Origin of the sequence: Mesorhizobium jarvisii, assembly GCF_003601985.1 — a bacterium.
In the GTDB taxonomy this organism is placed as follows: domain Bacteria; phylum Pseudomonadota; class Alphaproteobacteria; order Rhizobiales; family Rhizobiaceae; genus Mesorhizobium; species Mesorhizobium jarvisii.
Map to the genome: position 1 here is coordinate 284744 of NZ_QZXA01000004.1, position 57671 is coordinate 342414.

Here is a 57671-nt window from a genome sequence, read left to right on the forward strand (position 1 = left end):
TTTTCTGATCTTTGGGATTTATGCCAGTGATCCTTCAGCCAAATTGGGCTCTGCGGCCGCCCGAAGTGACACATAGTGCATCGCATCGTGATGCGATGCGGCATCGCCGCGTATTGACCGCACGGAATTCGGCTCAATAGGTTTGTCGCGACGACACGCGCCGGAAACATCCGGTCTGATAAAGTATGTCGAAAAACGCCAGGAGCTCCCCGCCATTGGATAAGTCAGCCTTCCAGAAACAGCTCGCCGCCTTGCGCGATCATCGCACCGCGGCACCTGCGAGCATGCGCCAGGCCTTCGCCGCCGATCCACAGCGTTTCCAGACACTCTCCGCCACCGATGGTGACCTTTTGCTCGACTGGTCGAAATGCGCCGTCGATGCCGTCACCATGGACTTGCTGGAGAAGCTCGCCGGCGCCGCCGATCTCGAGGGTCGCCGCGCCGCCATGTTCGCCGGCAAGAAGATCAACATCACCGAGGACCGCGCCGTGCTGCACACGGCGCTGCGCAATCTCAGCGGCAAGGGCGTCACGGTCGACGGCCAGGACGTCAAGGCCGACGTCATTTCCGTGCTCGACGCGATGGGCGCCTTCGCTGATGCCATCCGTTCAGGCAAGGCTCTTGGCGCCACCGGCAAGAAGATCACCGACATCGTCAACATCGGCATTGGCGGCTCCGACCTCGGCCCGGCTATGGCGACGCTGGCGCTGGCGCCATATCATGACGGGCCACGCGCGCATTATGTGTCCAACATAGACGGCGCCCACATCCACGACACGCTGAAGGGCCTGTCGGCCGAAACCACGCTGTTCATCATCGCCTCCAAGACCTTCACCACGGTCGAGACGATGACCAACGCGCAGACGGCGCGCGACTGGGTGCAGAAGGCACTCGGCAAGCAGGCGGTCGGCAAGCATTTCGCCGCTGTTTCGACGGCACTCGACCTGGTGGCCAAGTTCGGCATCGAGCAAAACCGCGTCTTCGGTTTCTGGGACTGGGTCGGCGGCCGTTATTCGGTCTGGGGCGCGATCGGCCTGCCCGTCATGATCGCCGTCGGCCCGCGAAATTTTCGCGCCTTCCTCGACGGCGCGCACGAGATGGACGAGCATTTCCGCACCACCCCGCTCGCCGGGAACCTGCCGGCAATTCTCGGGCTGGTCGGCTGGTGGCATCGCGTGATCTGCGGCTATCCGGCCCGCGCGGTCATCCCCTATGACCAGCGCCTGTCCCGGCTGCCGGCCTATCTGCAGCAGCTCGACATGGAATCGAACGGCAAGGGCGTCACCCTTGACGGCACGCCCGTGGCGACACCGACCGGGCCGCTGGTCTGGGGCGAGCCGGGCACCAATGGCCAGCACGCCTTCTTCCAGCTTTTGCACCAGGGCACCGACTTCATCCCGGTCGAGTTCCTGGCCGCGGCTGTCGGCCATGAGCCGGAGCTCAAGCACCAGCATGATTTGCTGCTCGCCAATTGCCTGGCGCAGTCCGAAGCGCTGATGAAGGGCCGCACGCTGGACGAGGCGCGCGCGCAGATGCTGGCCAAGGGCATGAAGCCGGCCGACGTCGACAAGATTGCGCCGCATCGTGTCTTCTCCGGCAACCGGCCTTCGGTGACCATCCTCTATCGCAAGCTCGACCCGCGCACTTTCGGGCGGCTGATCGCGCTCTATGAGCACCGCGTCTTCGTCGAGGGCACGCTGTTCAACATCAATTCCTTCGACCAGTGGGGCGTCGAGCTCGGCAAGGAGCTGGCGACCGGCCTGCTGCCTGTCGTGGAAGGCAAGGAAAGCGCCGCAAACCGGGACGCCTCGACCAGGGGCCTTGTGGAACGCATCCACCAATTGCGCGGTTCGGAGTGACTGATTTGGCAGACATCAAGGGTATATTGTTCGACAAGGACGGGACACTTGTCGACTTCAACGCGACCTGGCTCGGCGTCGCCGATTTCATGGCCATGGATGCCGCTGATGGCGACCGCTGGAAGGCCGACAGGCTGCTTGCGGCCGCCGGCTTCGATTTCGCCAGCCGGCGCTTCAAGCCCGATTCGATCTTTGCCTCGGGCACCAACATGGATGTCGTCGAGCTGTGGTTCCCGCGTCTGTCCGACGAAGACCAGATGCTGGCCGTAGCCCGCTTCAACGAGATCACCTCGGTGCAGGGCTCGGCGATGGCGGTGGCGCTGCCGGGCATCGTCGATACCTTGGCGGTGCTGCACAAAAGATCCTACCGGCTTGGCGTCGCCACCAACGATTCCACCAGCGGCGCGGAAAAGACCTTGGTCACGCTGGGCGTCGCCCAGCTGTTCGACGCCGCCTATGGCTATGACGCGGTGGCCAATCCCAAACCCGCGCCCGACACCATCCAGGCCTTTTGCGACCTCACCGGCCTGAAGCCAGCGGAGATCGCCATGGTGGGCGACAACCGCCACGATCTCGAAATGGCGCGCGCCGGCGGCTGCGGCCTGGCGGTGGGCGTGCTCTCCGGCACCGGCACGCGCGAATCGCTGGCCGGCATTGCCGACGTCGTTCTCGATTCCGTCGCCGACCTGCCGGATTTCCTGTCGACGCGGGTCAAGGAGACGGTTTGATCGCTCCCGCCAGCGCGGTCTCGGCCTCGAAACGAAAGACGCCGCTCGGCTTCAGCGTGGCATCTTTCGCGTCACCGAAATCCGGCACCTGATGTTCGGCGAGCAGTCGCAGCCGGGCCAGCGGCAGGTCATGGCGACGCGGATCGCCGACCAGCACCTCGATGCCGGCTGCCAAACAGCGATCGAGGAACGGGGTAACCCGTAGGGCAACCTCGTGGCCGTAGAACACGTCGCCTGCAAGCACGAGGTCGACGGCCGGCGGCGGCCCCGTGGTGATATCCTGGTGGACGATCGTGATCTCGACGCCGTTGGCCGCCGCGTTGAGGCCGATAGCGGCAACGCCGTTGCGGTCTATCTCGGCGGCGATCACCTCGCTTGCGCCGGCCTTGGCGGCGGCAATGCCGACAATGCCCGAACCCGCCCCCAGGTCCAGCACGCGACGGCCCGCCACGGTCATCGGATTGTCGAGGATGTGGCGCGCCAGCACCGCGCCGCCGGCCCACGCATAGGCCCAGTAGGGCGGCTGCGGTTCTGGCGCATCGTCGTCCGCATCAATATCGTCTTCAGGATCGACGAGGCGTCTCAATCCGCTGCCCGGATGGGCGGTGTAGAACCGGATTTCGGGAAGCGCCGGTACAGGAACAAGGCGCATGTTCGCCTTGATGAATTCCGCCGGGTCGAGGCGCGGGCGGTTTGGCAAGTCCTTGCTTGGTCCCTCGTCGCCGAAGGGGTGGCGCCTCGCTAAAGCGCGCTGCGCTTCAGCTCTTTGTTTTGGTGCATGTCGTTCTCCCAAAACCGAGGTCACTTTTGGGCGATGTGCATCAGGCGCGCAATGCCCGCCGCAGGATCTTGCCGACCGGCGTCTTCGGCAATTCGGTCCTGAACTCGATATATTTGGGCCGCTTGTAGCCGGTCAGGTTCTCGCGGCAAAAAGCGGTGATGGCTTCCACGGTCAGGGCCGGATCCTTCTTGACGATGAACAGCTTCGGCACTTCGCCCGAATGCTCATCCGGCACGCCGATCGCCGCGACTTCGAGCACGCCTGGATGCATGGCCACGACCTCCTCGAGTTCGTTCGGATAGACGTTGAAGCCCGAGACCAGGATCATGTCCTTCTTGCGGTCAACGATCTTGGTGTAGCCGCGCTCGTCCATGAAGCCCATGTCGCCGGACTTGAAGTAGCCGTCCTTGGTCATCACCTTGGCGGTCTCGTCAGGCCGGTTCCAGTAGCCCGCCATCACCTGCGGTCCCCTGATGCAGATTTCGCCGACCTCGCCGAGCGGCAAATTGTTGCCGTCATCGTCGCGGATGGCGATTTCCGTCGAGGGCAGCGGCAGGCCGATCGTGCCGGTGAAGTCACCGGAACTGAACTTGTTGGCCGTCGCCACCGGTGACGTTTCCGAGAGGCCGTAGCCCTCAGTGACAGGGCAACCGGTCAAAGCCTTCCAGCGCTCGGCGACGCCCTTCTGCACCGCCATGCCGCCGCCAAGCGTCAGCACCAGCGGCTTGAAGTCGAGTTTGCGGAAGTCCTCATTGTTGAGCAGCGCGTTGAACAGCGTGTTGAGGCCGGGAAAGATGTGGACCGGATACTTCTGGAGTTCCTTGACGAAGCCCGGAATATCGCGCGGATTGGGAATGAGCACGTTGCGAGCGCCTTGCTGCATGCCCATCAGCGCGTTCACCGTCAGCGCGAAGATATGATAGAGCGGCAGCGCGCAGATGAAGTTCGGGTGTGCGGGCTTCGGCTTGATCGTATAGGCGTCTTCCATCCACTGCGCGTTCTGCACGACATTGGAGAGCACATTGCTGTGCAGCAGCGTGGCGCCTTTCGACACGCCCGTGGTGCCGCCCGTATATTGCAGGAAGGCGACATCGTCGGCCGCAACCTTGGCCGGCTTGAAGCCAAGGCCGGCGCCGGCCTTCATCGCCGCGTTGAACTTGACATGCCCGGGCAGCGACCATGCCGGCACCATTTTCTTCACGCGGCGCACGACGAAGTTGACGATCGTGCCCTTGAGGCCGCCAAGCATGTCGCCCATGGCCGCCACCACGACATGCTTGACCGCGGTCCTGGAGACTACCGCCTGCAAGGTGTTGGCGAAGTTTTCCAGGATGACGATGGCTTGCGCGCCGGAGTCCTTGAGCTGGTGCTCCAACTCGCGCGGCGTGTAAAGCGGATTGATGTTTACCACGACATAGCCGGCGCGCAGGATGCCCATCATCGCCACCGGATATTGCAGAACGTTAGGCATCATGATGGCGACGCGCGCACCCTTTTGCAGCCCCTTCGATTGCAGATAGGCACCGAAGGCCGCCGACAACTGCTCGACATCGGCATAGCTGATGGATTTGTCCATGCAGGTGAAGGCCGGCTGGGCGGAAAACTGCTTGCAGGCGGCGACCAGGAAATCGCCGATCGAACTGTAGGGCAACGCACCGATCTCGGCCGGAACATTTTTCGGATAGCTCTTGAGCCAAGGCTTTTCGGGCAGGCCTGCGGCAAGTTCCGTGAGCGCCTTCGGCAACCGCTTGGTGTCAGCTGCCGCCGGTTTCGATGTCGGCGCTGCCTTTGCTGGCGATGCGGCCTTCGCTGCCCCGGTCTTTGTGGGAGAAGCCTTTGCAGGGGTCTTCGCCGGAGAAGTCTTCGTCGCTGAGGTCTTTGCCGGGGCGGCTTTTGCCGCCGGCTTCGCAACGGCCTTGGCGGTGGCTGCCAGTGCCGCCTTGGCAGGTCTTGCGCCTGTGCTGGCGGTCGAGGCCTTGGCACCGGCTTTACCTTGATCGTCGGCGGCGGCTGGTTTCGAGACTGCCTTTGCCGACGCTTTCACCGGCGCCTTTGATGCTTTTGCCACCCGTTCCTCCTCGACAATTCCTGTTCGCCCGTTTCGGTCGCCTATGCCGCGCCCGCCTCCGAATTGACAGAGGCGTCCTCCGTGCCGCCAGCATATCCATCTATGTATTGCCTCTATCGGCGGCGGTGCAAGTCTTGCCCTTGCGGCAGGGCGCCGAAAGATTTGCCGTCGAAAATCTTTCCCGCCGACGACACTTGGAACCGGCATCTTTCCGCATCGATGATCGGATGAGGGCGGACGCGGAGGCCATGTCGCCATATGCCAGATCAATAAAAAAATGCGGTCGTTAATAATCTCGTGAGTGGAAAAAACTGCTAATTTTTTCTGCCTTTTAGCAAAATGGCAGATTTTTTTCCTGCTTCCCGAGGGGTAAGCAAACGGGGTGTTCCAAAGCCGGAAAAACGGTGCTTATATGCGCGCTTCGCGAGCCTGATAGAGGGGCTTGGAAGAACATCAGGGAGTGCTCAATGAAAAAGAAACTCGCTTTTGCGGCCGCTTTGCTGGCCGCAAGCGTACTGAGCGGCATGGCCAATGCAAAGACGCTCGTCTATTGCTCGGAAGCGTCGCCTGCCAATTTTGATCCGGGTACCACGACCGGCGGCAACGACTTCGATGCCTCGTCGCGTACCGTCTATTCGCGTCTGGTCGAATTCAAGCATGGCGGCACCGAAGTCGAGCCTGGCCTTGCCGACAAGTGGGAGATTTCCGACGACGGCTTGGTCTACACTTTCCACCTGCATCCGGGCGTCAAGTTCCAGACCACCGACTATTTCAAGCCGACGCGTGACCTCAACGCCGACGACGTCGTTTTCTCCTTTGATCGCCAGTTCAACAAGGCGAACCCCTGGAACGGCGACAAGTATCTGCCGAACCTGACCTGGGACTACTACACCGGCATGGACATGCCGAAATACGTCGCCAAGTGGGAAAAGGTCGATGACCTTACCGTCAAGCTGACGCTGACCGAGCCGAACGCGCCGATGCTGGCCAACCTTGGCATGGACTTCGCGTCGATCGTGTCGAAGGAATATGCCGACCAGCTGGAGAAGTCCGGCAAGATGGCCGATTTCTCGACCAAGCCGATCGGCACTGGTCCGTTCCAGTTCGTCGACTACCAGCTGGATTCGGTCATCCGCTACGCGGCTCACCCGGATTATTTCAAGGGCAAGGAAAAGATCGACGATCTCGTCTTCGCCATCACGCCTGACGCCACCGCCCGCACCCAGAAGGTGCTCGCCGGGGAATGCGACATCGCGCCCTATCCGAACCCGGCCGACATCGCCACCATCAAGGCCAACAAGGACGTGACCCTGATGGATCAGGCCGGCCTGAACATCGGCTATATGAGCTACAACACCACCATCCCGCCGCTCGACAAGCCTGAGGTGCGCCATGCGCTCAACCAGGCGATCGATCGGGAATCGCTGATCAAGTCGCTGTTCCAGGATGCAGGCGCCACGCCTGCCGAAAACCTGATCCCGCCGACCATGTGGTCGTGGAACAAGGATGTGAAGACCGACGCCTACAATCCGGAAGCGGCCAAGAAGGTGCTGGCCGACGCCGGCCTGAAGGAAATCCAGCTCTGGGCATCCGACCGCGTTCGCCCGTACAACCCGAACTTCCAGCGCGCCGCCGAACTGATCCAGGCCGACTGGGCCAAGGTCGGTGTCAAGGCGGAGATCGTCAACTACGAGTGGACCAAGTATCGCTCGGAAGGCAAGAAGAAGGACCGTCCCGGTGCGTTCCAGATCGGCTGGACCGGCGACAATGGCGATCCGGACAACTTCTTCGCCACCCTGTTCGCCTGCTCCGCCATCGGCGTCTCGAACTACTCCAGCTGGTGCGACAAGGACTTCGAGGATCTGATCCAGAAAGCCAAGAAGACCAGCGACCAGGCCGAGCGCACCAAGCTCTACGAACAGGCGCAGGTGATCTTCGCCAAGGAAGCGCCCGCCTTCCTGCTGGTCCACAGCCAAGTCTACGCGGTCGTGCGCAACAATGTCAGCGGTTTCAAGATGGATCCGCTCGGCATTCACCGCTTCGACGGCGTTGACAAGGCCGAATAAGACTATAGAGCGGGGCGGCGCAATGAAGCGCCGCCCCCCTACATCATGCTAAAATATATCCTCCACCGAATTGCACTTTTGATCCCGACGCTTGTCGGCATCACGATCTGCGCCTTTGCGTTCGTCAGGCTGCTGCCCGGCGATCCTATTCTTGCCATGGCCGGTGAACACGGTGTGGCGCCGGCGCGTTATGAAGAGCTGAAGGAGCAGTTCGGCTACAATCTGCCGATCTGGCAGCAATACACACGCTATGTCGGTGAGGTCGTGACCGGCGATTTCGGCGTCTCGATTTCGTCCAAGCGCCCGGTGCTCGAAGAGTTCAAGACGCTCTTCCCTGCGACGCTGGAACTGTCGTTCTTTGCCATGATCTTCGCCATGGTACTGGGCATTCCGGCCGGCATCTTCGCGGCGGTCAAGCGCGGCTCCTGGTTCGATCAGTCGCTGATGGGCACCGCGCTCGTCGGCTATTCCATGCCGATCTTCTGGTGGGGCCTGCTGCTGATCATCTTCTTCTCCGGCTACCTCGGCTGGACGCCGGTTAACGGCCGCATCGACCTGCAGTACTTCTTCAAGCCGATCACCGGTTTCATGACCATCGACACCTTGCTCTACGGCAAATGGGATGCATTCCGCTCGGTATTGCGCCATCTGGTGCTGCCGACAATTGTGCTCGGTACCATTCCGCTGGCTGTGATAGCGCGCCAGACGCGCTCCGCCATGCTTGAAGTGCTGGGCGAGGATTATGTACGGACTGCCCGAGCCAAAGGCCTCTCGTCGGCCCGAGTCATCGGTGTGCATGCTCTGCGCAACGCACTCATCCCGGTAGTCACCACAATCGGCTTGCAGGTTAGCACGCTGCTCGCCGGCGCCATCCTCACCGAAACGATCTTCTCGTGGCCGGGCATCGGCAGGTGGATGGTCGAATCCATATCCAAGCGCGATTATGTTGTCGTGCAGTCTGGCCTGCTGTTGATCGCGCTTATCGTCATGGCCGTGAATCTGATCGTCGACGTGCTCTATGCCGTTATCAACCCACGCATAAGGGCGGCGTGATGAGCCAGTCGACCGAAATCGCGCCGATGGCCGCCGGCAACCCGGATCGCCTCACCGGTCTCAGGACCTTCTGGTATTATTTCTCGGTGAACCGGGGCGCCGTTATAGGCCTGTTCGTCTTCGTCCTTTTGGTGCTGGCGGCGCTCTTTGCGCCGCTGCTGGCCCCCTACGCGCCAGACATCCAGGACAAGACCGCATTCTTGCGGCCGCCTGCATGGCAGGCAGGCGGCAGCTCGCAATATCTGCTCGGCACCGATCCGGTCGGGCGCGACATCCTTTCGCGCCTGCTCTATGGCGCGCGCTTCTCGCTGCTGATCGGCGCGGTCGTGGTCTCGCTGGCGCTCATCGGCGGCATCACGCTCGGCCTGCTGGCCGGCTATTTCCGCGGCTGGGTCGACGTGGCGATCATGCGCGTCATGGACCTCATCCTGGCCTTCCCGTCGCTGTTGCTGGCGCTGGTGATGGTCACCATCCTCGGTCCCGGCCTGTTCAATGCGATGCTGGCCATCGCGCTCGTGCTGCAGCCGCATTTCGCGCGCCTTGTGCGCGCCGCGGTGATGGCGGAGAAGAGCCGCGAATATGTCGTGGCGGCGAAGGTCGCCGGCGCCGGGCATCTCAGGCTGATGCTTCGCACCATCCTGCCCAATTGCCTGGGACCGCTGATCGTCCAGGGCACCTTGTCTTTCTCCAACGCCATCCTCGAAGCGGCCGCTCTCGGCTTCCTCGGCCTCGGTGCCCAGCCGCCGACGCCCGAATGGGGCACGATGCTCGCCTCGGCGCGTGAATTCATCCTGCGCGCCTGGTGGGTGGTGACCTTCCCAGGCCTGGCGATCCTGATCACCGTGCTTGCCATCAATCTGATCGGCGACGGTCTGCGCGATGCGCTCGATCCGAAATTGAGGAGGTCGTGATGGCGCTGCTGGACATCCAGAACCTCGTCGTCGAATTCCAGACCGCATCAGGTATGTTCCGGGCGGTCGATGGCGTTTCCTTGCATGTCGACGAGCGCGAAGTGCTGGCGATCGTCGGCGAATCCGGTTCCGGCAAGTCGGTCTCGATGCTGGCGGTGATGGGCCTTTTGCCATGGACCGCCAAGGTCACCGCCGACCGCATGAGCTTCAATGGCCGCGATCTGCTGAAGCTGAGCCCTGCCGAGCGGCGCAAGATCGTCGGCAAGGACATGTCTATGATCTTCCAGGAGCCGATGGCCAGCCTCAATCCCTGCTTCACCGTCGGCTTCCAGATCGAGGAGGTGCTGCGTTTCCATATGGGCATGGACGGTGCGCAGCGCCGGGCGCGCGCCATCGAACTCCTCACGCAGGTCGGCATTGCCGAGCCGGCGGAACGGCTGAACTCGTTCCCGCACCAAATGTCGGGCGGCCAATGCCAGCGCGTCATGATCGCCATTGCCATTGCCTGCAATCCAAAGCTTTTGATCGCTGACGAGCCGACCACCGCGCTCGACGTCACCATCCAGAAGCAGATCCTCGATCTCCTGGTCTCGCTGCAGGCCAAATACGGCATGGGCCTGATCATGATCACCCACAATATGGGCGTGGTGGCCGAGACCGCCGATCGCGTCATCGTCCAGTACAAGGGCCGCAAGATGGAAGAGGCCGACGTGCTGTCGCTGTTTGAATCGCCGATGAGCAATTACACCCGCGCGCTTTTGTCGGCGCTGCCGGAGAATGCCGTGGGCGACCGGCTGCCGACCGTCTCCGACATGCTGTTCGAGCCGGCGCCCTCGGGAGCCGCCGCATGAGCATCAAGGTCGTCGAAGGCAAGAATATCGTGCGCGACTACCATGTCGGCGGCGGGCTGTTTCGCGCGCAGCGCACCGTGCATGCGGTCAAGGGCGTTTCCTTCAGTGTCGACAAGGGCAAGACGCTGGCCATCGTCGGTGAAAGCGGCTGCGGCAAGTCGACGCTTGCCCGCATCATCACGCTGATCGATCCCGCGACTTCGGGCGAACTGTTCATCGACGGCAACAAGGTCGACATCGCCAGGGGCGGATTGACCAAGGAGATGCGCCGCAAGGTGCAGATCGTCTTCCAGAACCCGTACGGCTCGCTCAACCCGCGCCAGAAGATCGGCGACGTGCTGGGCGAACCGCTGCTCATCAACACCAACAAGCCGGCCGAGGAACGGCGCGACCTCGCCATGAAGATGCTGAAGAAGGTCGGCCTCGGACCCGAGCACTACAACCGCTACCCGCACATGTTTTCGGGCGGCCAGCGCCAGCGTATCGCCATCGCCCGTGCGCTGATGCTCAACCCCAGCCTGCTGGTGCTGGACGAGCCGGTCTCCGCGCTTGATCTGTCTGTGCAGGCGCAGGTGCTCAACCTGCTCGCCGACCTGCAGGACGAGTTCCAGCTGACCTATGTCTTCATCAGCCACGATCTCTCCGTGGTGCGCTACATCGCCGACGACGTGATGGTGATGTATTTCGGCGAAGCGGTCGAATATGGCTCGCGTGAAGAGGTCTTTTCCGACCCCAAGCACAGCTACACCAAGACGCTGTTTGCCGCGACGCCGCGCGCCGACGTCGCCTCGATCAAGGCGAGATTGGCGAAGAAGAAGGCGGCGGCCTGAGACTGCTGGCCGCAGCCATCAGGCCACCTTCATCGATCAGGACAGCCTGGCGATAATCGCACGCAACGCCTCGCCGAATTTGTGCACTTCCTCGACCGTGTTGTAGTGCACCAGCGAGGCGCGGATGGCGCCGCTGTCCATCGACAAATTGAGGCGCTTCATCAGCCGCGGCGCATACATGTGGCCGTCGCGGATGCCGATCTGCATCTCGGCCATTTCCTCGACGATCCGCTGCGGTGACAGTCTGTCAATGTTGAAGCAGAAGGTCGGCACGCGCTCGTTGATGCGGGCTTCGTCAGCAACACCGTAGATGGTCGCGCCGCAACCTTTCAGCACGGCAAGCATCTCGCGCGCCAGAAGCAGCTCATAGTCGCGGATGGCGCCCATGCCGGCGACGATGTTTTCGCGCCGCGAGCGGTTGTTGGACGGAGCCAGATTGCGGCCGATCAGTTCCAGATACTGCACGGCGGCATCCATGCCCGAGACATTCTCGTAGATGAAGGTGCCCGCCTCGACCTTGTAGGGCGGTTCGTCGGGGATGAAATCCTCACGGAAGGTCGGCAGCCGCTTGAGCGTTTCGAAGCGGCCCCAGAGAAAACCCATATGCGGCGAGAAATTCTTGTAGCCGGAGCAGACGAGATAGTCGCAATCCCAGGCCTGCACGTCGATCAGCCCGTGCGGACCGTAATGCACGCAGTCGAGGAACACTTCCGCGCCGGCCGCATGCGCGATCTCGGCCACCGAGGCGACATCGACGATCGAGCCGATCGAATGCGCCGTCACCGTGCAGGCGACGAGGCGGGTGCGCTCGGAAACCAGTGGGCGCAGATCATCGACATGCAGATTGCCGTCCTCGCGCATGCGCCACCATTTGAACTTGGCGCCGACGGGTTCCAGCGCCAGCCAGGTGGCGATGTTGGCGTCATGGTCCATGTCGGTGATGATGATCTCGTCTCGCCCCCCATCCATGTCTTTGGCGAGCATCTGGCCGATGCCGAGGCTGACGAGCCGGATGAACGAGGTGGCGTTCATGCCGAAGCAGATTTCCGCCGGGCTATAGGCATTGATCAGCAGCGCCACGCTTGTCCGGGCGTCGGCGACGGACTGATCGACGGTGACGCTGCGGCCATAGCGGCCGCCACGCTGCACATTGTGCGAAACCAGATGGTTGGTCACCGCGTCGAGCACGCTTTGCGGGATCTGCGCGCCGGCGGCATTGTCCATGAAGATGAAATCGCCGGCCCGCTGCAGGGCGGGAAACATGGCGCGGATAGTGTCGACGGGGAACGCTGAGGCGTTCGCATTGTCGGTCTGGTGCTTGTTCACGGGTTACGCTCCTGCGAAGAATTTGGCGGGTGGAGATCGGTTGCCGAGGTCAGCGCGCCTTCTCGGTCTTGAAGCGGTCTTCAAGCAGGCTGACGAGGCGCACCATCGGCCAAAGGAAAATGAGATAGACCAGTGCGGCGCCGATCAGCGGCGAGGGGTTGGCGTAGAGCGACTGGGCGTTGGTCGCTTCCTTCAGGAGTTCCGGCAACGCCACGGTCGAGGCGAGCGAGGTGTCCTTGAACATCGAGACGCAATTGCTGGTCATCGGCGGGATGACCACGCGGATCGCCTGCGGCAGCACGACCTTGCGCAAGGTCAAGAGGAACGGCAGGCCAAGCGCCTGCGACGCCTCAAACTGGCCTTTCGGAATGCTTTCGATACCGGAGCGGAACACTTCGGCCGAATAGGCCGACATGATGAAGGCGAAGGCCGTCACGGCGGACGCCCAGGACGACAGGCGGATGCCGAGGAAGGGCAGCGCGTAATAGATCAGGATCAGCACCACCAGCACCGGCAGCGCGCGAAAAATGTCGGTGTAGCCGACCGCCAGCCAGCGCACCAGCTTCGGCGCATAGAGCCGCAGCAGGCTGATCACCAGGCCGATGGGGATGCCGATGCCGATGCTCAAAATGCCAAGCAGCAGCGTATTCAGGAAGCCGCGCAGCAGCGCCGGCAGGCTGGACATGATGACATCGGGATTGAAGAAGGTGTCGATCAGCGACATGGGAGCGTTCCCGAACCCCAAAGCCAGGGGTGCTCAGAGTTAAGACCAATCGACCTCGCCATGGCGAGACGGTCCGCGCGGCAGCGGCGCCGGAGCAGGAAATGAATCGTGCCGGCCTGGAAAGCCGGCACGATTTCAGTGCATCTCCGCTCAGGCCTTCGGCAGCGGCATTTCCTTGACGGTCGAGGAATCGGCCGGCGCGTCGCTGCCGAACCATTTCTTGTGGATCGCGGCCAGCGTGCCGTCCTTCTTCATCGCGGTCAGCGCGTCGTTGAGCTTGCCGAGCAGCGGATGGTCCTTGGTCATCATCAGGCCGTACTGTTCGCCGGTCTTGATGCGCTGCTTGACCTTCAGATCCTTCATCTTGGTGAAGGAGTATTCCATGCCCGGAATGTCGCTGACGGCGGCGTCGACGCGGCCGGCGCTGAGGTCGAGCAGCAGGTTCTGCTGTGTGTCATAGCCCTTCACATCGCTGAAGCCGTCGGCTTCCTGATGCGCCTTGACCCAGGTCTCGCCGGTCGAGCCGGACAGCACGCCGACGATCTTGCCCTTGAGGTCGGCTTCGGTGTTAACAGCGCTGTCGGTCTTGGTGGCAATGCCCATGTCGGAATCATAATAGGGCTGGGTGAAAGACTGCGACTTCAGCCGCTCGGCCGTGATGGTGATCGACGAGATGGCGACGTCGATGCGCTTCGACGTGGTGGCCGCGAACAGCGCCTGGAAGCCGAGATCGGCGATATCGGTGGTCATGCCGATGCGCTTGGCCGCTTCGTTGACGATGTCGACTTCAAAACCCTCGAAAGTGCCGCTCTCGTTCTTGTACTCGAAGGGCGGATTGGTCGGGTAGGCGCCGACATTGAGCACATCGGCGGCATAAGCCGTGGCGGGGCCGGCGGCAATGCCGATGGCAGCGGCGAGCAGGATGAGATTGCGACGTGTCAGGTTCATGGTGTTCCCTCTGGGGTATCCCCTCTGGTTGTTGATCGGGCGGGGCTCGCCCCGCACGGTTTCTTGCCGTCCCGCCTCCCAGCGGGGCGTCAATTCATGGCAGCGACCTGCGCGCGCGGTTGGCGATGGTCTCTGTTTGCGGATCACGGATCTGGCGGCGCCCGCCGTCGGAAGCACAGCGTGCGCTGGATGATGACTGGGGCAGCATGAACGACAAGGACTGAACCCCCCGAAGCACCACGATGGACTGGCCGGTAACCCCTGTGGCACGGCCGCCGTCATCGATCTTGAATGCTTATCCAAAGTGGGGCGCATTTCAAGGCGAAAGTTTTAAGCTTAAAAAGCTTGGCTTGCGTGTTGCTCCAGCGATACGCCTTTTGTCTGGCCGCGCCTGTCTATGCCAATTCGTCGCGCGCCGCGGCAGCGTTGGCCGCGGCGCCGGCGCCCAGAAACATCGTGTCGCTGGCCAGCACGAAGAAACTCGCGCCGATGCCTGCCCACCGGCCGATGGTCTGTGGGCTGGCGCAAAATATGCCTGATGTCTTTCCATGGGCGATCGTGGCAGCAATGATCGTCCGGATCGCTACATTGAGCTTGTCGGCGCCTTGCGGTCCGATCGCGTCGATCGACACCGAAAGGTCGCCGGGGCCGACGAAGATCACGTCGACGCCGTCGACGGCCGCGATCGCATCGATGTTGGCCAACCCCTCCGCGGTCTCGACCTGGACCGCGACGACGGTCCTGTCGTTGGCGCCGGCAAGATATTCGGGAATGCGATAGCCATAGCCGGCGGCCCGGCCAGGCCCGACGCCACGCTCGCCCAGCGGCGGATAGCGCGAGGCCTTCACGGCTGCTTCGGCCTGGGCAGCGGTCGAGACGCGCGGCACCAGAACGCCTTGCGCGCCGCTGTCCAGCGCCGCCTGGATGGCTTCCGGTGCATGGCCGGGAACGCGCACCATCACCGGCACGCGATGCACGTCGGCCGCGCGGACCATGGTCTCGATCATGTCGCGCGAGATCTGCGCATGCTCCCAGTCGATGCAAAGGAAGTCGAGACCGGACAGTGCCATCACCTCGACAGCGACCGGATGGGGAATGGCGGCAAACGAACCGACGAGGTTTGCCTTGCCGATGCATTTCTGGCGGAATTCGCTCATGCCGATCCCCTTTGTCGTCTGGCCCAAACTCATATCCGCAAACGGCGGCGAGGCGAAGCTATTTCAGGCTTGAAATATTTTGCCGCCACCGTAGCGTGTGATCTCCCGCCGCGAGTTCGAGACATGATGAAAACGCATCCGTTGCACGGCCCGAACAAACTGAAGCTTGGCGTCTTTTCGACCAATGCCGATGGCGGCCTTGCCATATCAGATGTTCCGGAACGCTGGGCGGCGAACTGGCAGGACAATCTGACGGCGGCGCAGATCGCCGACCGTGCCGGCTTGGAGTTCATGCTGCCGATCGCCCGGTGGCGTGGTTTCGGCGGCCGCAACAAGGTGCGCGAGTGGTCGTTCGAGACCTTCACCTGGGCGGCGGCCCTCAGCATGGCCACCGAACAGATCGGCCTGTTCATGACCGTGCATGTGCCGCTCGTGCATCCGCTCTATGCCGCCAAGGCGCTGGCGACGGTCGACCATATCAGCCAGGGCCGCGCCGGCCTCAACATCGTCTGCGGCTGGAACCCGAAGGAATTCGGCATGTTCGGTACGCCACTGGTCGAGAAGGGCTACGACCAGGCGGCCGAATGGATCGAAATCCTCGAGAAGCTCTATGCGTCGTCCGAGCCGCTCGACTATGAAGGCACTTACTATCACCTGAAGGAAGCGGTGAGCCGGCCGGCCAGCCTGCAAGTTCCGCGACCGGTGACGATGAACGCCGCGTTCGGCGGGCCGGGCCGCGATTTCGCCGCCGCCCGGTGCGACTACCTGTTCACGACCTTTTCCGAGATGAGCGATGCCGGCAAGCATGTCGCCGACATTCGCGAACGCGCCGACAAGGTGGGCCGCGATGTCGGCGTCTACACGGTGGCGCATGTCGTCTGCCGCCCGACGATGGAAGAGGCGCAGGCCTATTACACGCGCTATGCCGTTGATATGGCCGACCACGACGCGGTCGATGCCCACATGGCCGGCAAGAAGGAATTCTCGCAATCGCACGACCCGCATGCCTATGACCGCTACCGGCAGCGTTTCGCCGGCGGCGCCGGCACCTATCCGCTGATTGGCACGCCCGAAACGATCGCCGCCGACATGGCCGCCATTGCCGGGCAGGGTTACCAGGGCATCGCGCTGTCATTCGTCAATTACACGCAGGAACTGCCCTATTTCTGCGACCACGTGTTGCCGATTTTGAGGAAGGCAGGCCTGCGGGTAACTTAGTCCAGACGAACGAGTTCGTCCGGAATCACAGCAGTGGCCTGGATCTCCACCTTGGCGCGATCCTCGACCAGCGCCATCACCTGCATGGCGGCCATCGCCGGGAAATGCCGGCCGATGACCTCGCGATAGGCTTCGCCGAGCCCCCTGAGATTGGCGAGATACTCGGCCTTGTCGGTGAAATACCAGGTCATCGAGGTGATGTGCTGTGGTTCAGCGCCGGCCTCGGCCAGCACAGCGACGATGTTTTGCAGCGTCTGCCGCACCTGGCCGACGAAGTCGTCGGTTTCGAACTGGCACTGCCCGTTCCAGCCGACCTGTCCGCCAACGAAGATGAGCCGTCCACGCGCCGCGACGCCGTTGGCGTAGCCGACCGGTTTGGCCCAGCCTTCCGGCTGCAGAATCTCATGCATTTGAAGCCTCCCGGTATTCCTGAAAACCAAGTCTCAAAATCGAATGCCCGTCAATTTCATGCCGTCAGGCCGCGCCCATCACTTGCCGCGCGATGACCACTTTCTGCACGTCGGAGGCACCCTCATAGATGCGAAGCGCGCGGATCTCGCGATACAGGCTTTCGACGATGTGGCCTTTGCGCACGCCATCGCCGCCATGCAACTGTACCGCTCTGTCGATTACCTCTTGCGCCTTGTCGGTGGCGAACAGTTTTGCCATCGCCGCCTCGCGAGTTACCCGCGCGGCGCCCATGTCCTTGGTCCAGGCGGCGCGATAGACGAGAAGTGCCGCCGCGTCGACGTCGAGCGCCATGTCGGCGATGTGGCCTTGCACCATCTGCAATTCGGCCATCGGGGCGCCGAACAGGTTGCGTTCGGCCACTCTGCTGATGCTTTCGTCCAGCGCCCGGCGGGCAAAGCCGAGCGCCGCAGCGCCGACGGTCGAGCGGAACACGTCGAGCACCGACATGGCGATGCGGAAGCCATCGCCGGACTTGCCGATCAGCGCCGAGGCCGGCAGGCGGACTTTGTCGAAGGACAGCCGCGCCAGCGGATGTGGCGCGATCACTTCGAGGCGCTCAGCGATGCCAAGGCCCTTGGCGTCACCCGGTACGATAAAGGCCGAAAGCCCCTTGGCACCCGGCGCCTCGCCGGTGCGGGCAAAGACGATGTAGAGATCGGCAATGCCGCCATTGGAGATCCAGGTCTTTTCGCCTGACAGAACATAGCTGTCGCCGTCGCGGGTCGCCGTCATCTCGGTGTTGGAGACATCCGATCCCGAGCGCGGCTCCGACAGGGCGAAGGCCGAGATTGCCTTGCCGGCCCGCGTCTTCGCCAGCCATTGCTGTTGGTCCGCCGTGCCGAACAGGCTGAGCGCGCCGGTGCCCAGCCCTTGCATGGCAAAGGCGAAATCGGCGAGCCCGTCATGGCGCGCGAGCGTCTCGCGCGTGATGCATAGTGTCCGCACGTCGAGCGGGCCGGAATTGTCGGTGTCGACAGCTGTCGGCTTCAGCCAGCCGTCACGGCCAAGCTTCGCCACCAACGCTCGACAGGCGGCATCGACGTCGTGATGATCGACGGGAAGGTTTTTCGCGCACCATGCTTCCAGGCTTTCGGCAAGTTCGCGATGGCGGTTCTCGAAGAACGGCCAGTTGAGAAAGGATCGGTCAGGCATGGAGGTAACCTTCCGCGTGTCGTTGCGAGGCACCCCTCTCTGTCCTGCCGGACATCTCCCCCGCAAGGGGGGAGATTGGCAGCTTTGCCGACGGCTTCGACCTGGCGACGTTGGAGATTGGCGAAAACAGAACGTACAGCTGATCTCCCCCCTTGCGGGGGAGATGGCCGGCAGGCCAGAGGGGGGTGCCTGGGCGAAAACCGATCATCCTCAATTCCCCTCGAACACTGGCTTTTCCTTGGCCACGAACGCCTTGTAGGCGCGCTCGAAATCGCGCGTCTGCATGCAGATCGCTTGTGCCTGCGCTTCGGCCTCGATCGCCTGGTCGAGACCCATCGACCATTCCTGGTTGAGCTGCGTCTTGGTGATGCCGTGGGCGAAGGTCGGGCCTGAGACGATGCGCGCTGCCATGTCGAGTGCATCCGCCTCGAGGGAGGCCGCATCGACCAGCCTGTTATAAAACCCCCAACGCTCACCCTCGGCGGCCGTCATGGTGCGGCCCGTATAGAGCAGTTCCGCGGCACGGCCCTGGCCGATGATGCGCGGCAGGATCGCGCAGGCGCCCATGTCGCAGCCGGCAAGGCCGACGCGAGTGAACAGGAACGCGGTCTTGGCCTCCGGCGTGGCGATGCGGATGTCGGAGCTCATGGCGATGATGGCGCCGGCGCCGACCGCCACGCCGTCGACGGCGGCGATGATCGGCTTGCCGCAATTCAGCATCGCCTTGACGAAATCACCGGTCATGCGGGTGAAGGCGAGAAGCTGCTTCATGTCCATCTTGACCAGTGGGCCGATAATGTCGTGGACATCGCCGCCGGAGCAGAAATTGCCGCCATTGGAGAGGAACACCACGGCGTCGACGTCGTCGGCATAAACGAGGTCGCGGAACGCATCGCGCAACTCGGCATAGCTGTCGAAGGTCAGCGGGTTCTTGCGCTCCGGCCGGTCGAGCCGGACCTTGGCGATCCTGCCCTCGACCTCCCAGAGGAAATGCTTCGGCTTCAGCCCGGCCATCCCGGTCATTCGCGTCCCTCCCAGTTGCTGCGGAACGAGGTCAGCATGCCGGTCAGCCGGCGGGCGTCCTCCTCGCTGACCTTGCCCAGCAATTCGCCGATCCAGCCCTCATGGGCGGCAGCGATCGTGGCAAAGGATTTGGTGCCTTCCTCGGTCAGCCGCACCATGGAGGTGCGGCGGTCGCCATTGCGGCGGGCGCGAGCGACCAGCCCTTCCGAAACCAGCCGGTCGACAATGCCGGTGACATTGCCGTTGGAGACCAGCAGGAAGCGCGACAGGTCGCTCATCAGCATGCCTTCCGGCACGCGGTACAGCGCCGCCATCACGTCGAAGCGCGGCAGCGTCGTGTCGAATTCCTTCTTCAGGCGCTCGCGCAACTCGGCCTCGATCGTGCGCGAGGCGCGCAGCAGCCTGATCCACAGACGCAGACGGTCCTTGCCGGGTCCCGACGGTGCGGGCAGGGGGCCGGCTACCATGTTTCGCCTCCTGAGATGGAAATTGCCTGTCCGGTGATCGATGACGCCGCATCGTCACACAGCCACAGCACGGCGGCGGCGACTTCCTGCGGCTGGATGAAGCGGCCTTGCGGATTGGTCGAGACAAGGCTCGCCCGCGCGTCGCCGGCAGAGCGGCCGGTCTTTTCGATGATGCGCTGGATGGACTCTTCCAGCATGTCGGTCTCGACGAAACCCGGGCAAACCGCGTTGACGGTGACGCCGGATTTCGCGGTTTCCGCCGCCAGTGCCCGCATCAGCCCAACGACGCCATGCTTGGCCGCCACGTAAGGTGCCACGTAAGCGTAGCCCTTCAACCCTGCCGTTGAGGCAATGAAGATGATCCGTCCTGTCTTGCGCGCAGCCATCCCGGCCAGCGCAGGTTTCACCGTCAGGAAGGCGCCAGTCAAATTGACGTCGAGCGTCTTCTGCCAATCGGCCAGCGTGGTCTTGTTCGCTGGTGTGCTGCCGGCCATGCCGGCATTGGCAATGACGATGTCGAACGGCCCGCGCGCGGCTTCCGCCGCGTGGTAGAGCGAGGCCATCGACGCCTCATTGGTGACATCGGCGGCAATACCGAAGATACGGCCGCTTTCGCCGGCCACCTTGGCAAGCTCCGCTTCGCGGCGGCCACAGATGGTCACATTGATGCCCGCTTCCGCCAGCGCCAGCGCTATGGCCCGGCCGACACCGGAGCCACCACCAGTGACCAGCGCATGCTTGGCGGAGATCGCTGATGCCGCCGTCATACTTTCAGCCCCGCGGCCGCATCGCGCTCGGCCAGCCGGTAGATCTGGTCACGGCCGGGCAGGTAGGGATCCGGCCATTTGACGCCACGGTCGCCGAGCGTCACCGCCGCATGCAGCGTCCAGTAGGGATCGGCCAGATGCGGCCTTGCCAGCGCCACCAGATCGGCGCGGCCGGCCATCAGGATCGAATTGACATGGTCCGGCTCATAGATGTTACCGACCGCCATCGTCGCCATGCCGACCTCGTTGCGGATTCGGTCGGAAAACGGCGTCTGGAACATGCGGCCGTAGACCGGCTTGGCCAGTGCCGATGTCTGCCCGGCCGAGACGTCGCATATGTCGACGCCGGCTTCGTGCAGCAGCCGCGCGATCTCGACCGCGTCGGCCGGCGTCACGCCTTCGATGCCGACCCAGTCATTGGCCGAAATGCGCATCGAGATCGGCTTCTCCGTCGGCCAGGCGGCGCGCACCGCGTGGAAGATTTCGAGGGGATAGCGCATGCGGTTTTCCAGTGAGCCGCCATATTCATCCGTGCGCCGGTTGGTGACAGGCGTGATGAAGGACGACAGGAGATAACCATGCGCGGCATGGATCTCCAGCATGTCGAAGCCGCAACGGTCAGCCATCTCGGCCGAAGCCACGAATTGGTTGCGCACCAGGTCCATGTCGGCGCTGTCCATCGCCTTCGGCACCTGGTTCTCAGGCGACCATGCGACAGCCGATGCCGCCATGACAGGCCAGTTGCCCGACGCCAACGGCACGTCGGTGCCTTCCCAGCCGAGTCGGGTCGAACCCTTGGCGCCGGAATGGCCGATCTGGGCGCAAATCTTGGCCTCGGTCTCGGAATGGACGAAATCGACCAGCCGCTTCCACGCCACTTCGTGTTCGGGCGCGTAGAAGCCGGGACAGCCGGGCGTGATGCGGCCTTCCGGGCTCACGCAGGTCATCTCGATATAGACGAGCCCGGCGCCGCCCTTGGCACGCTCGGCATAGTGGGTGAAATGCCAGTCGGTCGGGCAGCCGTCGACGGCCTTGTACTGCGCCATCGGCGAGACGACGACGCGGTTCTGCAGCTTCATGTCGCGCAGCTTGAACGGCGCAAACATCGGCGCGCGGCGCAGCCTGTTGCCGCCGGCACCCGCCTGGCGCTGGAACCATTCTTCCGCGCCGCCCAGCCATTCGGCATCGCGCAGCCGCAAATTCTCGTGGCTTATGCGCTGCGAGCGGGTCAGCAGCGAATAGTTGAACTGCACCGGATCGAGGCCGAGATAGCGTTCGACCTCCTCGAACCATTCGAGCGAATTACGCGCCGCCGATTGCAGCTTCAGCACTTCGGTGCGGCGCGCATCCTCATATTTGCGGAAGGCGGCATCGAGGTCCGACTCGGTTTCCACATACTCGGCCAGCGCCACCGCGCTTTCCAAGGCGAGTTTGGTGCCGGAGCCGATCGAGAAATGCGCCGAGGCCGCCGCGTCGCCCATCAGCGCCAGGTTCTTGTACGACCAGCGTTCGCACAGCACGCGCGGGAAATTGATCCAGGCCGAGCCCCTGATGTGGTTGGCATTGGTCATCAGCGCATGGCCGCCGAGATGCTTGGCGAAGATGCGCTCGCACACCGCGATCGATTCCTGCTGCGTCATCGCGCCGAAGCCGAAGGCAGCCCAGGTCTGTTCGCTGCATTCGACGATGAAGGTCGCCGTCTCGCTGTCGAACTGGTAGGCGTGCGCCCACACCCAGCCATGCTCGGTCTTCTCGAAGATGAAGGTGAAGGCGTCGTCGAATTTCTGGTTGGTGCCGAGCCAGACGAATTTGCATTTGCGGGTGTCGATGTCGGGCTTGAAGATGTCGACGAAAGTGTTGCGCGCCCTGGAATTCAGCCCGTCGGCGGCGACGACCAGGTCATGAGTCTCCATGTAAGGCTTGGGATCGGCGATATCGGTCTCGAACATCAGCTTGACGCCGAGCTCGCGGGCGCGGCGCTGCAAGAGGATCAGCAGCCGCTTGCGGCCGATGCCGCAAAAACCATGGCCTGACGAGACCGTGCGCACGCCGTCATGGATGACGGCAATGTCGTCCCAATAGGCAAAATGCTTCTTGATCCAGACGGCGCTGACCGGATCGTTTTTGGCGAGGTTCTCAAGCGTTTCGGCCGACAGCACCACGCCCCAGCCGAACGTGTCGTCGGCGCGGTTGCGCTCGAACACCGTCACATCGTGCGCGGCATCCCTGAGCTTCATCGATATGGCAAAGTAGAGGCCGGCTGGACCGCCGCCGAGAACCGCAACCTTCATCTGTGCGATCTCCTCTTCGCTTGCTGCCTTGTGAGTATCGCGCCAGCGGCAAAATATTTCAAGCTTAAAGTTTTATGTCGAAATCATTGTCCTGATACCGGGCGGCGCGCTTGCGTGTCGTCCCGCAAGCGCGCGCCGAAGGATCACTTTTCCGGGTTCTTCGGGCTCCACAGCACCGTCTCGGCACCTTTCTCATAGGCCATGCCGTTGGGGTAGCTGATCGCTTCCAGCTGCAATCCCCAGGGCGCCTGGAAATAGAGAATGGTCTGGCCGGCGGCGGGGCCTTCCTTGACCGGCAGAGGTCCCATGCGCGTCTTGACGCCCTTGCCGTCGAGATAGGCCTTGGCGGCGGCGACGTCGTCGACATAGAGGGCGATGTGGAAGCCGCCAATGTCGCTGTTCTTCGGCGTCAGATCCTTCTGGTCGGGCGCGGTGTATTTGAACAGCTCGATGTTCGAGCCATAGCCGCAACGCACCATGGTGACCTGCTCGATGACGGCCTTGGGATCGACGCCCAGAAGGTCCTGCATGAAGGTGCCCTTGTCGTCGGCGAACGGGCCGAACGACATCGCCTTCTTGCAGCCGACCACCTCGGTGAAGAAGTCGACCGCCTGCTTCATGTCGGGGACGGTGATGCCGGTGTGATCGTGGCCGCGCATGCCGGGGATCGAATCCGCCGAGGCCATGCCGGCGCCGCCAAGGACAGCGGCGGCAAGCGTTGCATTTCGAAGTATCGTCTTCATGTCAGTCCTCTCCATTGGCGGGACCTGGGTCTTTGCGGTCGCATGTCCGAAACCCGCTTTTCGGCATGCGAATGCATTCATGTCGGGGCTTTGGCGGCGGCCGGAATGTCCAGCCAGCCGGCGTCGATCTCGGGCAGCGGAATGGCCGCGATGAGGTCGCGCGTGTAGACTTGGCTGGGGTTGTCGAACAATGCGTCGGTGGCGCTGGCCTCGACGATCACGCCTTCGCGCATGACGATGACTTGCCGGCACAGCCGCCGGATGACCGACAGGTCGTGGCTGATGAAGGCGACGGTCAGGCCCATCTCCGCTGCCAGCTTCTCCAGCAGGGTCAAGATCTGCGCCTGCGTCGAGACGTCGAGACCGGAGACGATCTCGTCGGCCAGCACGAATTTCGGCGACAGCGCCAGCGCACGGGCAATGCCGACCCGCTGGCGCTGGCCGCCCGACAGCTCGTGGCGGTAGCGGCTGGCAAAGCTCTGCGGCAGGCCGACCCGCTGCAGCGCCTCGGCGACGCGTTCCTTGAGCCTGTCGCCAAGCCCGTTCTGCTTGAGCGGCGCGGCGATGATGCTGGCGATGGTGCGGCGCGGGTTGAGCGACGACATCGGATCCTGGAAGATCATCTGCAGGTCGCGGCGTAACGGCCGCAGCTCCGCCTCCGGCAGATGGGTGATGTCGCGGCCCTCGAAGCTGACGCTGCCCGCGCTCGGCTCCAGGAGACGAACCAAAGCGCGGCCAAGCGTCGACTTGCCGGACCCGGACTCGCCGACGATGCCGGTCACCGAGCCCCTCGGCAAGTCGAAGTCGAGCCCTTTCAGGATTTCGGCCAAAGGCGCACGGCCGATCAGCGGCTTGCGCGTCATGTCGGGCAAGGCGACCTTCAGCCCGCGCACGGAAAACAGCGGCTCAACCATGCGGCCGCCTCCACGCCAGGTCTGCTGCCGCGATCTCCGCGGCAAGCCCGGCCAGCACCGCTTCGTCCACGGGTCTCAGCGAGGCGAAAGGGTCGGTGTAGCGCGGCGTCGCCGCCATCAGCGCCCGCGTATAGGGGTGCTGCGGGGCGGCGAAGAGCGCTGCGGTGTCGGCCTCTTCAACCACCTTGCCTGCATAAAGCACCGAGACCTTCTGGCTGATCTTGGCGACGACGCCGAGATCATGGGTGACGAACAGGATCGCGGTGCCGTGCTCGCGCTGCAAGGCGGCGATCAGGCGCAGGATCTGCTTCTGCACGGTGACGTCGAGCGCCGTGGTCGGCTCATCGGCGACGATCAGCCGGGGTTCGGCGGCGAAGGCGGCCGCGATCAGCACGCGCTGGCGCATGCCGCCGGAAAGCTCATGCGGATAGCACTTCAGCACGCGCTCGGGGTCGCGGATCTGCACCTCGTCCAGCAACTGCCGGATGCGCGTGTCGGCCTTCTCGCCGCTCCAGCCGAGGATGCGCACCAGCCGGTCGGTCATCTGCGGGCCGATGCGGCGCGACGGGTTGAGCGCGGTTAGCGGATCCTGCGGGATCAGCGCCGTGCGGGCGCCGACCAGTGCGCGTCTTGCCTTGGGCTGAAGCTTGCCGAGGTCTTCGCCCTCGAGCAGCATGTCGCCCTCGACGATTCGCACGCTCGAAGGCAACACGCCGAGCACCGCCTTGCCGATCATCGTCTTGCCGGCGCCGCTCTCGCCGACCAGCGCGCGGACCTCGCCGGGTTGCACGGCGAGCGACACCGAGCGCAGCACGCGCTGGCCGTTCGGCAGCACGGCGCTGAGATTGGCGATGTCGAGACAGGCGCTCATCGCAGCACCGGGTCGAAACGCGCCTTCAGAGCTTCGCCGAACTGGCCGAACGACAGCACGGTGAGGATCAGCGTGATCAGCGGAAACACCAGCACCCACCAGGCCTGGTGGATCGATAGACGGCCTTCCGCAATGATGCCGCCCCAGGTCGGATCGTCGGTCGAGATCGACAGGTTGACGAAGGACAGGATCGCCTCGACGATGACGGCGATGCCCATCTCCAAGGACAGCAGCGCCACGATCGACGGCACCACATTGGGCAGCACTTCGCGCAGCATGATGCCGATGCGGCCATAGCCGGCGATGCGGGCATTCTCGACATAATCCATGCGCGACTGGCCCATCGCCTCGGCGCGGATCACCCGGCAGAAGCGCGTCCAGTCGATGATCGCAATCGCCAGGATGACGGAGCTGAGGCCCGTGCCCAGCACCGCCACCAGCAGGATGGCGAACAGCACCGGCGGAAACGCCATCCAGATATCGACGATGCGCGAGATGATGCGGTCCGCCCAGCCGCCGAAATAGCCTGCGATCAGCCCGAGCGTCGAGCCGACGAGGCAGGCGGCGATGGCCGCGGCAAAAGCGACGATGAAGGCGATACGGCCGCCGAAGATCAACCTGGACAACAGATCGCGGCCGAGGCTGTCGGTGCCCAGCCAATAGCCGGGCTCGGCGCCATCGAGCCAGAAGGGCGGCAGCCGCTCCAGCATCAGATCCTGCGCCAGCGGGTCTTGCGGCGCGACCAGCGGCGCGAAGATCGCCGCCAGCAGCGCCAGCAGCAGCCAGCCGCCGGCGAGCCACAGCCTGGGGCTCAGTCCGCGTCTTGAGGCCCTATCCATGACGCAGCCTCGGATTGAGCAGCGCATACATCATGTCGACCACGAGATTGATCAGCACGAACAGCAGCGCGAAGACCAGCACGATGCCCTGGATCAGCGGCAGGTCGCGGTTGATGACGGCATCGATCGCCATGTTGCCTAGGCCTTCGTAGGAAAACAGCCGCTCGACGATGACGGTGCCGCCGATGAGGAAGGTGAACTGTACGCCGACAAGGGTCAGCGTCGGCAAAGCCGCGTTCTTCAGGGCCTCGCGCAGGATGACCTGCGTTTCCGAAAACCCCTTCACCCGCGCAAGCACGACATAGTCGAGGTCGAGCACTTCCTTCAGCGACTGTTTCAGCAGTTGCGAGATGATCGCCGCCAGCGGCAGCGCCAGCGCCACCGCCGGCATCAGCATGTGTTTCAAAAGGTCCCAGGTCAGGTCGAAGCGCAGCCGCAGCAGGCTTTCGAAGAAATAGAACTGGGTGACGAAGGGCAGGTCGAGCTGCGGCGACACCCGGCCGGAAATGTCGAAGATCGGCACCAGCACGCCGAACAACAGGATCAGCACCAGGCCCCAGAGGAAATCGGGAATGGAGAGTGCCGCCCCGCTGGCGATGTCGATACCGGCTTCCACCGCCGTGCCGCGTTCGCGCGCGCCGAGAACGGCCGTCGTACCGCCGAGCGCCACTGCCATGATCAGCGCGACGATGGCCAGCTCCAGCGTGGCCGGCAGCCGGTTGAAGACGAGGCCGAGCACATCCTGCCGCAGCGAAATCGAGGTGCCGAAATCGCCGCGGATAACGCCTGACAGCCAGATGAAGAATTGCTGCACGATGGTCTTGTCGAGCCCGTAGAGTGCCCGCAGCCGGGCGATGTCGTCATCCGTCGCGCCGGGCGGCAGCATCATGGCGATCGGATCGCCGGGCGCGACGCGGATCACGACGAAGACGACGACGGCCACGCCGAACAGCGTGATCAGCATCGTCAGAAGACGAATCAGGAATCGTTGCAGGAGCATGTAAATCTTTGCAGGAGCCCGATGGCTCGTATGCCTGATAGAAAAATGCGCGCCGTCGCTATGGACGGCGCGCGGCAATTCCAGGCCGATATCAGGCCGGGGTCATCAGGGCCGGCAGCAGCGCACCGGAAATGTGCTGCACGACATTGACCTTCTTCGAGTGCACGATCGGCTGCGCGTACTGGATGAGCGGCAGCACATAGGCCTCTTCGGCAATGTACTTGTCGACCGCTTTCCAGCCGGCGATGCGCTTGGCCTCGTCCTTCTCGCCCCAGAGCGGGCCGATCTTGGCGTCGAGGTCGTCGGTCTTCCAGGACGAGTGCGGCGAGGGTCCGAACATGGCGAAACCGGTCGAGGTGGTCGGATCGCCGATGGAATTGCCCCAGTTGTAGAAGGCCGCCGGCGCAAGCTTGTGCGCGGCGCGCAGTTCATAGTGCTTGGCGATCTCGTAGACTTCGATCTCGGCCTCGATGCCCACCTTGCGCCACATGCCGACGATCGCCTGCACCATTTCGTAGTCCTTGGGCTTGAAGCCCTTGGTGGTCTGTATAGTGAACTTCGCCGGCTTCTTGGTCGAATAGCCGGAGGCGGCGAGCAATTCCTTGGCCTTTTCCGGATTGTGCTCGACCTTGATCGACGGATCGTAGGCGGCGTATTCCGGCGTCTCCAGCGTGTCGATCGGCTGGCCGTAGCCGCGCAGCAGCCGCTTGACCAGAAGCTCCTTGTCCACCGCCATGACGGCTGCCTGGCGGACATTCTTGTCGAGCATGGCGTCCTTGTTGTTGAAGAAGATCATGCCGATGTCGGAGACATTCTTGATCGAGCCGGCGAGTCCGTCCTTGGCGATCAGCCGGTCGTATTCTTCGTAAGGGATTTCGAGCGTCACCTGCGAGGAGCCGGATTCGATCTCGGCGACGCGGCTCGCCGCATCGGTGACGAACTTGATCGTCACATTCTCGAAAGCCGGCTTACCGCCCCAATAGTTCGGATTGGCCTTCAGCCGCAGGAAGGCGTTGCGCTCGAATTTTTCCACCATGTACGGGCCGGTGCCGATCGGCGCCTTCTCGAAACCTTCGGCGCCGACCTTCTCGTAATAGGCCTTCGGCAGGATGTAGCCGGTCAGGAACGACATCCATTTGAAATAGACCGGGTCGAACTGCACCACGTCGCCGGTGATCTTGTTGCCGTCGACCTTGAAATTGTTGACGTTCTTCCAGACGAACTGGATCGGGTTGCCGGTCTTTTCGTCGCCCGCGCGCTGCAGCGACCAGACGACGTCCTCGGGCGTGAAGGGCGAGCCGTCATGCCATTTCACGCCTTCGCGCACTGTCATCATCACCTTGGTGCGGTCGTCGTTCCAGCCCCACTCGGTGAGCAGGCCGGGCGCGAAGGACAGGTCGGGCTTTTGCGGGATGATCTGGTCGAACACCGACTGGTAGAGGCCCTGGATCGTCGGATTGACAGCCGAAGGTCCGGTTGTCGGATCCCAAGACGGCAGGTTGACATTGTATGCGATGGTCAGTTCGCCGGCCGCCGCCTTGGCTATTTTCGGCAGGCCAACCGCGGCCACGCCGAGTGCCGCGGCACTGTATCCCAGCAATTCGCGTCTGTTGATTTTCATGGTCGTTCCCCTTCTTGGTTATTGTCTTTGCGCGGCACTATCCGTTCATGGGTTCAGGCTTCGTGGGCAGCAGCGCCTTGCCTCTCGTCACCTCGATAAAATCGTCGGAGCCTACCTCCCGCCAAGCTGTTGCGCGAGCATGAAGCCCGAGGCGGCACCGGTGCCGGCGCCCGGCCATGTCGCGGCTCCCGTCAGATGCAGATTGCCGACCGGCGTGTTCCAGCCGGCATAGCCGCGCGCCGGGCGAAACAAAAAGTTCTGCGCCAGATGGTGGCTGCCGCAGACCTGGTCGCCACCGACAAGGTTCGGGTTCTCGCGCTCGAGATCGATGGGCGAAAAGACCGAACGGCCAAGGATTTTGCTCCGTAGGCCGGGCGCATAGGTCTCGATGATGTCGAACACGCGCTCGGCGTAGGCGTCCTTAACCTGATCCCAATGCGCGGGCGCGATCTGCCCTCCCGCGTCGCCTGTTATCTCGGGAGGCAGCATGCGCACCTGTACCCACAACACATGCTTGCCTTGTGGCGCGCGTGACGGATCGATCGCGGTCGGCTGGCCGACGACCAGCACCGGTTCGTCCGGCAGCATGCCGGCCATTGCCTGCTGATAGGTGCGCGACATTGCGTCGAGCGAGGGCGACAGATGCACATAGGCGAACCGCCGCAACTCGGCGCCGGCACGCCAGTCCGGCAGCTCGTCCAGCGCCAGGTGGATCATCATCGTACCCGGCGCGTACCGAAATTTCTTCATCGCCGTGTCGAACCCGGCATTGCCGGAACCGCCGGGCAGCAGCTTGCCGGTCAGCGCCTTCGGCGCGACGCCTGCGATAACCGCTTTGGTCGCGGTATGCGTTTCTCCTGAAGCCAGCCGCACCCCGGTCGCCTTGCCGTTGGAAACCGTGATCTCCGCCACTTCGGCGCCGGTGACGATCTTGCCGCCGGCCGACGTCACCATGCCGGCCAGCGCCCGGATGATGGTGTCGGCGCCGCCCTTGCCCAGCACCATGCCGAAGCTCTGGTTGGCCATCGATTCCAGATAGAGGAACACCGCGCCGCCGGCGATATCGGGGGCGAAGTCGAGATGCATGCCCCAGGTGGCGAGGGTTGCCCGTACATGCGGCGACTCGAACGTCTCCTCCAGCCAGGCTCGTGGCGAGGACAGCAGCAGTCGGCCGGTGTCGAGCGCGCCGGACATGCCCTTCTTGCGCCACAGGTTCCACGCCGAGCCGGCCAGCGCGCGGGCGCTCATCGGCGAGCCCAGCAAGCGGAACAGATGCTCGGCCTCCGCTGGGAAGGCGGCAACCAGTCTGCGCCATGTCGCGGCATCGGCGGCGGAGAAAGCAGCCATGCGCGTGGCTGTCTTTTCCAGGTCGTTGCTGACGCCGAACCAGCGTCCGTCTGGAAAGGCGCTGGCGAAACAGTCGGCGACCGGGGCGAATTTCAGGCCCTGCGCTTTCAATTCATTTGCATATGTCCGGTGAAAGGCGGAGCCGGCAAAAAGGCTCAGATTCATCGCGCCGAAATCATGGCGGAAGCCGGGAAGGGTGAATTCGCGGGTCTGGACGGCGCCGCCGATTGTTGCGCTGCACTCGAAAATCCCGATTTTCCAGCCTTTGAGCGCCAGATGCGCGGCGCATGCCAGACTGTTGTGGCCCGCCCCGACAAAGATGGCGTCGAACTCGCTCACGCCCCGTTCCCATTTCCTTTATGCTTAAAGATAATTGCAGATGCATATGTTTTCGTCTAGTAGGATATTAAGGGCCGAGACGAGCCTTGATCATCATCGAAAAGAGGGAACAGAAGACCATGGACACCCAAAAACTCCTCGGCGAAGTCGCCGGCCAGTTGCTGTCAGGCGCCATCAAGGTGGTAGACCTCTCGGCGCAGCTCGGGCCTGACACGCCGCTGATCAAGCTGCCGCCGGAACTCGCCGTCGACACGCCGAAGGTCGAGATCCATTCGATCTCCCGCTATGACAAGAACGGTCCGTGGTGGGCGTGGAACTGGCTGAAGCTCGGCGAACATTCGGGCACGCATTTCGATGCGCCGCAGCACTGGATCACCGGCAAGGACTATCCGGACGGCGCCACCGACACCATTCCGGCGCAGAACTTCGTCGGCCCGGTCAATGTCATCGACTGCTCCAAGGAAGCCGCAGCCGATCACGATTTCCTGCTCACCGTCGACCACATCAAGGCGTGGGAAGCCAAGCACGGCGCCATCAACGCCGGTGAGTGGGTGGTGATGCGCACCGATTGGTACAAGCGCAACGGCTCGGAAGCCGAGTTCCTCAACGCCAACGAGACCGGCCCGCACACGCCCGGCCCGACGGCCGAGGCCATCCAGTATCTGATAGCCAAGGACATCAAGGGCTGGGGCTCGGAGACGATCGGCACCGATGCCGGCAAGGCGGGCGGCATGGAGCCGCCATTCCCTGCACACACGCTGATGCACAAGGCCAACCGCTACGGCCTCGCCAGCCTGTGCAACCTCGACCAACTGCCGCCGAAGGGCGCCATCCTGATCGCCGCACCGCTCAAGATCGAGCACGGCACCGGCAGCCCGATCCGCGCGCTGGCGCTGGTGTCGGGAAAATAGAGCGAGGTGGGGTCTTCGGGAGAAGATCATGCGCCCGACGGTCGAGAGCAACTGTCAATGAAAGCGCCCGATCACATCGTCGTCGGCAGCGGCATCAACGCGCTGGTCTGCGCGGCGATGCTTGGCGGCAAGGGTGCCAAGGTGCTCGTCCTCGAACGCAACGACCGCATCGGCGGCTGCATGCGCACCGAGGAGATCACCGCGCCCGGCTTCATCCACGATGTGATGGCGACGACCTTCGTGCTGTTCATCACCTCGCCGGCCTTTGCGGCATTGGGCGGCGACCTCGCCCGGCATGGGTTGGAGTTCTGCCACACCGGCAGGCCGACCGGCGTGCTGCGGCCGGACGGCAGCCATGCCGTGCTCAGCACCGACCGCGCCGCCAATGTCGCCGCCCTCAATGCGATCGCGGCGGGTGATGGCGACCGGCACGCCGACGATGTCGGCGGCATCGAACGCAATGCCGGCCTGCTGTTCGGCCTGCTCGGCGGCAGCCTGTGGTCCTATCCGACGGCCAAGCTTTTGGCCGGCGATGCCTGGCGGCGCGGCCCGCGCGGCCTTGCCGGCTTTCTCGGCGAGGCGCTGGCGCCGGCGCGCGGCTGGCTGGAAAGCACCTACCAGTCCGAGACCGTAAAGGCGCTGTGGGCGCCCTGGGTGCTGCATGCCGGGCTGGGACCGGAAGATGCCTTCTCCGGCCAGATCGCCAAGGTGATCGCTTTCGCGCTCGAAGCCGCGGGCGCCCCGATCGTCAAGGGCGGGGCAAAGAACCTGCTGTCGGCCTTCGAGGCATTGATCATCGAGCGCGGCGGTGTCATCTCCACCGAAGCCGACGTCGCCTCCATCATCCTGGCTGGTGGTCGCGCCACCGGTGTGCGGCTGGCCTCGGGCGAAACGGTCCATGCGAAGAAGAGCGTCATCTGCTCGGTGACGCCGACGCAGCTTTATGGCCGGCTGCTCGGCAATGAGGCTCCCAAAGCCGACGTCGAGGCAACGCGGAAATACCGCTATGGCAAAGGCAACTTCCAGATCCACTACGCCCTGGACAAGCCGCCGGCATGGCGCGGCGAAGGACTGGACAAGGTGGCGCTGCTGCATCTGACGCCGGGCCTGGATGGCGTGTCGAAAGCCTGCAACGAGGCGGTGCGCGGCTTGCTGCCGGAAGTGCCGACCATCTGCGTCGGCCAGCCGCATGCGCTCGACCCGTCGCGCTGTCCGGAGGGCAAGGCAATCCTGTGGCTGCAACTGCCAGAGGCGCCTCGCCACATCAAAGGCGATGCCGCCGGTAAGCTGCAGGCCCCGGCTGACGGGCAATGGACCGACGCGCTGCGCGAGGCCTATGCCGACCGCGCTGAAGCGATCCTCGCCAGCCATATCGATGGCTTCAAGGACAATGTCATTGCCCGCCGTGCCTATTCGCCTGCCGACCTCGAAGCGATGAACATCAATCTGGTCGGCGGCGATCCCTATGGCGGTTCCTCGACCATAGACCAGTCCTTCCTGTGGCGGCCGTTCAAGACCAGCCGCAACCACCAGACCGGCATAAAGGGGCTTTATCATATCGGCGCCTCGACCCACCCGGGCGCGGGTCTCGGCGGCGGTTCCGGCTTTCTCCTGGCGGGGAGGCTGTGATGGAGCAGAAGGTAGCGGAAAAGCGCCAGCGCATTTCGACGCTCGGCCAGATCGGCCTGCAGCAATTCGCGCCCTATCTGATGAACCGCATCATGGGCCGCTACAACGCCACCTTGCGCGACGATTTCCGCAAGCAGGGCCTGACCATTCCGCAGGTGCGCACGCTGGCCGTGCTGTCGGTCACCGATGGCGTCACCGTCAACGACCTCTCGGTCTATACGGTGATCGAGCAGTCAACCTTGAGCCGCACGCTGGACACGCTGGAGGGGCAAGGCTTCGTGCGGCGCGAGCAGGGCATCACCGACAGCCGCATCCGCCATGTCTTCCTTACCGACGAGGGCCGCGCCGAGTTCGCGCGCGCTTGGCCGGCCATGCATGACGCGTTCGAGGCGATGTTCGACGATATCGACGATGCTGAATATGCGGCACTCATCGCAACGCTTTTGAAGATGCTCAAGAACATTCGCAAGCACGACATCTAGACGTACGCGCCGCCGGCTCGCTGCGGCAAGGGAAGGAGGCGGAGATGGCCGAACGGTCTTTTGCCAAGGAAGTTGAAAAACTCAGGCTTGGCGCCGGCGAGGAATTTGCCGGCGAGGGCATCCTCGCCATCACCAAGGCGTTGCTGCAATGCGGCGTCGGCTATGTCGGCGGCTATCAGGGCGCGCCGATCAGCCATCTGATGGATGTGCTGGCCGACGCGCAGGACATTCTGGGCGAACTGGGCGTGCATTTCGAGGCGAGCGCCTCGGAAGCCACCGCCACCGCCATGCTGGCCGCCTCGGTGCATTACCCGATCCGTGGTGCCGCGACCTTCAAATCGACCGTCGGTACCAATGTCGCTTCCGACGCGCTCGCCAATCTTGCCTCCGGCGGCGTCACCGGCGGCGCGCTGATCATCGTCGGCGAGGATTACGGCGAAGGCTCCTCGATCATGCAGGAGCGTAGCCATGCCTTCGCCATGAAGAGCCAGGTCTGGCTGCTCGACCCGCGCCCGAATCTGCCGTCGATCGTCAAGGCGGTGGAGGACGGCTTCGAACTGTCCGAAATCTCCAACACGCCGGTCATGCTGCAGGTGCGCATCCGCTGCTGCCACGTCCACGGCCATTTCATTGCCAAGGACAACAAGCGCCCGCCCATGACGGTCGCCGATGCGCTGGAAGCGCCGCGCCGCGACACCGGCCGCATCGTGCTGCCGCCGGCCTCCTTCCTGCATGAGAAGGAGAAGGTGGCGAAGCGCTGGCCGGCCGCCGTCGATTTCATCGCCAAGAACAAGATCAACGAATTCTTCGGTTCGGATCACGGCTCGGTCGGTATCGTCATGCAGGGCGGCATGTACAATTCCGTCATCCGCGCCTTGCAGCGTCTCGGCCTTGCCGACACCTATGGCGAGACGGACGTGCCGCTCTACGTGCTCAACGCCGTCTATCCCTTGATCGACGACGAGTTCCTGTCCTTCTGCGAGGGCAAGCAAGCGGTGCTGGTCGTCGAGGAGGGCCAGCCCAATTACATCGAGCAGGCCTTCGCGGCGATGCTGCACAAGGCCGGGCGTGGCTCCAGGCTGGTCGGCAAGGAATATCTGCCGATGGCCGGAGAATATACCGGCCAGGTCATGCTCGACGGCATCGGTGCCTTCCTGCGCGCCGAGGCGCCGCATCTGCTTCCGGGTGAAGTGCGCGCGCCCAACAAGGTCGGCGACGGCGTCGACACCGCGGACCTGATCAATGTCGTGCCGGGCAGGCCGCCGGGCTTCTGCATCGGCTGTCCGGAGCGGCCGATCTTCGCCGCGACAAAGCTGGTCGAGCAGGAACTCGGCAAGCACCACATCGCGTCCGACATTGGCTGCCACCTGTTCTCGATCATGCCGCCCTTCGAGCTCGGCGCGACAACCATGGGCTATGGGCTGGGGCCGGCCTCTGCCTCGGCGTTCAATTCGCCCGACGCCAAGCGCCGCTCGATCTCCTTCGTCGGCGATGGCGGCTTCTGGCACAACGGCCTGACCTCCTCGATCGGCAATGCCGTGTTCAACAAGAATGACGGCGTCATCGTCATCGTCGACAATTTCTATTCGGCCGCCACCGGCGGGCAGGACATCCTGTCGTCGCGCGCGGGCAACAAGACCAAGTCGACAAAACATCCGATCACCGAAGCGGTGAAAGGCATGGGCGTCAAATGGCTGCGCCATGTCGACCGCACCTACGATGTCGGCAAAATGCAGGACACGTTGCGCGAGGCGCTGACGACGGAGGAGAAGGGGCCGAAGGTCATCGTCGCCTCGTCCGAATGCATGCTCAACAGGCAGCGCCGCGAAAAGCCGCTGGTCGACAAGGCGATCAAGGGGGGGGCGCGTGTCGTCAAACCGAAATTCGGTGTCGACGAGGACATCTGCACCGGCGACCACGCCTGCATGCGGTTGTCGGGCTGCCCGTCGCTGTCGGTGAAATCGCTTGACGATCCGCTGCGCGACGATCCGGTGGCATCGATCGACCAGAACTGCGTCGGCTGCGGCAATTGCGGTGAGGTCGCCGATGCCGCTGTGCTCTGCCCGTCCTTCTACCGCGCCGATGTCGTGCACAATCCGAGCCGCTGGGACCGCTTCCTGGAAAGCGCGCGTCGCGCGGTGATCAGCCTGCTGCAGCGCCGCCGCGAAAGCCGGCGCCTGACCTTCGCCGATGCTTGACGCTGTCCCGCCATTCCGCGCCAAGGCCGGCGCCCAGGACGACGAGCGCGTCATCAAGCTCGCCGTGCTGGCGGTCGGCGGCCAGGGCGGCGGCGTGCTGGCCGACTGGATCACCGATGTCGCCGAGCGCAATGGCTATGTCGCGCAATCGACCTCGGTCGCCGGCGTGGCGCAACGCACCGGCGCCACCATCTACTATGTCGAAATGGCCCGCGACACCGGCCGGCTGCCGGTCTTCGCGCTGTCGCCTTCGCAAGGCGATGTCGACATATTGATCGCCGCCGAGCTGATGGAGGCCGGCCGCGCCATCATCCGTGGCTTCGTCACGCCGGAACGCACGACGCTGATCGCTTCGTCGCACCGCATCGCGGCTGTGTCGGAAAAGATCGAGCCGGGCGACGGCCGGGCCTCGTCCTCCAAGGTGCATGCGACGGCCGAAGCCGCGTCGAAGCGCTTCATCGCCTTCGACATGGAAAAGATCGCCGCCGACAATGGTTCGATGATCTCGGCCAGCCTGCTTGGCGCGCTGGCGGGCTCGGACGCACTGCCATTCACCCGCGAGAGCTATGAGCAGGCGATCGGTGCCGGTGGCCGGGGCGTCAAGGCCAGCCTCGCCGCCTTTGGCGCCGCGTATGACCGCGCGCGCGGCACGGCCGCACCTGCGTCAAAGCTGGCAGAGCCGGCGATTGTCGAATCCGCCCTGGGGCGCGTCAGCGGCCCGCAAGGCCTCCTGCAGGGCTGGCAGGCGCTCGCCACCCGCGTCGACCTGATGCCCGTCGCCATCCGCGATATGGCGCTGCGGGGCCTGAGAAAGGTCGTCGACTATCAGGACATCGCCTATGGCGGCGAGTATCTTGACCGGCTCGACCGGGCTCTCGCGCTGGATGGCGCCGACCATTCCTATGCGCTGTCCATCGCCGCCGCCAAGCATATCGCCAACGCCCTTTGCTATGACGACATGATCCGCGTCGCCGATCTGAAAACACGTTCGACGCGCGACCGGCGCGTGCGCAAGGAAGTCGGCGTCAAGGACGGTTCGATCCTGCAGGTCACCGAATATTTCCATCCCCGCATCGAGGAGTTCTGCGGCACGATGCCGGCGGGGCTGGGCAGCTATATCGAGACCCGGCCGAAGCTCGCCGCCTTCCTCGACCGCCGCATCAACCATGGCCGCCGCATCCGCACGGACAGCTTCGCCGGCTTCGCCGCGCTCTGGTTCATCGGCGGCCTGCGCCGCTGGCGCCGCAGCCTGCTGCGCCACAAGGTCGAGATGACCCATCTCGATCGCTGGTACGCGCTGGCGCTCGCCCATGTGCCGGAGGACTATGCGCTCGCCGTCGAAATCCTCAACTGCCGCCGGCTGATCAAGGGCTACAGCGACACCCATGTCCGGGCGCAGTCGAAATTCGATCGCGTACTCTCCGCGCTTGCCATGCTCAAGGGCCGCGACGATGCCGCCGACTGGATCCGCCGCCTTCGCGAGGCGGCCTTGAAGGACGAAAAGGGCGACATGCTCGACGGCGCGCTGAAGACAGTGGCGACGCTCGGGCCAGGTCCGGCAACCTTGGCGCCCTAACTTCGAGATACCAGAGACGTCACCGGTCCCGGGCTCCGTTTCCAGATACGATGAACGTCGTTCATTTTTTGCTTGAACAATGTTCAAGACGTGATAGAGTGCGTTTATGAACGCTGTTCATTTCTGGCAGACCGGAAGCCACGATATGGACATCGGGCACTGTAAGGAAGTTTAACCAGCTCATGACTATCACTGAGCTTGAAACAGCGCCTGCAACCCGCAGGGCCTCCGGCGAATAGCCGCAGGGTTCCGCCAAATGGAAACCGCCATGAACACGCATCTGATGTTGTCCCGGCGCTTTGCGCCTCTGTTCTGGACGCAGTTCCTGTCCGCCTTCAACGACAATTTCCTCAAGAACACGCTGGTGTTCCTGATCCTCTTTACGCTGGCCGCCGGTCAGGCGGCTTCGCTGGTCACGCTCGCCGGGGCCGTCTTCATGGCCCCCTTTCTGCTCTTGTCCGCGCTTGGCGGTGAGATCGCCGACCGCTTCGACAAGGCCCTCATCGCCCGGCGGCTGAAATTTGCCGAGATTGCCGCCGCGGGTGTGTCTGTCGCAGGCATAGCGCTGTCGTCGATCCCGGTGCTGATGACGGCGCTGCTGATGTTCGGCATCATCTCGGCGCTGTTCGGGCCGATCAAATACGGCATCCTGCCCGATCACCTCGAGCGCAAGGAACTGCCCAAGGCCAACGCCTGGATCGAGTCGGCGACCTTCGCCGCCATCCTCGGCGGCACCATCGCCGGCGGCGTCGTCTCGGCCGACGGCATAGGCGTCACGGTCTTCGGGCCGATCATGATGGCCTTGGCCGTCGGTTGCTGGTTCGTCAGCCGCTACATCCCGCCAACGGGTTCGGCGGCACCTGACCTCGTCATCGACAGGAACATCTTCCGCTCGACCTGGCGCCAGGTCAGCGAGTTGCGGACCGACACGCGGATCTGGCGCGCCGGCCTGATGACGTCGTGGTTCTGGCTGATCGGCGCCATCGTGCTTTCGATCCTGCCGACCTTGATCAAGGATTCGCTCGGCGGCGACGAGATCGCCGTCACCGTCTATCTCGCCGTGTTCGCCGTCTCGATCGCCATCGGCTCGGCGATTGCCGCATGGATGTCGCAGGGGCGCATCGTGCTTCTGCCCGCACCGGTCGGCACGGCGCTGCTGGCGCTGTTCGGCCTGCATTTGGCCTGGACCATCTGGAGCATGCAGCCTTCGCCGAAGGCGGAAAGCCTCGCCCTGTTCTTCGCCGGCCAAAACACGATCCGTGTCGCGATCGACCTCGCCGGCATGGCCATCGCCAGCGCCTTCCTCGTGGTGCCGACCTTCGCCGCCGTGCAGGCCTGGTCGCCCGAGGCGCGCCGCGCCCGCGTCGTCGCCGCGGTCAGCATCGTCAATGCCGGCTTCATGACGGTCGGCGGCATCCTTGTCGCCGCGATCCAGACGAAAGTCTCCACCGGCGGTATCCTGTTCGGCCTGGCCGCGGCCAATGCCGTCGCCGCCTGGCTGATGCTGAAATTCCTGCCGACCAACGCCTTCCGCGATTTCGTCTCCATCCTGTTCCGCGCCTTCCTGCGCCTGGAAGTCGAGGGCATGGAGAACCTCAAGGCAGCCGGCAAGGCACCGATCCTGGCGCTCAACCATGTCAGCTTCCTCGACGGCCCGCTGGCGCTGACGCTGACCGACGAGGAGCCGGTCTTCGCCATCGACTACGCCATCGCGCAGGCCTGGTGGATGAAGCCGTTCATGAAGCTCGCCCGTGCTTTGCCGCTCAATCCGGCCAAGCCGATGTCGACCCGCACGCTGATCAAGATCGTGCAGGCCGGCGATCCGCTGGTCATCTTCCCCGAAGGCCGCATCACCGTCACCGGCGGGCTGATGAAGGTCTATGACGGCGCCGCCATGGTGGCGGACAAGACCGGCTCGATGGTCGTGCCGATCCGCATCGACGGGCTGGAGAAAAGCCCGTTTTCCCGGCTGACGTCGCAGCATGTGCGCCGCCGCCTGTTCCCGAAGGTCAAGGTGACCATTCTGGAGCCGGTCAAGCTGCAAGTGCCGCCGGAACTGAAGGGCCGCAAGCGCCGCGCCGCGGCGGGTTCGGCCCTCTATCAGGTCATGTCGGATCTCGTCTTCCGCACCCAGGACATCGACAGGACGGTGCTGGAGAAGATCATCCTGACGGCGAATGAACGCGGCATGAAACGGCTCGCCGTGCAGGATCCGGTCACCGGCTCGCTGAGCTATGGCAAGCTCCTGACGGCGGCCGCCGTGCTGGGCGAGAAATTCCAGAACCTTTATGCCGATCAGCAGACGCTCGGTATCATGCTGCCCAACGCCAACGGCTCATGTGCCACGCTGCTTGGCGTGATGTCGTCCGGCAAGGTGCCGGCGATGATCAACTTCACTGCAGGTGCCGCCAACATCCTTTCCGCCTGCAAGGCCGCTGAAGTGAAGACCGTGCTCACGTCCCGCGCGTTTGTCGAACAGGCCAAGCTTGGCGCGGTGGTCGAGGAGATCGGCAGGTCGGTCGACATCGTCTGGCTCGACGATCTGCGTGCAACCATCGGTCTCAAGGACAAGCTGCTTGGCCTGTTGCGCAAGTCGACGCCGCGCGCGCCGCGCAAGCCTGACGACCCGGCGGTGATCCTGTTCACCTCCGGCTCGGAAGGCACGCCGAAGGGCGTCGTGCTCACCCATCGCAACATCCTGGCCAATGCCGCGCAGGCGGCCTCGCGCATCGACTTCCACTCGGGCGACAAGGTGTTCAACGTTTTGCCGATCTTCCATTCCTTCGGCATGACGGCTGGCACGGTGCTGCCGCTGATCTCGGGCGTGCCGGTCTATTTCTACCCGTCGCCGCTGCACTACCGCATCGTGCCGGAACTGATCTACGCATCCAACGCGACGATCATCTTCGGCACCGATACGTTCCTCAGCGGCTATGCCCGCACCGCGCATCCCTACGATTTCCGTTCGATACGCTATTGCTTTGCCGGCGCCGAACCGGTCAAGGCAGCCACGCGCATGACCTACATGGAGAAGTTCGGGGTGCGTATCCTCGAGGGCTACGGCGTGACCGAAGCGGCGCCGGTGATCGCCATCAACACGCCGATGTACAACAAGTCCGGCAGCGTCGGTAAAATCATGCCCGGCATGGAATACCGCCTGGACCCGGTACCCGGCGTCGATGAAGGCGGGCGTCTCTACGTGCGCGGCCCAAATGTCATGTCGGGCTATCTGCGCACCGAGAAGCCGGGTGTGCTGGAACCGCTGGAGGACGGCTGGCATGACACCGGCGATGTCGTCTCGGTCGACGAGGGCGGCTTCATCACCATTCGCGGCCGCGCCAAGCGTTTCGCCAAGATCGGCGGCGAGATGATTTCGCTTGCCGCCGTCGAGGCGCTGGCGGGTGAAGTGTGGAAAGGCTCGTTGTCGGCCGTCGCTTCCGTGCCGGATGCGCGCAAGGGCGAGAAGCTCGTTCTCATCACCGAGGCTTCCGGCGCCACACGCGCAGAATTCCTGGCCTTCGCCAAGGCCAATGGCGCCATGGACCTGATGGTGCCCGCCGAAGTGCGCGTCGTCCCGAAAGTACCGGTGCTCGGCTCCGGCAAGCTCGACTTCGCCGGCGTGACCAAACTGGTGCGGGGGCAGGATGCGCCGGCCGCCAAGGTCGAGGCCGCCTGATCGAGGCGACATGCTCGACGACGCCGCGCTGAAAGTCGCGGCGTCGCTTGGCAAGCACTCTGCCCGCTAACGGATATGTGATCGGACCACTCACCCGGCATTCGGCCGGGTGAGTGGTATGTTGTCCTCGGGAATGTCAACCATGGAGGACACCATCATGCTCACCAGATACATTCTGCCGATTGCCGCCGCCGCAGGCGCATTGATGCTGTCGAGTGTCGGCTCGCAGGCCCTGCCCATGGCCAAGCCCAATGCCGCTCCGCTGCCGATGGAAAGCGTCGGCTGGAGATGCGGCCCTGGCTGGCACCTGAACCGATGGGGAAATTGCGTGCCCAATCATCGTCGCGTGATAATCCGGCCGATACATCATTGGCACCACCGCTGGCACCATCGCTGGTGATCACGGGGCGGATCGACATGGCGGCGGCTGCGAAGTAACGTGGGCGCTCCCCCAAAGATGGCGCCCCGTGACGCCACCGGGCTTCTTCAAGCGATGAGATCCCGCATCGGCTTCGCCGCCGCCGACTCCGGAAACACCTTGTCGGCGAGCACGGCGGCGGACAGGCCGAACTGGTCGGCGAGCAGGCCCTTCAGCACCGCCCTGACATCGCTGGTCGGCGCCAGGTCGCGTTGCTCGTAGAGTTGGGCCGGCTTCAAGCCCGGCCAGTCGGCGATAATACGGCCGCCCTTGATCGCGCCGCCGGCGAGCAACACCACCGTGCCGGTGCCGTGATCGGTGCCGACCGAGCCATTGATCTGCGCCGTGCGCCCGAATTCGGTGATGGCGACGATCGCCGTGTCCTTCCAGCGCTCGCCGAGACCCTTCTCGAATTCCTCGAAGGCGCCGTCGAGGCCGCCGAGCAAGGTGGCGAGCCGGCCCGTGGCGCCGCCTTCGTTGGCATGCGTGTCCCAGCCGTCGAAGGCAAGCGCGGCAACACGCGGCCCGTCATCTGCCGCGATCAGCTTGGCCGCACCTTGCGCGGCCTGCCGCATGCCGGCGGCGCTGCCGAGGCCGCCCTTCGGCTTCATCGCCCCACTCTTCGGCTTTGTCGTATTGCCGCCGATCTGGTCGTCGAGCGCCATGCGGTCGGCATCGAGGCCCTTTTGCAGGGCCACCGCCAGCACCGGGTCGCGATGCTGGTAGAGATCGAGAACCCGCTCCGCGAGGTCGCCGGCCGGCGGCGGCAGCGATTGCGGCGCCCAGCCGAGCACGGGGGCGGCACCTCGGATCACCAGCGGCGTCGACGGTCCGACGGCCAAGCCGCCGAGCGTCGCCACGCGGTCGCCCGCCGGCAGGCTCTCCAGCGCCCGGTTGAGCCATCCGGTGGCGACGTGGCCCGGCCCGGCGAAACCGCTTTCCAGCACGTCCTGGCCGTCGAAATGCGAGCGCTCGCGATAGCCGGTCGCGGCCGCGTGCACCACCGCGGCCTGCTTGTCTTTGAACAGCCGCGCGAAGACCGGCATCGCCGGATTGACCGCGAAGAAGCCATCGAGCGGCAGCGCCGCGTGCGGGCCGGCGAGCGACAAAGCGATGTCGCCATGCAGGCCGGCATAGTCGGGGTCGCCGATCGGACCGACCGCCGACAGGCCGTCGAGCGCGCCGCGCAGCACGATGACGATCAGCCGCGGATCGCGATTGTCGGCGGCGCGGGCGAAGCGCGGCAGATAGGCCCAGGCAAACAGCGCGCCGCCGGTCATCAGCACGGCGCGGCGGGAAGGGTGAGGGGTTTCACACAGCAGGCTCATGACTTGGTCTCCATGTCGGCGCCGGACCTGTCGCTCGCGCTATCGTCTCTGGAATTCGGGCGCCATCAGCAGCAGCGCCAGGCCCTGCTGCTTGGACTCGGCGCGGGCGACCGCTTGCCGTGTTTCCGGCGAGGCGGAAGGACCGATGACGGCGTCGAGCATATCGTTGGGATTGCCGACGTCCTTGACCTGGCGGGCCGCCTGCCAGGCGGTGTCGAGGCGGATCTTCATGCCTTCGGCCGAGGCCCAGCTGTCCGCCTGGTCGGAAAAGCCGTTCGGCCCCGGCGGCTGCCAGAGCGGCTCGCCCAGCGCATTGAGCCAGTTGAGCGACTGGCCGGGATCGTTCGCCGGACCCGGACCGGCCGCCCGGCGGATGGCGGCGATGTAGTCGAACGGCGAGCGCATCTTGGCAAGCGGCGTCGACCATGCCTCCGGCATGTCGATGAGGGTCGCCGCCAGAGCCCTGAGATTGCCGTCGCTCTTGGCGAAAACCTTGGCCAGGCGCGCGACCGCCGCCGGCGGCGGGTCGTCGGCTATGAAATGACGGGCAAGTTCCGTGGCGATGTGCTGCGCCGTCGCCGGATGGCTGGCGATGTCGTTGAGTGCCGCCTCGGCCTGGCCCATGCCGGCGGCCGGATAGGTCTTGCCGAGCAGCACCGCATCGCCCGGCTCATGTGCATTGGCGTTGAAGACGGAACTGCCGGGCTCGCCAAGCCGACCTTCGCGCCCCGCCATCGTCCAGCCGGTCAGGATGCGCGCGAAGCTGGTGACATCGGCCTGGGTATAGCCGCTGCCGACGCCCAGCGTGTGCAGTTCCATGATCTCGCGGGCGAGGTTCTCGTTGAGGCCGCGCCGGCGGTTCTTGCCGGCGCGGGAGTCAGGGCCGATCGACTGCTGGTTGTCGAGATAGAACAGCATCGCCGGATGCCGCTCCACCGTCATCAGCATGTCGGCGAAACGGCCGAGCACGAAGGGGCGGATGGCTTCCCGCTCGAAGGCGCCGGCGCTCGCCCGCACGATGTTGTCCTTCGCCACGGAGACGCAGAAATGGTTCGACCAGAAATACACCAGGCGTTCGACAAAGCCTGCCTCGGCGCGAAAAGCCTTGTCGAGGCGCGCCTGGGCTTCGGCGCGAAACAGCGTGGCCTCGATTGGCGGCGCGGGCTTGGCCGGGGCCGTGGGCGGTGGCAGGGGATGAGCAGGCGCAATTTGGGCTGAGGTGGCTTGGGCAGGCGTGGCCTGGGCGCTCGCCATTGCGGGCTGCGCCGTGGCTGCGGCCATGCGCTCGCGGTCAAGCTTGCGTTGGAAGTTTGCCGCCATGCTGGCCTGGATGGCCGGTGTGCTGCCCGGCAGGCTCGCATAGGTCGGATCGTCGAGCGAGATCAGGGCGATGTCGGGCTGCCGCAGTTCCGCCTTCAGATAGCCGCGCGGGTCGTGGGCCGCCCTGTCGCGGTCGCCGGGCCTTGCCCCGAGCCCGAAGCGGTTGAAAGCAACGAGCACTGGATCTGGCGGGGAATTTGCGGCGGGGATAGCCAAGTCAGCTCTCCATTGCTTGGGCTCCCCGCGCACGGCGCCGGAAGCCCGTTCGAGCCGTTTCGTGCCTGTTCAATTGAGGTCGTGGGGCCGGCGAAGTCGTCGGCCCCCGAGCCCCCTACCAGCGATGCCAGCGGTGCCAGTGACGGTGCGGATGCCACCCATAGAAGGCCGGGCGATGCCAATAGTAACCGGGGTAGACGACCACGCGATTGGGGACGCAGCGCCCCCAGGGATTGGGATGCCAGCCAGGTCCGCAACCCCAGGCGACGTGCTCGACCAGCGCCGGGGCGGCAAGCGGCGCCAGCGGCATCGCCGAGGATGCCGCGACAGTAGCCACCGTTCCGGTCACCGCGAGAGCGGCGGTGGCCGCGTATTTTGTCAGATAGTTCATGACCATGCTCCGAAGTTGTCCGAGGTTGAAAACCTGTCGGCGCCAGATGGCCCGGCAGGTCCTGCCCTTCATTTCGTTAAACGGGCGCCATCGGCATTTTCCGTCGGTCGTCACGGCGATTTTTTTGGCGGTGTCGACGGCTGCGGCCCGGCGCGCCTTGAGAGTCCTTCAGCCAGCAGGCTGCGATCCTCGGCGGAACCTGCCGCCGCGAACTCGATGATGCGCTGCTCCAGCCGCGTGCGCACGGTGACGTCGGCATTGCGAGCCCGCTCCAGGGCGGCCGCCAGGGCCGCCGTGTCGAGGACGGGCTGCCGCAGCAGATCCGCCGCCTCGCGCCTGGCCTGCTGGCCGTCGCGAATGATTTCGCGCGACTCTTGGCGGACTTCGCGCAGCGCTTTGCGAAACAGCGTGCGCTGCTGATCGGGAAGCCGGCCGCCTGCCGCCTCCAGCGAATAGCCCTGGGCCGGCTTGCCGCGTTTTATCCAGACGGCCCCGCCGGCAAGCGCGCCGGCCAGGAAGACATTCAGCACCACCGATGCGATGAGGAGGTTGCGGCCTGTGCTCATAGGTCTTCCTCGATCATGTCGGGTCCGGCATCGCCGAACGCCGTCGCATTGGCGTCGAGCACATAATGGTCGGGCTGAACTTCGGGCGTGACGACGGTCACCAGGGCCAGTCCGGCAATGGCGCCGGCCAGCCCTATTCCGGCAAGCCCCAGCCCCAGCCACCAGAAGCGCTGGCGCCGGCGCCGGACGATGTACCGGTCGGCGGTCCGCAGGATCGTGTCGTGCAACGCCTTGCCGGGGTGCCGGACGCGATAACTGTCAAGCAGGGCGTCAAGCGTGTGGGCCCGTCGCGAAATCGCCTGGCCTGTCTCGCTTGAAGCAAAGGCTGCTGCCGCGTCGCGCTCCGCTTGCGGCCAGCGCCGCAGATCGCCGCCATAGGCTTCGGCGAGCGCCGCGAAACGCCTGGCGTCCATTGCCGGGCCGTCCTCGATGTCTTCAGCCATCTGTCTTCCCCTTGCCACTTGTTGCCGCATGCCCATGCGGGTTGGAAACGAGGCCGACCGGCCCCCGCCGGACGCCCATAAAGCGCGGTAAATGTCTGCCATTCATGGTCGCGCTCTTCTCAGTCATGGACGCCATCCCTGGCCAGGATCATCTGCAAGGCCCGCCGGCCGCGCGAGAGCAGGCTCTCCAGCGCATCGACGCTGATCTTCAGGGTCGCGGCTGCCTCTATGTTGGACATCTCCTGATAGTAGACCAGGATGATCGCCTCGCGCTGGCGTGGCGCGATGGCCTGCAAGGCCTGCTCGACCCGATGCGGCTCTTCGCGGGCGTCGGGAAGCGGGGCAGGGTCGGCCATGTCCGGCAAATCGTCGGTCACCAGTTCGCGGCGCCGGCGCAGCCGGTCGTAGCAGAGGTTGAGCGTCACCCGGTGGATCCAGCTGTCGAAGCGTGCATTGCCGCGCCGCCAGCTCGAGGCATGGCGCCAGATGCGCACGAAGGTCTCCTGTGCGACATCCTCGGCCTCCGCCGCATCGCCCAGCATGCGCACGGCGAGCGAAAGGATGCGCGGCAATTTGCGCGCGACGAGCGTCTGCACGGCCGCCGGGTCGCCGGCCCCGACCCGGCGAACCAACTCTTCGTCCGGATCGGCGCTCATCGGCTGGCGCACTCCCGATATCCATCACGCGTCATGGCCTCTTGGTCATTGCTCCGGCTTGGGAGCGGATTTGTGGCCTGGCATCTCGTCGGCCGTCAGAACGCCGTCGCCATTCTTGTCCAGCTTGGCAAAGCGCTTGGCAAAGAACGCATCGAGCTCGGCGCGGTCGATGAAGCCGTCATGGTTCGAATCGATGCGCGCGAAGGATTTGGCGGCATCGCCCTTGATGTTGCGCTTGGCCTGGAAGGCCTCCCACTCCAGCAGGCTGATCTTGCCGTCGCCATCCGTGTCTGCGGCCATGATCGCCTTTTCCCGCCGCTTCTGGAATTTGGCCAGCGTGATGTCCGACTTGGCTTTTGGCGCGGCTGGTGCGGCAGCCGGCGGCGTAGCGCCAGGAGACGTGGCAGCAGGGGGCTGCGTCACCGTCTGGGCGAGGGCTGCAACGGTCAGCAGGCTCAAGGCAGCGGCAAGGATCGAACGGCGTATCATGCTTCGGCGTCTCCGGTTGGCGCGTCGGCCACGGCCCATGCCGTGGTCACGCTTCAACCGTTAAACGCCGCGATGACGGAAATCCGTCGGTCGCCTGTGCCGATACCTTCGATTGTCGTGGATGCCGACTCGGGTATTGGTATCGAGAACGACGCGACACCGCATCCGGCGTCATCGAAATTCACGCCGGGTTAGCCACCGCCCGTGGCGAACGGGCTACGCCGATGGGTCAGCGGCCACCAGCTGGTCCGGTTTGAAACCCGCATGTTGCGGGATCCAAACATCGCCCTCGCGGTTGAACCAGTGGCACAGATACATGCCGGAAGCGGCGCCGTCGCTGACCGTCATCTTCGGCCCTCCCGACTTCAGCTTGACGACGTCTCCGGTCTTGAAAGTATTGGGCATTTTGGACCTCCCATGCTGAGGCCCGTGAGTTTCCCACCAAAGCTGAGTCGCGACAATGGCGGATATGGGAGCCATTGCGCGATCCACCGCACAGGCAGCGGTAGAGTACCGATTTCGGCACAGGGGGGACAAGGAACTGGTGCCGCTTAGGTGACTCGAACACCTGACCCCATCATTACGAATGATGTGCTCTACCAACTGAGCTAAAGCGGCCCGGGAGGCCAAAGCCTCCAAGATGGGCTGGGTGATAGACTCAACCGGCCGCGAATTCAAGATGCCACGTGGCAAATCATGCAAGAGCGCCCGCCCGGTCGAAACCAGGGGTTCGCACCTCGCCGCGCATGAGAATCGCCGACATGTTCCGATTTTGTTTGCCGGAATATCGCCAAGATGGACTTTGGACGGCCCGTCGAGGCAGAATGCGGCCGCCCGCCCGTTGATTGATTGGTCGCCTACGGCTAACCATCAGGGAAGATTGGGGCAATTTGCAGAGGGATCCCGCTTGGACGCGATCGAAAAAGCGATCCGGAACGCCTTGGAGAAGGGCAATGCCGAGGACCGCGCGTTCCGCGAGAAGGTCTATCGGTCGGCCTTTGCCGCGCTTGACCGTGCGCTCCAGGCCAATCCCGGCGTGACCGTGGAGGTTGCCATCAAGCGCCGCAAGGCGATCCAGGCGACGATCACCGAAATCGAATCCGAGTTCCTGCCGGCGGTGCCGGATGTGGGCCTGGAGGTCGACGCCCCGGCGGCCGAGCCCGCGGCCGCCGCGGCGCCCGCCATCGAGATCGGAGACAAGGCGCCATCGCCCGCCGTCACCGTCGACAGCCCCGCGCAGCCGGCATCCGATGCGCCGCTTTCGCGCGTGCTGCCGGTCGTTCCCGACATCATGCCGGACGCGACGCTTCCCGGTGTGCCGGCCATCGACATGTCCGCTCCTAGCGCTTCGGGTACCGCGACGGAAGTGGCGCCCGATCGCGATGAACGGCGCATTCGCGGACGCCGCCTGCCGCTGACCGCCATCTTCTTCAGCGTGACCCTGCTTGCGGCGATCGGCATCGGCGTGTTCTTTGCCATGCAGACCGGCGTGTTCAAGACGGCGGCGCAGCTCGATACGGCGCCGCCCGAGGCGCCACCAACCGTCGAGGACGACGATTTCACCCCGGCCGACGGCGCCAACGCGCCGGCCAAGCCTGGCGCCGCGGACCAGTCGCGCAACTGGATCAATGTGTTCTCGCCGACCGATCCGACGCATGTCGCCGCCCCGTCGGACGCCAAGGCCTCGGTGATGAAGGACGACACCGGTCCGTTCCTGCGCATCCAGTCCGGCCCCTCAGGTTCGGCGATCGCCTTCGATGTCGGGCAGGGCGTGCTGGAGAAGCTCGCCGGCAAGCACGCCGTATTCGACATCATCGCGCGTGCCGAGGACGGCAAGGACACGCAGATCTCCGTCGACTGCAATTTCGGCGAGCTCGGCGATTGCGGCCGCAAGCGCTACGCGGTCGGCCAGCAGCGCAACGAATATCTGTTCGACGTGCAGTTCCCCAACAAGCATCCAGGCTCGGCCGGAACCATCGCCGTCAATTCCGATTTCGACAAGCAGGGCAAGGCGGTCGACATCTACGAGATTCGCGTCTCGATCGAGCCGTAGGGCTCAGCGGTCGAGCAGCGCCTGCAGCGTCTCGATGCGGTCGGCCTCGTTGGCCGGCTTGTCCCAGCGCAGCCGTGAAATGCGGGGAAAGCGCATGGCGACCCCGGATTTGTGCCGGGTGGAGCGGTTGAGCCCCTCGAAGGCGACTTCCAGCACCAGGCCGTTGTCGCGGTCCGCCCGCACCGAACGCACCGGTCCGAAGCGCTCGACCGTATTGTCCCGAACATATTTGTCGATCTGCTTCAGTTCTTCGTCGGTGAAGCCGAAATAGGCCTTGCCGACCGGCACCAGTTCCTCCTCGCCCTCGGCTCCGGACCAGACGCCGAACGTGTAGTCGGAGTAGAAACTCGAGCGCTTGCCATGGCCGCGCTGGGCATACATCAGCACCGCGTCCACCGTGTGCGGATCGCGCTTCCACTTGAACCACGGGCCTTTCGGCCGGCCGGCGACATAGGGCGAATCCCAGCGCTTCAGCATCACGCCTTCGATGATCGGGTGCGGCGGCGCGCGGCGCAGGTTCTCCAGCGCCTGCCAGTCCTTGAAGGCGACGAAGGGCGACAGGTCGAAACGGCCGGGGTCGAGCGTTTTCACGAAGGTTTCGAGGCGGCCACGCCGTTCCCGGAACGGCAATGCGCGAAGGTCTTCGTCGCCCAGCTGAAGCAGGTCGTAGCAACGCATGAAGGCCGGATATTGCTGCTGCATCTTCGGCGTCACCGTCTTGCGGTTCAGCCGCTGCTGCAAATCCGAGAAGGTCCCCGTCGCCTCACGCGGATCGCCGACCAGCAACTCGCCGTCCAGCGTCGCGGAAAAGTGCATGGCGTCTGCGAGGTCGGGAAAGGCGCCGGAGACATCGTCGCCGGTGCGCGAATAGAGCCGGCGGATGCCGCCTTCCGCCACCGCCTGGACGCGGATGCCGTCCCATTTCCATTCGGCGGCGTAATCCGCCGGGTCGAGCTTTTCGAGATCGCCGTCGCCGACCGGGTTCGACAGCATCACCGGGCGGAACAGCGCCATCGCCGTGTTGCGGGGTTTTTCGGCCTTGCCTTCCAGCCAGGCGAACAGCGCCGTATAGGGCGGCGACAGACCGTGCCAGAGCTCCTCGATTTCGGCGACGTCGACCTTGCCGAAATCCGCCAGCGCCTGTTTGGCGAGCCGCGCCGAGACGCCGATGCGCAGGCCGCCGGTGACCAGCTTGATGATGGCGAAGCGCGCCGAAATGCCGGCGCTGTCGAGCAGGCTGGCCAGCACTTTCGGTCCGTCCGAGCGGCTTGCCGCCTGCAGTTTGGCCACGACCTTGCCGAGCGTCGGCTCGCGGTTGGGGATCTTGCCCGGCGTCCGCGGCCAGACCAGTGACACCGTTTCGGCGAGATCGCCGACATAGTCGTAGGAGTAGCCGAACAGCACGGGATCCATCCGTTCTGTGACCAGCATGCGCAGCATGGCCGGCTTGACCGCGGCTATTGTGAGGTCACCGGTGATGGCCGCCAGCGCCAGCCCGCGATCCGGATCCTCGACGGTTCGGAAATAGTCGACCAGCAGCGTCAGCTTGCCGTTGCGCGACGGCGTCAGCACAAGGCGGTCGAGAAGTTCTGCGAAGCGGTTCATGGCTTCAATCGCCTTCGTCCTCATAGCCCACCAGATGCAGCGGCCGGGCGGCGATGCCTTCGAGCTCGCACCAGCGAACCAGCGCTTCCTCGCGGCCATGCGTCACCCAGATCTCCTCGGCGCCGGTCTCCTTGATGGTGGCGGTGAGTTCGTCCCAATCGGCATGGTCCGAGATGATCAGCGGCAGTTCGACGCTGCCTTGCTTGGCGCGCTGGCGGATGCGCATCCAGCCCGACGCAAAGCACGAGATCGGATCGGGAAAGCGCCGCGCCCAACGATCGGCGAAGGCCGATGGCGGGCCGACGACGATGGCGCCGGCAAAGTCATCCTTGCCGCCCTCGACCGTTGCCGGCTCGAGGACACCCAGGTCGATGCCCTGGCTCTGATAGTATTCGCTGAGCCTGGCCAGCGCGCCATGGATGTAAAGCGGCCTGTCATAGCCGGCATCGCGCAACAGCCGCATCACGCGCTGCGCCTTGCCCAACGCATAGGCGCCGACCAGATGCGAGCGTTCGGGAAACTGCGCCGCCGATTTCAGCAGGCGGGCGATCTCTTCCGTGTCGGGTGGATGGCGAAACACCGGCAGGCCGAAGGTCGCCTCGGTGATGAAGACGTCGCAGCGGATCGGTTCGAACGGCGCGCAGGTCGCATCCTTTTGCCGTTTGTAATCGCCGGAGGCGACGATGCGCGTGCCCTGATGCTCGACCGATATCTGCGCCGAACCCAGCACATGGCCGGCCGGATGGAAGCTGACGCTGACATCGTTCAGAGCGATCGTCTCGCCGAGCGGTGCGGCTTGGGTCGTTCCGGCAAAGTCCTCACCGTAGCGCAGGGCCATAATGTCGAGCGTCTGCTGCGTCGCCAGCACCGAGCGGTGGCCGGAGCGTGCGTGGTCGGAATGGCCGTGCGTGATCAGCGCCCGGTCCACCGGCCGCACCGGGTCGATAAAAAAATCGCCCGGGGGGCAGTAAAGGCCTTCGGGCCGGGGATGAAGCAGGTCGCTGGCGCGCATGGTCCCCAAGATAGGATATAATTCCGCTGCGGGAAGCCTGATGTCGGAGACTGCTGACTCTCCTGGGCAAAGGGCGCTCAATTCGGTTCAGCTTCCGCATCCTTTGCTCTAAAGAGGTGGCGGCCGGCCTCCACCGGCGGAACCATCATCATGAAACCGCTTCAGACATCCTCCGGCGATTTGAACGCCGATCGCCGTGCCGACTATGCCGAGATGCTATTTGCCTCCGGCGATCGCACGGCGGCGGCCGAGCTGCTGCTCGGCGCATTGGAGCTGGCGCCGCAATGGGCAATGGGCTGGTTCCGCCTCGGCGAGATGCAGGAGACATCGGGCAGGCTCGACCTGGCGGCGCAGGGCTGGACGATGTCGCTGAAACTGGACCCGGCCGACCGCCAGGGCGCGGCCCTCAAACTGCAGCTGATCGGCAAGGCTCCGCTCGCCGCCGCGCCGCCCAGTGCTTTTGTCGAGGCGCTGTTCGACCACTATGCCGAGACATTCGAGGAGATGCTGGTCGGCAAGCTCGACTACCGCTTGCCCGAATTTCTCGAGCAGATGATTCGCAAGGCAAGGCCGGGTCGCTTCCGCGTGGCGCTCGACCTTGGTTGCGGAACGGGACTGATGGGCGAGAGGCTGAGGCCGATCGTCGACCGGCTGGAAGGGGTCGATATATCGGCCAGGATGCTGAAGAAGGCGCGGGCGAAAGGCATCTACCACACGCTGACAAAAGCGGATCTGCAGGGATTTTCCCATTCAGGCGAAAGGCCCGATCTGGTGACATCGGCCGATGTCCTGATCTACATCGGCGCGCTCGATGGTCTGGTGGGCACCGTTGCCGGTCGGCTCGCCGAAGGCGGCCTGTTTGCCTTCTCCGTCGAGACACTGGCAGACGACGGCGATTTCGCGCTGCAGCCCTCGCGGCGCTACGCCCATTCGCAGCCCTATGTCAGGCGGACACTGGAGGCCAACGGGCTTGCGATCCTGGCGCTGGAGCCAACCACCATCCGGCAGGATCGCCGCGAGCCCGTCAAAGGGCTGGGCGTTGTGGCGTGGAAGCCTCACGCCGTTTGAAGCGTGCATGAACACCATCCCGCTGCTGCGAAAAAGTCCGATTTGCGTGCGCGACTGATATTTGCGATCTGGTCGCGTCAGGGCGGGATATCAGGAGGAGCATATCGGATGCGCTGGAACATGATGATCTTGGCATCTTGCCTGGCAACGGCCGGCTGCGTCGGCAATTCGATGTCCGAGCGGCAGGACGCCGACGTAGAATCCTCCCTGCAGTACGACACCGTGCCGTGCGATCAATTGCTGGCGCAACGCAATGGCCTGGCGCAGCAATACAACCTGCCTGTGACCGCGAAGCCGACCTTCTCCAATCCCGCGATGGGTTTCGGTCCGTTCACGCCCGACATGCGTTCCAAGGCCAAGCGCGACAGCGACAAGGCGTCAGGCGAGATCGATGCCATGAACCGGTCGATCGAGCGCCGCGACTGCGGCAAGCCGGACAATCAGAAGAAGAAGTTCGCCCTGCCGAGCTGAAAATAGCAGCAGCTGTCCGACGAGAGTGATCGCCGGCAGCATGCTCGCGTCCGCGTAGGGGACGATCGATGAAACTCTCGGACCTTGGCGACCGCATCTGCATTCTGGGGCCGTCCAACAGCGGCAAGTCGACCCTGGCCGATGCGATTGCCCGCAAGCGTGGCCTGGAGCCCGTTCACCTCGATCTGCTTCATCATGCCCAACACCGACTGGGAGCCGCGTCCAAAGGCCGAATTCATTGCCTTGCATGACGGCGCGATCGCCAGCGAGCGTTGGGTGATGGACGGAAATTACTCGATCTGCATGCCGCAACGTTTCCGGCGGGCGACGGGAGTGATCCTGCTGGATATCTCCACGCCGGCAAGCCTGCTGCGTTATTTCAGGCGAAGCTGGTTTGAGAAGAACAGGCGCGGTGCCCTGGAAGGCGGACGCGACAGCGTCAAATGGGACATGATCCACCATATTGCCGTGACCACGCCGAAAAACCGCCGGAGATACCAGGCGATGTTCGAGGATCTCGACCTGCCGAAGCTGCAGCTGTCCTCCGTGAGAGCAATCAAGCAGTGCTTCAGGGACTGGGATCTGGCGATGTAAGACCCTGGCTAATATCCCGCCTTGCGATCCACCAGATTCTCGAGCTTTTCGCCGCGCTCGAAGGCGTCCATCTGGCGCAGCATGGTCGGCGCCAGGTGCATCGGATCGGAGGTCGCCGCGGCGTGCGGCGTCACGAACACTTTCGGATGGTTCCACAACGGGCTGGTCTTCGGCAGCGGTTCGACCTCGAACACGTCCAGGCTTGCCTCCTTCAGCGTGCCGTCATCCAGTGCCCGCACGATGTCGGCATCCTTTTGCAGGCGGCCGCGTCCGGCATTGATCAAGACCGAACCGCCGAGGCCGTTGCGTTTGCGCAATTCCTTCAGCACGCCGTAATTGATGATGCCTTGCGTGTCCGGCGTCAGCGGCAAAAGCACGACAAGGATATCGGTCGCGTTGAGGAAGGGGATCAACCCGGCCTCGCCGGAATAGGTCGCCACCCCTTGCATCGGCCGCTCGGTGCGCGACCAGCCATTGACCGCGAAGCCGAGCGACAGCAGCACCGAGGCCGCGGCGCGGCCGAGATTGCCGAGCCCCATAATGCCGACGGATATGTCGCCGGCCGGCCGCTGCGGCGGCTCGTGCCAGATCTTCTTTTGCTGCTGCTGCCGGTAGAGCAGGCCCTGGCGATGATGATCGAGCACCCGCCAGACGACATATTCGGTCATGTATTGCGTGAGGTTGTCGGCGACGACCTTGACGATCGGCACGTCGGGCAGGCCGGGATCGGCGAAGATGTGGTCGACGCCGGCGCCGATGGAGAAGATGGCGCGCAGATTGGGCAGCGAAGACAACAAATTGGGCTTCTGCTTCCACACCACCGCATAGGTGATCGACGGATCCTTGGCGCCGTCCGGCTCCAGCACCACCTCGCGCTCGGCCGACAGAAGCTCGCGCCAGCGCTGCGGGTGAAAGCCGGTGACGGCAAGCAGAATGCGGCCTTTTTCCATCGCGATTCGTCTAGTCCTCTTTACGCAAATTACTCGCTGACGATGCCGACCGGCGCCGTCTCTATCTTGAAGGCGGCCGAGATCAGTGCCCGAGTATAGTCGGTTTGCGGATTTTCAAAAATCTGCTGGGAAGGGCCGGCTTCGACGATCTGGCCATTGCGCATGACGATGACGTCGTTGGCAAGCGCCCGGATGACTTTGAGATCGTGGCTGATGAAGAGATAGGCGAGGTCGTGCTTGGCCTGCAGATTGCGCAGGAGGTCGACGACCTGCGCCTGCACGCTCATGTCGAGCGCCGATGTGGGCTCGTCCAGCATGACGAAGCGCGGGTTTAGCACCATGGCGCGCGCGATCGCGACACGCTGGCGCTGGCCGCCGGAAAACTCGTGCGGATAGCGGTTGCGGGTCGCCGGATCGAGCCCGACCTCCTTCAGCACGTCCGCAACCTTGTCGTCGCGTTCATCGGGCGACAGTTTCGGCTCGTGGATCTTCAGGCCCTCCTCGATGATCTCGGCGATCGACATGCGCGGGCTGAGCGAGCCGAACGGATCCTGGAACACGATCTGCAATTCGCGCCTGAGCGGCCGCATGGCGTTGAAGGTGAGCTGGTTGATGTCGCGGCCGTTGAACCGGATGGTTCCCGTCGACGAGATCATGCGTGCCAGGGCCAGGCCGAGCGTCGTCTTGCCGGAGCCGGACTCGCCGACCACGCCCAGCGTCTGGCCGGCGCGCACGGTGACATCGATGCCGTCGACAGCCTTCACATGGTCGACCGTGCGGCGGAAGAAGCCCTGCTTGATCGGAAACCAGACTTTTATGTCCTTGCCGGCCATCACCGGCTTGGCGTCGGCGTTGGCGGCCGGTGGCTTGCCCTTCGGCTCGGCTGCCAGCAGGTGGCGCGTATAGGGGTGCTGCGGGTTGGCGAAGATCTCCTTGGTCGGTCCGGTCTCGACGATCTTGCCCTTGGTCATCACGCAGACCCGGTCGGCGATCTTGCGCACGATGCCGAGATCGTGGGTGATGAACAGCATCGACATGCCTTTGCGGCTTTTGAGGCCCGCGAGCAGTTCGAGGATCTGCGCCTGCACCGTGACGTCGAGCGCCGTTGTCGGCTCGTCGGCGATCAGCAGTTCCGGTTCGTTGGCCAGTGCCATGGCGATCATGACGCGCTGGCGCTGGCCGCCGGACAGCTGATGCGGATAGGCGTCGAGCCGCTTCTGCGGATCGCGGATGCCGACCTCGTTGAGCAGTTCCAGCGTGCGCGCCTTGGCTGGGCGGTCGGCCATGCCCTGATGCAGTTTCAGGATCTCGACGATCTGATGCTCGATCGTGTGCAGCGGATTGAGCGAGGTCATCGGCTCCTGGAAGATCATGGTGATCTTGTTGCCGCGCACTTGCCGCAATTGCTTCTCGCTCATCGCCAAAAGGTCGGCGCCCTCGAACAGGATTTTCCCCGAGGGATGGCTGGCGCTGGGGTAGGGCAGCAGTTTCAGCACCGACAGCGCAGAGACCGACTTGCCGGAGCCGGACTCGCCCACCAGCGCGATCGTCTCGCCCTTGGCGATGTCGAAGGAGATATGGTCGACGGCGACAGACTGGCCGCCGCCCTGGCTGAAGGCGACGCTGAGGTCCTGTACGCTGAGCAGAGGCGCTTCGCTCATTTGAACGTCTTGCGCGGATCGAAGGCGTCGCGAGTCGCCTCGCCGACAAAGACCAGCAGCGACAGCATCAGCGAGATGACGACGAAGCCGGAAATGCCGAGCCACGGCGCATTGAGGTTGCGCTGCGCCTGCTTCAACAACTCACCGAGCGAGGCGGACCCCGGCGGCAGGCCGAAGCCGAGATAGTCGAGCGAGGTCAGTGTCGAGATCGAGCCCGAGAGCAGGAAGGGCATGAAGGTCAATGTCGCCACCATGGCGTTGGGCAACAGATGCCGGAACATGATGGTGCGGTTGGGCACGCCGAGCGCGCGGGCGGCGTTGACGTACTCGAAGTTGCGGGCGCGCAGGAACTCGGCCCGCACGACGCCGACCAGCGCCACCCAGGAGAACAACAGCATCAGCCCGAGCAGGATGAAGAAGCCCGGCGGCAGGATGGCGGCGACGATGAGCAAGAGATAGAGCACCGGAATTGCCGACCAGATTTCGATGAAGCGCTGGAACAGCAGGTCCGTCCAGCCGCCGAAATAGCCCTGCAGGGCGCCGGCGCCGACGCCGATCAGGGCAGAGCCGGCGGTCAGGATCAGCCCGAACAGCACCGAGATACGGAAACCGTAGATGACGCGCGCCAAGACGTCGCGTGCCTGGTCGTCGGTGCCGAGCCAGTTCCAGTTGCCGACGATGCAGGCGGGGTCGGCAGCCCCTTGCGGATACTGGTTGCAGCGCTTGGCGGCGTCATACTGCCAGGACGGCTTGGCCGGTGCGGCTTCCGGAATGGCATTGTTGACGGTCTGGTAGGAATAGCGGATCGGCGGCCAGATCATCCAGCCATTGGCGTTGATCTCGTCCTGGATCACCGGATCGCGATAGTCGGTGACGGCATAGAAGCCGCCGAACTTTTCCTCCGGGTAGGCGACCAGCACCGGAAACAGGATCTCGCCCTTGTAGGAAGCGATGATCGGCTTGTCGTTGGCGATGAATTCGGCAAACAGCGACAGCACGAACAGGACAAGGAAAATCCACAACGACCAGTAGCCGCGCCTGTTCGCCTTGAAATTCTGCAGGCGGCGCTTGTTGAGCGGCGACAGGAACGGCCGTGGCATCCGCTCCGGCACCACGCCGGCGGTGACGCTCGCCTCCGACATCAGACGTCTCTCCGCTCGAAATCGATGCGCGGATCGACCCAGGTGTACATCAGGTCGGACAGCAATCCGACGAACAGGCCGAGAAGCGAGAAGATGTAGAGGTTTGCGAACACCACGGGATAGTCGCGCTCGACCACCGATCGGAAGCCGAGCAGACCGAGGCCATCGAGCGAGAAGATGTTCTCGATCAGCAGCGAACCGGTGAAGAAGGCCGAGATGAAGGCGCCGGGAAAGCCGGCAATGACGATCAGCATGGCATTGCGGAAGACATGGCCATAGAGCACCTGCCGCTCCGACAGGCCCTTGGCCCGCGCCGTCACCACATATTGCTTGCGGATTTCCTCCAGGAACGAGTTCTTGGTCAAAAGCGTCGTCGTTGCGAAGGCCGAGAGCACCAGCGCCGTCAGCGGCAGGGTCATGTGCCAGGCATAGTCGGCGATCTTGGCCGGCC

General features: G+C 64.2%; 51 protein-coding genes, 1 tRNA gene and 1 pseudogene (1 of these 53 cut by a window edge). 19 read left to right on the forward strand and 34 right to left on the reverse strand.

Annotated elements, in window-relative coordinates; translation table 11 throughout:
- The first annotated feature begins 215 nt into the window (after positions 1-215).
- Together pgi and D3242_RS12415 are read left to right on the forward strand one after the other, a co-directional pair.
- The gene (gene pgi, locus D3242_RS12410) at positions 216-1859 is read left to right on the forward strand and encodes a glucose-6-phosphate isomerase (RefSeq protein WP_081296119.1); all 1644 of its coding nucleotides are present in this window, start codon (positions 216-218) and stop codon (positions 1857-1859) included.
- A 5-nt stretch (positions 1860-1864) separates the two neighbouring features.
- Complete coding sequence (locus D3242_RS12415) at positions 1865-2587, forward strand: HAD family hydrolase (protein ID WP_038651935.1); 723 nt, start codon at positions 1865-1867, stop codon at positions 2585-2587.
- On the opposite strand, the gene D3242_RS12420 is transcribed toward D3242_RS12415, so the two are convergent.
- Positions 2571-3392 carry a class I SAM-dependent methyltransferase gene (locus D3242_RS12420; protein ID WP_223217818.1) on the reverse strand — a complete coding sequence of 274 codons (822 nt, stop codon included), beginning with the start codon at positions 3390-3392 and terminating at the stop codon, positions 2571-2573. The genes D3242_RS12415 and D3242_RS12420 overlap by 17 nt on opposite strands.
- Positions 3393-3408: 16 nt before the next feature.
- Complete coding sequence (locus D3242_RS12425) at positions 3409-5436, reverse strand: long-chain fatty acid--CoA ligase (protein WP_064984547.1); 2028 nt, start codon at positions 5434-5436, stop codon at positions 3409-3411.
- 467 nt (positions 5437-5903) lie between these two features.
- Here D3242_RS12425 and D3242_RS12430 point away from each other — a divergent pair, with 467 nt between their 5' ends.
- The 5 genes from D3242_RS12430 to D3242_RS12450 are packed head-to-tail and all read left to right on the forward strand — an operon-like array spanning position 5904 to position 11147.
- Positions 5904-7502: an ABC transporter substrate-binding protein gene (locus D3242_RS12430; RefSeq protein WP_038651939.1), complete on the forward strand. Its 1599-nt coding sequence runs from the start codon at positions 5904-5906 to the stop codon at positions 7500-7502.
- Positions 7503-7547: 45 nt separating this feature from the next.
- The gene (locus tag D3242_RS12435) at positions 7548-8555 is read left to right on the forward strand and encodes an ABC transporter permease subunit (RefSeq protein WP_038651941.1); all 1008 of its coding nucleotides are present in this window, start codon (positions 7548-7550) and stop codon (positions 8553-8555) included.
- A complete protein-coding gene (locus D3242_RS12440; RefSeq protein ID WP_019862982.1) occupies positions 8555-9466 on the forward strand; it encodes an ABC transporter permease subunit in 912 nt (303 codons plus the stop codon). The genes D3242_RS12435 and D3242_RS12440 overlap by 1 nt, the downstream gene beginning before the upstream one ends.
- Positions 9466-10317, forward strand: a complete 852-nt coding sequence (locus D3242_RS12445; protein WP_081296120.1) for an ABC transporter ATP-binding protein — start codon at positions 9466-9468, stop codon at positions 10315-10317. Before D3242_RS12440 ends, D3242_RS12445 begins: the two co-directional genes overlap by 1 nt.
- The gene (locus D3242_RS12450) at positions 10314-11147 is read left to right on the forward strand and encodes a dipeptide ABC transporter ATP-binding protein (RefSeq protein WP_019862985.1); all 834 of its coding nucleotides are present in this window, start codon (positions 10314-10316) and stop codon (positions 11145-11147) included. The genes D3242_RS12445 and D3242_RS12450 overlap by 4 nt, the downstream gene beginning before the upstream one ends.
- Before the next feature lie 36 nt (positions 11148-11183).
- On the opposite strand, the gene D3242_RS12455 is transcribed toward D3242_RS12450, so the two are convergent.
- The 4 genes from D3242_RS12455 to D3242_RS12470 form a co-directional block, all read right to left on the reverse strand.
- Positions 11184-12473, reverse strand: coding sequence for a cysteine desulfurase-like protein (locus D3242_RS12455; protein WP_019862986.1), 1290 nt, complete (start codon positions 12471-12473; stop codon positions 11184-11186).
- Between the two features lie 49 nt (positions 12474-12522).
- The gene (locus D3242_RS12460; protein WP_064984549.1) at positions 12523-13197 is read right to left on the reverse strand and encodes an amino acid ABC transporter permease; all 675 of its coding nucleotides are present in this window, start codon (positions 13195-13197) and stop codon (positions 12523-12525) included.
- A 150-nt stretch (positions 13198-13347) separates the two neighbouring features.
- Positions 13348-14145: an ABC transporter substrate-binding protein gene (locus tag D3242_RS12465; RefSeq protein WP_019862988.1), complete on the reverse strand. Its 798-nt coding sequence runs from the start codon at positions 14143-14145 to the stop codon at positions 13348-13350.
- 395 nt (positions 14146-14540) lie between these two features.
- Positions 14541-15302 (reverse strand): HpcH/HpaI aldolase family protein, encoded by a 762-nt coding sequence (locus tag D3242_RS12470; RefSeq protein WP_080644013.1) that lies wholly within the window; start codon positions 15300-15302, stop codon positions 14541-14543.
- A 123-nt stretch (positions 15303-15425) separates the two neighbouring features.
- Here D3242_RS12470 and D3242_RS12475 point away from each other — a divergent pair, with 123 nt between their 5' ends.
- Positions 15426-16520 (forward strand): LLM class flavin-dependent oxidoreductase, encoded by a 1095-nt coding sequence (locus D3242_RS12475; RefSeq protein WP_064984550.1) that lies wholly within the window; start codon positions 15426-15428, stop codon positions 16518-16520.
- Here D3242_RS12475 and D3242_RS12480 read toward each other — a convergent pair.
- The 13 genes from D3242_RS12480 to D3242_RS12545 form a co-directional block, all read right to left on the reverse strand.
- Positions 16517-16930, reverse strand: a complete 414-nt coding sequence (locus D3242_RS12480) for a RidA family protein (protein ID WP_019862992.1) — start codon at positions 16928-16930, stop codon at positions 16517-16519. The two genes, D3242_RS12475 and D3242_RS12480, sit on opposite strands and share 4 nt — an antisense overlap.
- 64 nt (positions 16931-16994) lie before the next feature.
- A complete protein-coding gene (locus tag D3242_RS12485; RefSeq protein ID WP_019862993.1) occupies positions 16995-18143 on the reverse strand; it encodes an acyl-CoA dehydrogenase family protein in 1149 nt (382 codons plus the stop codon).
- Between the two features lie 210 nt (positions 18144-18353).
- Entirely contained in the window at positions 18354-19166 is an 813-nt protein-coding gene (locus D3242_RS12495) for an enoyl-CoA hydratase family protein (RefSeq protein ID WP_064984552.1), read from the reverse strand.
- Positions 19163-19633: a MarR family winged helix-turn-helix transcriptional regulator gene (locus D3242_RS12500; protein ID WP_010913223.1), complete on the reverse strand. Its 471-nt coding sequence runs from the start codon at positions 19631-19633 to the stop codon at positions 19163-19165. The genes D3242_RS12495 and D3242_RS12500 overlap by 4 nt, the downstream gene beginning before the upstream one ends.
- The gene (locus D3242_RS12505) at positions 19627-20400 is read right to left on the reverse strand and encodes an SDR family NAD(P)-dependent oxidoreductase (protein ID WP_064984554.1); all 774 of its coding nucleotides are present in this window, start codon (positions 20398-20400) and stop codon (positions 19627-19629) included. Before D3242_RS12505 ends, D3242_RS12500 begins: the two co-directional genes overlap by 7 nt.
- Positions 20397-22691 carry a bifunctional salicylyl-CoA 5-hydroxylase/oxidoreductase gene (locus tag D3242_RS12510; RefSeq protein ID WP_064984556.1) on the reverse strand — a complete coding sequence of 765 codons (2295 nt, stop codon included), beginning with the start codon at positions 22689-22691 and terminating at the stop codon, positions 20397-20399. The genes D3242_RS12505 and D3242_RS12510 overlap by 4 nt, the downstream gene beginning before the upstream one ends.
- Before the next feature lie 143 nt (positions 22692-22834).
- A complete protein-coding gene (locus tag D3242_RS12515) occupies positions 22835-23434 on the reverse strand; it encodes a VOC family protein (RefSeq protein ID WP_064984558.1) in 600 nt (199 codons plus the stop codon).
- 77 nt (positions 23435-23511) lie between these two features.
- The gene (locus tag D3242_RS12520; protein WP_038651956.1) at positions 23512-24348 is read right to left on the reverse strand and encodes an ATP-binding cassette domain-containing protein; all 837 of its coding nucleotides are present in this window, start codon (positions 24346-24348) and stop codon (positions 23512-23514) included.
- Positions 24341-25219: an ABC transporter ATP-binding protein gene (locus tag D3242_RS12525; protein WP_064984560.1), complete on the reverse strand. Its 879-nt coding sequence runs from the start codon at positions 25217-25219 to the stop codon at positions 24341-24343. The genes D3242_RS12520 and D3242_RS12525 overlap by 8 nt, the downstream gene beginning before the upstream one ends.
- Positions 25216-26085 (reverse strand): ABC transporter permease, encoded by an 870-nt coding sequence (locus tag D3242_RS12530; RefSeq protein ID WP_019863000.1) that lies wholly within the window; start codon positions 26083-26085, stop codon positions 25216-25218. The genes D3242_RS12525 and D3242_RS12530 overlap by 4 nt, the downstream gene beginning before the upstream one ends.
- The gene (locus tag D3242_RS12535) at positions 26051-27058 is read right to left on the reverse strand and encodes an ABC transporter permease (protein ID WP_064984561.1); all 1008 of its coding nucleotides are present in this window, start codon (positions 27056-27058) and stop codon (positions 26051-26053) included. Before D3242_RS12535 ends, D3242_RS12530 begins: the two co-directional genes overlap by 35 nt.
- Positions 27059-27149: 91 nt before the next feature.
- Positions 27150-28679, reverse strand: a complete 1530-nt coding sequence (locus tag D3242_RS12540; protein ID WP_064984568.1) for an ABC transporter substrate-binding protein — start codon at positions 28677-28679, stop codon at positions 27150-27152.
- 111 nt (positions 28680-28790) lie between these two features.
- Positions 28791-30365 (reverse strand): phytoene desaturase family protein, encoded by a 1575-nt coding sequence (locus tag D3242_RS12545; protein WP_064984570.1) that lies wholly within the window; start codon positions 30363-30365, stop codon positions 28791-28793.
- A gap of 119 nt (positions 30366-30484) precedes the next feature.
- On the opposite strand from D3242_RS12545, the gene D3242_RS12550 reads away from it, so the two are divergent.
- The 7 genes from D3242_RS12550 to D3242_RS12580 all read left to right on the forward strand — a co-directional run bounded on the left by D3242_RS12550 (position 30485) and on the right by D3242_RS12580 (position 41237).
- Positions 30485-31276, forward strand: a complete 792-nt coding sequence (locus D3242_RS12550; RefSeq protein WP_010913233.1) for a cyclase family protein — start codon at positions 30485-30487, stop codon at positions 31274-31276.
- 57 nt (positions 31277-31333) lie between these two features.
- Positions 31334-32905 (forward strand): phytoene desaturase family protein, encoded by a 1572-nt coding sequence (locus tag D3242_RS12555; RefSeq protein ID WP_019863005.1) that lies wholly within the window; start codon positions 31334-31336, stop codon positions 32903-32905.
- Positions 32905-33387, forward strand: a complete 483-nt coding sequence (locus tag D3242_RS12560; RefSeq protein WP_019863006.1) for a MarR family winged helix-turn-helix transcriptional regulator — start codon at positions 32905-32907, stop codon at positions 33385-33387. Before D3242_RS12555 ends, D3242_RS12560 begins: the two co-directional genes overlap by 1 nt.
- A 44-nt stretch (positions 33388-33431) precedes the next feature.
- Positions 33432-35585: a thiamine pyrophosphate-dependent enzyme gene (locus D3242_RS12565; RefSeq protein WP_038651967.1), complete on the forward strand. Its 2154-nt coding sequence runs from the start codon at positions 33432-33434 to the stop codon at positions 35583-35585.
- Positions 35578-37161: an indolepyruvate oxidoreductase subunit beta family protein gene (locus tag D3242_RS12570; protein ID WP_064984571.1), complete on the forward strand. Its 1584-nt coding sequence runs from the start codon at positions 35578-35580 to the stop codon at positions 37159-37161. The genes D3242_RS12565 and D3242_RS12570 overlap by 8 nt, the downstream gene beginning before the upstream one ends.
- 268 nt (positions 37162-37429) lie before the next feature.
- The gene (locus tag D3242_RS12575; RefSeq protein WP_064984722.1) at positions 37430-40837 is read left to right on the forward strand and encodes an acyl-[ACP]--phospholipid O-acyltransferase; all 3408 of its coding nucleotides are present in this window, start codon (positions 37430-37432) and stop codon (positions 40835-40837) included.
- Positions 40838-40994: 157 nt separating this feature from the next.
- Positions 40995-41237, forward strand: coding sequence for a GCG_CRPN prefix-to-repeats domain-containing protein (locus D3242_RS12580; RefSeq protein WP_155249154.1), 243 nt, complete (start codon positions 40995-40997; stop codon positions 41235-41237).
- Positions 41238-41323: 86 nt separating this feature from the next.
- Here D3242_RS12580 and D3242_RS12585 read toward each other — a convergent pair whose 3' ends face one another.
- From D3242_RS12585 to D3242_RS12625, 9 genes are all read right to left on the reverse strand, one after another.
- A complete protein-coding gene (locus D3242_RS12585; RefSeq protein ID WP_027047711.1) occupies positions 41324-42583 on the reverse strand; it encodes a DUF1501 domain-containing protein in 1260 nt (419 codons plus the stop codon).
- Between the two features lie 39 nt (positions 42584-42622).
- Complete coding sequence (locus D3242_RS12590) at positions 42623-44119, reverse strand: DUF1800 domain-containing protein (RefSeq protein ID WP_064984573.1); 1497 nt, start codon at positions 44117-44119, stop codon at positions 42623-42625.
- Positions 44120-44234: 115 nt separating this feature from the next.
- On the reverse strand, positions 44235-44510 hold the full coding sequence (locus D3242_RS12595) for a GCG_CRPN prefix-to-repeats domain-containing protein (protein ID WP_032921488.1): 276 nt from the start codon (positions 44508-44510) through the stop codon (positions 44235-44237).
- Positions 44511-44620: 110 nt separating this feature from the next.
- Positions 44621-45076: a periplasmic heavy metal sensor gene (locus D3242_RS12600; protein ID WP_064984575.1), complete on the reverse strand. Its 456-nt coding sequence runs from the start codon at positions 45074-45076 to the stop codon at positions 44621-44623.
- On the reverse strand, positions 45073-45519 hold the full coding sequence (locus D3242_RS12605) for a hypothetical protein (protein WP_223217815.1): 447 nt from the start codon (positions 45517-45519) through the stop codon (positions 45073-45075). The genes D3242_RS12600 and D3242_RS12605 overlap by 4 nt, the downstream gene beginning before the upstream one ends.
- A 119-nt stretch (positions 45520-45638) precedes the next feature.
- The gene (locus D3242_RS12610; protein WP_081296121.1) at positions 45639-46175 is read right to left on the reverse strand and encodes an RNA polymerase sigma factor; all 537 of its coding nucleotides are present in this window, start codon (positions 46173-46175) and stop codon (positions 45639-45641) included.
- Between the two features lie 45 nt (positions 46176-46220).
- Positions 46221-46664, reverse strand: a complete 444-nt coding sequence (locus D3242_RS12615; RefSeq protein WP_032921489.1) for an EF-hand domain-containing protein — start codon at positions 46662-46664, stop codon at positions 46221-46223.
- A 216-nt stretch (positions 46665-46880) separates the two neighbouring features.
- Positions 46881-47069 carry a YodC family protein gene (locus D3242_RS12620; RefSeq protein ID WP_019863018.1) on the reverse strand — a complete coding sequence of 63 codons (189 nt, stop codon included), beginning with the start codon at positions 47067-47069 and terminating at the stop codon, positions 46881-46883.
- A gap of 137 nt (positions 47070-47206) precedes the next feature.
- Positions 47207-47282, reverse strand: a tRNA-Thr gene (locus D3242_RS12625).
- A gap of 289 nt (positions 47283-47571) precedes the next feature.
- Here D3242_RS12625 and D3242_RS12630 point away from each other — a divergent pair.
- A complete protein-coding gene (locus tag D3242_RS12630) occupies positions 47572-48717 on the forward strand; it encodes a hypothetical protein (RefSeq protein ID WP_064984580.1) in 1146 nt (381 codons plus the stop codon).
- 3 nt (positions 48718-48720) lie between these two features.
- Here the strand turns inward: D3242_RS12630 and D3242_RS12635 are convergent, their stop codons facing one another.
- Both D3242_RS12635 and D3242_RS12640 read right to left on the reverse strand, forming a co-directional pair.
- On the reverse strand, positions 48721-50322 hold the full coding sequence (locus D3242_RS12635; RefSeq protein WP_064984724.1) for a cisplatin damage response ATP-dependent DNA ligase: 1602 nt from the start codon (positions 50320-50322) through the stop codon (positions 48721-48723).
- Positions 50323-50326: 4 nt separating this feature from the next.
- Entirely contained in the window at positions 50327-51334 is a 1008-nt protein-coding gene (locus D3242_RS12640) for a ligase-associated DNA damage response exonuclease (RefSeq protein WP_064984582.1), read from the reverse strand.
- A gap of 150 nt (positions 51335-51484) precedes the next feature.
- On the opposite strand from D3242_RS12640, the gene D3242_RS12645 reads away from it, so the two are divergent.
- The 3 genes and pseudogenes from D3242_RS12645 (at position 51485) to D3242_RS12655 (ending at position 53467) form a co-directional block, all read left to right on the forward strand.
- Positions 51485-52402, forward strand: a complete 918-nt coding sequence (locus D3242_RS12645; protein ID WP_064984584.1) for a class I SAM-dependent DNA methyltransferase — start codon at positions 51485-51487, stop codon at positions 52400-52402.
- A gap of 108 nt (positions 52403-52510) precedes the next feature.
- Entirely contained in the window at positions 52511-52873 is a 363-nt protein-coding gene (locus D3242_RS12650; RefSeq protein WP_064984586.1) for a hypothetical protein, read from the forward strand.
- Between the two features lie 68 nt (positions 52874-52941).
- Positions 52942-53467, forward strand: a pseudogene (locus tag D3242_RS12655) (P-loop NTPase family protein).
- An 8-nt stretch (positions 53468-53475) separates the two neighbouring features.
- Here D3242_RS12655 and D3242_RS12660 read toward each other — a convergent pair.
- The 4 genes in view from D3242_RS12660 to D3242_RS12675 are tightly spaced (at most 29 nt apart) and all read right to left on the reverse strand, a layout consistent with a single transcriptional unit that may run on beyond the window.
- Positions 53476-54417, reverse strand: coding sequence for a 2-hydroxyacid dehydrogenase (locus D3242_RS12660; RefSeq protein ID WP_019863025.1), 942 nt, complete (start codon positions 54415-54417; stop codon positions 53476-53478).
- 29 nt (positions 54418-54446) lie between these two features.
- Positions 54447-56078 carry an ABC transporter ATP-binding protein gene (locus D3242_RS12665; RefSeq protein WP_019863026.1) on the reverse strand — a complete coding sequence of 544 codons (1632 nt, stop codon included), beginning with the start codon at positions 56076-56078 and terminating at the stop codon, positions 54447-54449.
- Entirely contained in the window at positions 56075-57220 is a 1146-nt protein-coding gene (locus D3242_RS12670; RefSeq protein ID WP_064984588.1) for an ABC transporter permease, read from the reverse strand. Before D3242_RS12670 ends, D3242_RS12665 begins: the two co-directional genes overlap by 4 nt.
- Positions 57220-57671: the final stretch of a microcin C ABC transporter permease YejB gene (locus D3242_RS12675; protein WP_064984589.1), read on the reverse strand. Its footprint extends 643 nt past the window's final position; the window shows 452 of its 1095 coding nt (coding positions 644-1095); its start codon lies beyond the right edge, outside the window; the stop codon is at positions 57220-57222. Before D3242_RS12675 ends, D3242_RS12670 begins: the two co-directional genes overlap by 1 nt.

Bases quoted from the DNA above. Each gene is read 5' to 3' on its own strand.
- D3242_RS12660 (WP_019863025.1), bottom strand. From the start codon at position 54,417: ATGGAAAAAGGCCGCATTCTGCTTGCCGTCACCGGCTTTCACCCGCAG.
- D3242_RS12510 (WP_064984556.1), bottom strand. From the start codon at position 22,691: ATGAAGGTTGCGGTTCTCGGCGGCGGTCCAGCCGGCCTCTACTTTGCC.
- D3242_RS12540 (WP_064984568.1), bottom strand. From the start codon at position 28,679: ATGAAAATCAACAGACGCGAATTGCTGGGATACAGTGCCGCGGCACTC.
- D3242_RS12430 (WP_038651939.1), top strand. From the start codon at position 5,904: ATGAAAAAGAAACTCGCTTTTGCGGCCGCTTTGCTGGCCGCAAGCGTA.
- D3242_RS12550 (WP_010913233.1), top strand. From the start codon at position 30,485: ATGGACACCCAAAAACTCCTCGGCGAAGTCGCCGGCCAGTTGCTGTCA.
- D3242_RS12635 (WP_064984724.1), bottom strand. From the start codon at position 50,322: ATGAACCGCTTCGCAGAACTTCTCGACCGCCTTGTGCTGACGCCGTCG.
- D3242_RS12570 (WP_064984571.1), top strand. From the start codon at position 35,578: ATGCTTGACGCTGTCCCGCCATTCCGCGCCAAGGCCGGCGCCCAGGAC.
- D3242_RS12445 (WP_081296120.1), top strand. From the start codon at position 9,466: ATGGCGCTGCTGGACATCCAGAACCTCGTCGTCGAATTCCAGACCGCA.
- D3242_RS12595 (WP_032921488.1), bottom strand. From the start codon at position 44,510: ATGAACTATCTGACAAAATACGCGGCCACCGCCGCTCTCGCGGTGACC.
- D3242_RS12565 (WP_038651967.1), top strand. From the start codon at position 33,432: ATGGCCGAACGGTCTTTTGCCAAGGAAGTTGAAAAACTCAGGCTTGGC.
- D3242_RS12485 (WP_019862993.1), bottom strand. From the start codon at position 18,143: ATGCCTGACCGATCCTTTCTCAACTGGCCGTTCTTCGAGAACCGCCAT.
- D3242_RS12610 (WP_081296121.1), bottom strand. From the start codon at position 46,175: ATGAGCGCCGATCCGGACGAAGAGTTGGTTCGCCGGGTCGGGGCCGGC.
- D3242_RS12470 (WP_080644013.1), bottom strand. From the start codon at position 15,302: ATGAGCGAATTCCGCCAGAAATGCATCGGCAAGGCAAACCTCGTCGGT.
- D3242_RS12465 (WP_019862988.1), bottom strand. From the start codon at position 14,145: ATGAACCTGACACGTCGCAATCTCATCCTGCTCGCCGCTGCCATCGGC.
- D3242_RS12475 (WP_064984550.1), top strand. From the start codon at position 15,426: ATGATGAAAACGCATCCGTTGCACGGCCCGAACAAACTGAAGCTTGGC.
- D3242_RS12530 (WP_019863000.1), bottom strand. From the start codon at position 26,085: ATGCGCTGCTCAATCCGAGGCTGCGTCATGGATAGGGCCTCAAGACGC.
- D3242_RS12495 (WP_064984552.1), bottom strand. From the start codon at position 19,166: ATGACCGGGATGGCCGGGCTGAAGCCGAAGCATTTCCTCTGGGAGGTC.
- D3242_RS12615 (WP_032921489.1), bottom strand. From the start codon at position 46,664: ATGATACGCCGTTCGATCCTTGCCGCTGCCTTGAGCCTGCTGACCGTT.
- D3242_RS12560 (WP_019863006.1), top strand. From the start codon at position 32,905: ATGGAGCAGAAGGTAGCGGAAAAGCGCCAGCGCATTTCGACGCTCGGC.
- D3242_RS12605 (WP_223217815.1), bottom strand. From the start codon at position 45,519: ATGGCTGAAGACATCGAGGACGGCCCGGCAATGGACGCCAGGCGTTTC.
- D3242_RS12580 (WP_155249154.1), top strand. From the start codon at position 40,995: ATGCTCACCAGATACATTCTGCCGATTGCCGCCGCCGCAGGCGCATTG.
- D3242_RS12645 (WP_064984584.1), top strand. From the start codon at position 51,485: ATGAAACCGCTTCAGACATCCTCCGGCGATTTGAACGCCGATCGCCGT.
- D3242_RS12520 (WP_038651956.1), bottom strand. From the start codon at position 24,348: ATGGTTGAGCCGCTGTTTTCCGTGCGCGGGCTGAAGGTCGCCTTGCCC.
- D3242_RS12480 (WP_019862992.1), bottom strand. From the start codon at position 16,930: ATGCATGAGATTCTGCAGCCGGAAGGCTGGGCCAAACCGGTCGGCTAC.
- D3242_RS12600 (WP_064984575.1), bottom strand. From the start codon at position 45,076: ATGAGCACAGGCCGCAACCTCCTCATCGCATCGGTGGTGCTGAATGTC.
- D3242_RS12500 (WP_010913223.1), bottom strand. From the start codon at position 19,633: ATGGTAGCCGGCCCCCTGCCCGCACCGTCGGGACCCGGCAAGGACCGT.
- D3242_RS12525 (WP_064984560.1), bottom strand. From the start codon at position 25,219: ATGAGCGCCTGTCTCGACATCGCCAATCTCAGCGCCGTGCTGCCGAAC.
- D3242_RS12505 (WP_064984554.1), bottom strand. From the start codon at position 20,400: ATGACGGCGGCATCAGCGATCTCCGCCAAGCATGCGCTGGTCACTGGT.
- D3242_RS12450 (WP_019862985.1), top strand. From the start codon at position 10,314: ATGAGCATCAAGGTCGTCGAAGGCAAGAATATCGTGCGCGACTACCAT.
- D3242_RS12650 (WP_064984586.1), top strand. From the start codon at position 52,511: ATGCGCTGGAACATGATGATCTTGGCATCTTGCCTGGCAACGGCCGGC.
- D3242_RS12585 (WP_027047711.1), bottom strand. From the start codon at position 42,583: ATGAGCCTGCTGTGTGAAACCCCTCACCCTTCCCGCCGCGCCGTGCTG.
- D3242_RS12460 (WP_064984549.1), bottom strand. From the start codon at position 13,197: ATGTCGCTGATCGACACCTTCTTCAATCCCGATGTCATCATGTCCAGC.
- D3242_RS12435 (WP_038651941.1), top strand. From the start codon at position 7,548: ATGCTAAAATATATCCTCCACCGAATTGCACTTTTGATCCCGACGCTT.
- D3242_RS12640 (WP_064984582.1), bottom strand. From the start codon at position 51,334: ATGCGCGCCAGCGACCTGCTTCATCCCCGGCCCGAAGGCCTTTACTGC.
- D3242_RS12440 (WP_019862982.1), top strand. From the start codon at position 8,555: ATGAGCCAGTCGACCGAAATCGCGCCGATGGCCGCCGGCAACCCGGAT.
- D3242_RS12555 (WP_019863005.1), top strand. From the start codon at position 31,334: ATGAAAGCGCCCGATCACATCGTCGTCGGCAGCGGCATCAACGCGCTG.
- D3242_RS12665 (WP_019863026.1), bottom strand. From the start codon at position 56,078: ATGAGCGAAGCGCCTCTGCTCAGCGTACAGGACCTCAGCGTCGCCTTC.
- D3242_RS12515 (WP_064984558.1), bottom strand. From the start codon at position 23,434: ATGAAGACGATACTTCGAAATGCAACGCTTGCCGCCGCTGTCCTTGGC.
- D3242_RS12620 (WP_019863018.1), bottom strand. From the start codon at position 47,069: ATGCCCAATACTTTCAAGACCGGAGACGTCGTCAAGCTGAAGTCGGGA.
- D3242_RS12535 (WP_064984561.1), bottom strand. From the start codon at position 27,058: ATGCTCCTGCAACGATTCCTGATTCGTCTTCTGACGATGCTGATCACG.
- D3242_RS12575 (WP_064984722.1), top strand. From the start codon at position 37,430: ATGAACACGCATCTGATGTTGTCCCGGCGCTTTGCGCCTCTGTTCTGG.
- D3242_RS12670 (WP_064984588.1), bottom strand. From the start codon at position 57,220: ATGTCGGAGGCGAGCGTCACCGCCGGCGTGGTGCCGGAGCGGATGCCA.